The following is a 57,041-nucleotide window of genomic DNA, read 5'->3' on the forward strand; positions in this document are numbered from 1 at the left end:
CAGGTGGTCGAGGGCCTGGTGCCAGGCGCCGGTGATGCGGGCGGCGGGCGATCCGGCTCGGCGGCGCCGCTTGCGCAAGGAGGGAGCGAGCAGGACGGCGAACACGTATCCGATGAGCAGCACGGCCCCCGCGATCGACGCGAACACCCACCATGGCGGAGGCGAGTTGTCCGCGACCGGCTTCTGTGGTGCCTTCTCCGTGGTGTTGCCCTGCTCTTCGCCGCGCTGCTGGGACACGGCGTTCTTCTGTGCCTGCTCTAGCTTCTGTTCCGTCTTGCCCGCGGCGACCGAGTCATTCCCCTTGGAGCCGCCTCCGGTTTCCGGGAGCGGGTTGAAGCGGATCCAGCCGAGACGCTCGAACTTGATCTCAGGCCACACCATCACGTCCCCGGAACGGACCTGGACGGTGTCGCCCACGCGGTTCCCGCCGTCGAAGCCCACCACGACACGGGACGGCAGGCCGAGCGTGCGGGCGAGCAGGGCGTAGGCGGTCGCGAAGTGCTCGGGGGTGCCGCGCCTGCCCTCGGCGAGGAAGTAGTCGAGCTGCCGGTAGCCGTGCCCGGGCGGCGCGGTCACGTCGTACTTGGCGAAGCGCTGGAGGTACTGGGCGAGCAGCGCGGCCTTGTCTAGGGGCGACACCGCGCCCCGCGTCGCCGCCTCCGCGAACCTGCGGAACTCGGCGAGCTGGACGGGCGGCTCTTTCGCGCCCGGCCCCCACGGCAGTTCCAGCGCCGCCTTGGCCTCGGCGTCGGTCGCGACGGTCGCGGCGGCGAGGTCCTCGACCGTCCATTCGGGGACGACGGAGTCGACCCGGTACGTCTGGCCGGGGCGGAGCGGTTGCGCGGCGGCCAGCGCGCCGCTCTCCGGGTCGACGACGACGGGGAGCCCCTCGACCTGCCGGGGGCGGTCGGGGGCGGGCACCCACACGCCGGGCAGGTCGCGGATCGTGATGCGCTGCTCGACCTCGTGCTCGCGGTCCGGCCGTGGGCCTTCCGGCACGCGGCTCCCGGTCGGGACGAACCGGGCCGTGGACGACCAGGTCACGCCGTTGAACCGGTCGAGGACGGCGAGCCGCTCGATCTCGTCCCGGCCGGACTGGACGGTGAACATCACCTGGCCCGGGTTCAGCAGCCAGCCGCCCACGCGGTCGAGCGGGCTGACGCCGTCGCGCTGCAGCGGCGGCGGGGCCCGCACCTGCTCGCGCGGGTTGTACGGCTCGGCGCTGACCGGGACGACCGGCGCCGCCGCGAACGCCACCGCCCCGAGCACGGCGGCGGCGGGCATCCCGATCGCGAGGGGCCGCCACGCCGCGCCGGAGCCGGACTCGGAGCCGGAACCGGGGCCGTCGGCGCGGACGAGGACGAGCACCGCGACCAGCACGACGGTCGCGGCGGCGAGGGGCGCGTTGGAGCCGGGTCCGTCCACGCCCAGCAGGAGCGCGACCGCCCACACGCCGAGCGCCGGCAGGCACGGGGCGGCGCGCAGCGAGGTCCGGAGCGCCAGCTCGGCCGACGCGAACGCCGCCAGCCACACCACCACGTTGACCAGGACGAGGAGCTCCGGCTCGGCCGGAGCGGGCAGCAGCGTGGTCAGGATCGCCTTCCACGAGCTGAGCACGCCCTCGCGCAGCGTCTGCGGCAGCGTCCCGGCACTGAGGGCCGGGCGCAGGACGGTGACCGACACCGTGCCCGCCCACGCGACCACGGTCAGCACCAGCGAGATCCACAGCGGCCAGGGGTCCTTGCCCTTGCGCGGGCCGGACAGCAGCCCGCACAGCACAGCGGGGACGACCGCGGCGGCGGCGGCGACCGGGACCACCGGGCCGAACCCGAAGACGCGCTGGAACGACAGGCCGGCGACGGCGACCAGGCAGGCCGTCACCGCGAGCGACAGGTACCGGGTCACCGGACGCGTCCCAGCCGCCGCCACGACTCCGCCAGCCCGTCCAGATCGGCGAAGTCGATCAGCTGGACGCCGGGCGGCGCCGACGCCGGCCCGGGCGGCCGGACCCGCAGCACCACGACCCGGTCGAAGCGGCTCCGGACGGCCGCGATCGGCCCCAGCTCCACGGCGCCGGACGTGACGACGACGAGCGACCCGCCCGCGCGCACACGGCGCACCACGTCCATGGTGGACTGCGGTCCCTCCCGCGTCCCGACCGAGGTGAGCCGGTCGAGCAGGACCTCCACGTCGTCGCGTCCGCCGCGCGTCTCGGCGAGCTGCCCGTCGCCGGTCACGAGGCGGACGGGGAAGTTCGCCGACGCCGCCGCCATCGCGACCGACGCCGCCGCGTCCACCGCCAGCTCGAAGTCGTCGGGCTCCGGCCACGACCCGGGCCGTGCCTCCAGCACGATCGTCGTGGTCGGCAGGCTCGCGTCGACGAGCTGGCGGACCATGAGCGTGCCCGTCCGCGCCGAGGACTTCCAGTGGATGCGGCGCAGCTCGTCCCCGATCACGTACTCGCGCAGCGCGTGGAACGTCGCCGTCCCCGCCGGGGACCGGTCGCTGGTCGGCCCGTCCAGGTGGTGGGCGCGGCCGGACGGCAGCAGCGACAGCGGCACCGTCTTCGGCCGGACGAGCAGGACCTCCGGGCTGCCGTACTCGCGGGTCCGGCGGGCCAGCCTGAGCGGGTCGGCGCGCATCAGCCGCAGCGGGCCCACCGGGATCTCGCCGCGCCGGCCGGTCGGCAGCCGGTAGGTCACGGTCCGCGTGCCGCCGGACCGCAGCCGCGGAACGTCCACCGCGACGGCGGCGGGGCCGGCCGCGTCCTGCGCGCTCACCCCGCGCGCACCGCGTCCCCTGTTGGTGACGTGCAGGACGCCCACGGCCGGTTCGCCGCGCTCGACCTTCTTCGGCGCGATCTCGCGGCTGACGTCCAGCTTCGCCTGCGGCAGCGTCCACAGCGCCGCGCCCGCCACCGCGGCGAGCCCGGCGATCCCGAACATCGCGGGCTCCGGATAGCCGAGCCACCAGCCCGCCGCGTACAGCGGCGCGCACACGGCCGCCGTCCCCCAGCCGAGCGGCGTCAGCACGTCACACCCCGTCCTCGTGCACCGGATCCTCAGACACCGGCGGCCTGTGGCGTGGGCACCTTCTGCAGCGCCTCGCCCACCACGTCCGCGCCGGAACGCCCGCGCAGCTCCGCCTCCGGTGTCACGATCAGCCGGTGCGCGATGACCGGGACCGCGAGCGCCTTCACGTCCTCCGGGACGATGTAGGACCGGCCGGCCGCGGCCGCGCGCACCCGCGCCGCGCGCAGCAGCGCGATGCTGGCCCGCGGGCTCGCGCCGAGCCGCAGGTCGGGATGCTCGCGGCTGGCCGCGACGACCCGCACCAGATAGTCGAACAGGGGCGGCGCGACATGCAGCCGCTGCGCGAAGTCGATCATCCGGGCGAGGTCCTCGCGGCCCATCACGGGCGGCATCTGGTCGAGCATCGCGCCGGTCGGCGCGCCCGCGAGCAGCGCCACCTCGGCCTGGTGGTCGGGGTAGCCCATCGAGATCCGCATCAGGAACCGGTCGAGCTGCGCCTCCGGCAGCGGGTACGTGCCGTCCATGTCGACCGGGTTCTGCGTCGCGATCACCATGAACGGGCGCGGCACCGGATGCGGGGTGCCGTCCACGGTCACCCGCCGCTCCTCCATGACCTCCAGCAGCGCCGACTGCGTCTTCGGGGAGCCGCGGTTGATCTCGTCGGCGACGGCGAGGTTCGCGAAGATCGGCCCGGGGTGGAACTCGAACGCGCTCGTCCCCTGGTTGAAGATCGACACGCCGGTGATGTCACTGGGCAGCAGGTCGGGCGTGAACTGGATCCGCGTCCACTCCGCCTCCACCGACGCCGACATCGCCCGCGCCAGGGTCGTCTTGCCGACGCCCGGGACGTCCTCGACGAGCAGGTGGCCCTCGGACAGCAGGCAGATCAGCGCCAGCTCGACCTTCTCCCGCTTGCCGCGCACGACCCGCTCGACGCTGCCCGCCAGCGCCGCGAACATCTGCGCGAACCGCCCGGCCAGGGCGTCCGCGTCCACCCCCGCGTTCTCGCTCATCCACTGCACCCCCAGCCGCGCGGGCCCGTGTCCCGCGCGGGGGATCGGTCCCCGATCAATCCCCGTCACCCTCTCTTAGCGCCAGGTCCCGGGTCGGGAGCCGCGACCCCCGGCGCGAAGGGCACCATAGCGGTTTCCGGCACCGTCCCGTACCGGTATTCACCGAATGACCGCCGAGAACCGAACGCGAACGTTATCCATGACGTCCTAATGTTGGGCATCGCGACGACGACTTCGAGGTGGACGTGGACGACATCAGCATCGCCGACCTGTGGGACCGCGTGACGGGAACGCAGCCCGACCCCCCGTGGTGGCTGGTCGCCTTCGTCGGCCTCGTGGCGCTCGCAGCGGTGCTCCACGGCCCCACCTGGCGGGTGGCGCGCAACACGGTGACGATCGCGCACGAAGGCGGGCACGCGCTCATCGCCCTCGTCACCGGCCGCAAGCTGGACGGCATCAAGCTGCACTCCGACACCTCCGGGGTGACGGTCTCGCGCGGCAAGCCGCACGGGCCCGGCATGATCTTCACGGCGCTGGCGGGCTACGTCACTCCGCCGCTGCTCGGCCTGTTCTTCGCGCTGCTGCTCGCCGACGGCCGGATCACGCTGATGCTGTGGTTCTCGCTCGCGCTGCTCGGGGCGATGCTCATCATGATCCGCAACGCCTACGGCGTGCTCTCGGTGCTGGCCACCGGCGCGGTCATCTTCGGGGTGTCGTGGCTGGGCAGCGCCGATGTCCAGGCCGGGTTCGCCTACCTGGCCGCCTGGTTCCTGCTGCTCGCCGCCACCCGCCCGGTGATCGAGCTGCAGCGGATGCGCGCCCGGCACATGGCGCCCAGTTCCGACGCCGACCAGCTCGCGCACCTCACCGGCGTCCCGGGCCTGGCCTGGGTCAGCCTGTTCGGCGCCACCGCCCTGCTGGCGCTGCTGGCGGGCGGCGCCCTTCTCGTCCCGGACGTCGACGTCCCCGACCTGTCCACCCTGCCCGGCTACTAGCTCCAGGCCACGGCGCCCCGCGCCGCGTACCCGTTCCCGGTGGCGGCCGTCGCGGCGGGCGTCCAGGCCGTCCGGCTCCGCCGCCCGTCCGGCGGCGAGGGGCAGGGGCGGGAATCGGCGGCGGACGAACATGGCGAGGATGTCGGAGGAGGCCGATAGTTTCGACTGTGTGAGCGAACGATGGGACCGGGACCAGGTGCTCGGCCTCGCACCCGACGCCGCGTCCGCGAAGGCGGCGGGCGGCATCGCCGAACCGGGCAAGTGGGCCCGGACGGGGTGTGACGACGAGGCGGTGTGGGGCGAGTGCCAGGGCAGCGGACAGTCCGTCTACCGGGCGTGCGCCGACCTGACCGAGCCCGCGTTCCGGTGTTCGTGCCCGAGCCGGAAGTTCCCGTGCAAGCACGCCCTCGGGCTTCTGCTGCTGTGGGCCGACGGGACGGTGGAGAGCGGGCCGCGTCCGGGGTGGGCCGCCGAGTGGATCGAGGAGCGGCGGGAGCGCGCCGACCGGTCGGCGCAACGGCGGCCCTCGGCGGCGGCCAGGTCCAGGGACCCGAAGACCGTGGAACGGCGGGAACGGCGCGTCGACGACGGGCTCGCCGAACTCGACCAGTGGCTCCGCGACCAGGTCGCCCACGGGCTCGCGCAGGCGGACAAGGCCCCCTACCGGCTCTGGGACGACGCCGCGCGGCGGCTCGTCGACGCGCAGGCCGGCGGCCTCGCGGGGCAGGTGCGGGGGCTCGCCGCCATCCCCCGGACGCCCGGCTGGCCCGACCGCCTGCTGGAGGAGTACGCGCTGCTGCGGCTGCTCGTCCGGGCCTATCAGCGGCGGGACGAGCTGCCGGAGGGCCTGCGCGAGACCGTCCGTTCCCGTGTCGGGTTCACCGTCCCGCAGGAAGAGGTCGTCACCGGCGGGGAACGCGTCCGCGACCGCTGGTGCGTGACCGGGTCGCGTGACACCGCGCAAGACCTGCTGACCACGCGGCGGGTGTGGTTGCGGGGGCGGCGGACGGGCCGTCCCGCGCTCGTGTTGTCGTTCGCCGCGCCGGGCACGTCCCTGGACGCGTCGCTCATCGTGGGTACGGAGGTCGATGCGGAGCTGGCCTTCTTCCCCGGCGCGCAGCCGTTGCGGGCGCTGGTGGCCGAGCGGTTCGGCGCCGCCGTCCCCGGCTCGCCCGCCGGGACGCCCGTCCGGGGGTTCCTGGACGAGCACGCGGCGGCGATCGCGCTCGACCCGTGGCTGGACCGCTGGCCCGCGACGCTGGAGAACGTCCGCCTGGCCCGTGACGGAGGAGGGGACCTGTACGTGGTCGACGCGGCCGGTGACGCGCTGCCGCTCCGGATGGCGGATCCGTGGCGGCTGCTCGCCCTGTCGGGCGGCGGGCCGGTCACGATGGCCGGTGAGTGGAGCCCGCGCGGCCTGCTCCCGCTGGCCGCGTGGCACGAGGACGAGGGGACGGTGATCCTTTGACCGCGTGGAACGAGCACGTCACCGCGGCGCTTCTCGGCACCGAGCGCCGTGACCCGCCCGTCCTGCCCGATGCCCCCGGGGAGCCGGGAGACAGGGCGGGGCGGCTGCTCGACCAGGCGGCGCTGCTGGCCGTCCGGCGCCGGGCCGGGCGCGTCCCCTCGGGCGCGGCGCCCGTGCCGGTGGCGCTCGCCCCGGTGGAGAACGTCCCGGTCGTGCCGGGGCCGGCGGCGGTGCGGCTGCGGCGGATTCTGCGCGGGGAGCAGATCCGGGTGCTGCCCGAGTGGCTGGAGGCGGCGGCGGCGCGGGGCCTGCGGGTGCCCGCACAACTGCTTCCCGACCTGCTGGAACGCGGGCGCGGCGACCGGATGCTGCGGCCGTCGATCGCGCGGGCGTCCGGGCGGCGCGGCGTGTGGCTGGCGTTGCAGAACACCGACTGGGCGTACCTGGTCGGCTCCGGGGACGATCCCGGCGGCGGCCCCGACGTGTGGGAGACCGGCACGCGCAACCGGCGGATGGCCTACCTGACCGGGCTCCGCCGCACCGACCCGGAGCGGGCGAGGGAGCTGCTGCGCGGCACGTGGGCCAAGGAGCCCGCGCCCGACCGCGCGGTGTTCCTCGCCACGTTCGGGGACGGGCTGTCGCCGGACGACGAGGAGTTCCTGGAGGCGGCCCTGGAGGACCGGGGCAAGGACGTCCGGCAGCTCGCGTCCGACCTGCTCGCCCGCCTGCCCGGTTCCGCCTACGGGGAGCGGATGGCGGCGCGCGCCCGCGCCTGCCTGACCCCGGAGGTCCGCACGGTGCGCGGGCGGGAGCAGACGTGGATACGGGTCGACCCGCCGCGCGCCCACGACGAGGAGATGGCGCGTGACGGCGTCCCGTTCCATCCGAGCGGATCGTTCGCGCCGAGGAGCGGCGGCGGGCCGGTGGGGACGAGGGCCGCGTGGCTGCGCGAGATCCTCGCCCGCACTCCCCTGCCGACGTGGACGGACCTGTTCGGTTTGCCGCCCATGGAGATCGTCTGCCTCCCCATCAGCGCAGTTGCCAGGGGGTCTGGGGGGTCGTCCCCCCAGAATGAATCGGAGGCCGACGGACGCGACGTCCACATCGGGTGGGCTCGCGCCGCCCTCGGCGGGCGCGACGCCGAATGGGCGCGGGCGCTGCTCAAGGGCGGCGTCATGGTGGACGAGCCGGAGGCGCTCGCCGACCTGCTGTCCGTCCTGCCCGAGGGGGAACGGGACGCGGCGGCGGCCGACCTGATCCGCTGGGTGGAGGGGCGGCCCGACCTGCTGCGGGTCCTCGAACGGGTGCCCGGGCCGTGGACGGGCGCGCTCGCGTCGGCGGTGGTCGCGATGCTCACCGGCGGGCACGCGTCCGCGGAACGTCCCACGCGCCGCGACGAGCACCTGATCACCCAGCTGTGCCGGCTCGCCGACCAGCGGCTCGACCCCGCCACCGTGTCCCGCCTCGACATGCTCGTGGCCGAGCAGGGCGCCGCCGCCCCGCGGGCCGTGACAGAACTGATCACCACACTGCGTTTCCGCGACGAGATGCTGAAGGAGCTGGCCCTGTGACCGAAGAGCAATCGCCGGGGGGTCTGGGGGAACGTCCCTCCGGTGAGACGGCCGACGCGGTCCTGCGTCCGCATGCCGAGCAGGAGCACGCCGGTGAGCTGGCGCGGCTGGCCGAGCACGACGACCGGCCCCGGCCGCCCGGCTGGCGGCTGTCCCCGTGGGCCGTCACCACGTACCTGCTCGGCGGCGAGCTGCCCGACGGCACGGCGATCAGCCCGAAGTACGTGGGGCCGCGCCGGCTGATGGAGGTCGCGGTCGCGACGCTCGCCACCGACCGGGCGCTGCTGCTGCTCGGGGTGCCGGGGACGGCGAAGACGTGGGTGTCGGAGCATCTCGCGGCCGCCATCAGCGGCGACTCCACGCTGCTGGTGCAGGGCACGGCGGGCACGGCGGAGGAGTCGATCCGCTACGGGTGGAACTACGCGCGGCTGCTCGCCGAGGGCCCGTCCGAGAAGGCGCTGGTGGAGAGCCCGCTCATGCGCGCGATGCGGCGGGGCGCGGTCGCCCGCATCGAGGAGCTGACCCGGATGCCGTCCGACGTCCAGGACTCGCTGATCACCGTCCTGTCGGAGAAGACGCTTCCCGTGCCCGAGCTGAACACCGAGGTGCAGGCGCGCAAGGGCTTCACGGTCATCGGCACGGCCAACGACCGCGACCGGGGCGTGAACGAGCTGTCCAGCGCGCTGCGCCGCCGGTTCAACACGGTCGTGCTGCCGCTGCCGGAGTCCGCCGAGGAGGAGGTCGGCATCGTGGCGCGGCGCGTCGACCAGATCGGCGCGGGGCTGGAGCTGCCGGAGTCCCCGGCGGGCCTGGAGGAGATCCGCCGTGTCGTGACCGTGTTCCGCGAGCTGCGCTCCGGGGTGACGGGCGACGGGCGGACCAAGCTGAAGTCGCCCAGCGCGACGCTCAGCACCGCCGAGGCCATCTCGGTGATCACGAGCGGGCTGGCGCTGGCGGCGCATTTCGGGGACGGTGTGCTGAGGGCCGCGGACGTGGCCGGCGGGATCGTCGGCGCCGTCGTCCAGGACCCGGTGTCCGACCGGGTGGTCTGGCAGGAGTACCTGGAGGCGGTCGTCCGTGACCGCCCGGAATGGCGTGACTTCTACCGCGCGTGCCGGGAGGTGTCTTGAGCCACGTCGAGGTCTACGGGATCCGTCACCACGGGCCCGGCTCGGCGCGGGCGCTGCGCGGCGCCCTGGAGGAGTTCAAGCCGGACGCGGTGCTGATCGAGGGCCCGCCCGAGGCCGACCCGATCGTGGAGCTGGCCGGCGACCCGGGGATGGTGCCGCCGGTCGCGCTGCTGGCGTACTCCCCCGCCCCGGGCGACGGCGACGGCGGCCGGAAGGCGGCGTTCTGGCCGTTCGCCGAGTTCAGCCCCGAATGGCAGGCGGTCCGGTACGCCCTGGGAGCCGGTGTTCCCGTCCGATTCTGCGATCTGCCGGCCGCGAACCAGCTCATCCCGTCCCCCGAGGAGGAGCCGGAGGAGGCGGAGGAGGCCCGGCCGTCCTCGGAGGCCGCGGAGGGGATCCGGCTCGATCCGCTGGGATGGCTGGCGAAGGCCGCCGGATACGACGACGCCGAACGATGGTGGGACGACGTCGTCGAGCATCGCGGCGGCGGGCCGTCGCCGTTCCCGGCCATCGCGGAGGCCATGGCCGAGCTGCGCGAGCAGCTGGCCGCGATGCCGGAGGAGTCCGCGTCCGGCGGGCTGCCGCCCGGCCATCTGCGGCGGGAGGAGCAGCGCGAGGCGCACATGCGGCGGACGCTGCGCCGGACCCTCAAGGAGGGGCACGAACGGGTCGCCGTGGTGTGCGGCGCGTGGCATGTGCCCGCCCTCCGGGCGAAGGTCCCGGCGACCCACGACGACCGGACCCTGCGCGGGCTGGCGAAGGCGAAGGTCGCGATGACGTGGGTGCCGTGGACGCACGGGCGGCTCGCGGGGCGCTCCGGCTACGGCGCGGGCGTCCGGTCCCCCGGCTGGTACCACCACCTGTTCACGGCCCGCGACCGCCCGATCGAGCGGTGGCTCACCGCCGCCGCCCGCGTCCTGCGCGACGAGGACCTGCACGTCTCCTCGGCGCACGTGATCGAGGCCGTCCGGCTCGCCGAGGCCCTCGCCGCGCTGCGGGGACGTCCGCTGGCCGGGCTGGACGAGGTCACGGAGGCGACCCGGGCGGTCCTGTGCGAGGGCGCCGACCTGCCGGTCGAGCTGATCCAGCGGCGCATGGTGGTCGGCGAGCGGCTCGGCGCCGTCCCGGAACGGACCCCGATGGTGCCGCTGCAGCGCGACCTGCAGGCCGAGCAGCGGCGGCTGCGGCTCCGGCCGTCCGCGCTCGACAAGGAGCAGGACCTCGACCTCCGCAAACCCACGGACCTGGAGCGCAGCCGCCTGCTGCACCGCCTCCGACTCCTGGACGTCGACTGGGGCGTCCCGTCCGACACGGGCCGTTCCAAGGGCACGTTCCGGGAGACGTGGACGCTGGCGTGGCGGCCCGAGTTCGACGTCGAGCTGATCGAGGCCAGCGTGTGGGGCACCACCGTGCGCGGGGCGACCACGGCCCGCGCCGAGGCGTTGGCCGAGCACGCCACGGCGCTCGCCGACCTGACGTCGGTGGCCGAACGCTGCCTGCTCGCCGACCTCGGCGACGCGCTGCCCACGGTCATGCGCGCCCTCGCCGACCGGGCCGCGGTGGACACCGACGTGGCGCATCTGATGTCCGCCATGCCCGCCCTGGTCCGCGCGCTGCGCTACGGCGACGTGCGCGACACGTCCACGGGCCCGCTCCGCACGGTCGTGGACGGCCTCGTCGTCCGGATCTGCGTCGGGCTCCCGCCGGCGATCACCGGGCTGGACGACGACGCCGCCCGCGAGTTCCTCGCCCACGTCGACGACGTGCACGGCGCCCTGTCGCTCCTGGCCGAGGAAGGCCACATCGAGCGGTGGCGCCGCACCCTGGAAGGTCTCCTCGTCCGGCCGGACGCCCTGCACGGCCTGATCGAGGGGCGCCTCACTCGGCTCCTCCTCGACGCGGGCCGCCTGCACGACGCGCCCGACCGGATGGCGCGGGCCGTGTCCGCCGGCGCCGCCCCCGACCGCGCCGCGGCCTGGGTGGAGGGCTTCCTGTCCGGCGGCGCGCTGATCCTCAAGCACGACGACGCCCTCCTCCGCCTCGTCGACGACTGGATCGCCGGCCTCCCGGACGACTCGTTCACCGACGTGCTCCCCCTGCTGCGCCGCACCTTCGGCGCCTACGCCGACGCCGAACGCCGGTCCATCGGCGAGCGGCTCCGCCGCCTGGACCAGGCCCCGGCCGTCTCGTCCCAGCCCCTTGAGGAGGGCGTCGACGAGACCCGCGCGGCCCCCGCGGCCGCGACGACCCTGCACATCCTCGGCTGGAGGGATCTTCGTGAGCGATGAGGCGGCGGCCGGGGACGACCGGCTGCGGCGGTGGCGTCTCGTCCTCGGCGGTGAGCGGGCCGACGGGACCGGGGTGTCGCTCACCGGCGACGACGCGCGGATGGACGGGGCGCTGGAGAAGCTCTACGGGGCCGGCGGCGGTGGGGGCCGGCCGCGGCCGGGCCGGCGCAGCGCCGGGCTCGGGGATTCGGCGCCGTCGGTGGCGCGGTGGCTCGGCGACATCCGCGCGTACTTCCCGTCGAGCGTCGTGCAGGTCATGCAGAAGGACGCGATCGAGCGGCTCGACCTCACCCGGCTGCTGCTGGAGCCGGAGATGCTGGACGCCGTCGAACCGGACGTCCACCTGGTCGGGACGCTGCTGTCGCTGAACCGGGTGATGCCCGACCGGGCCAGGGAGTCCGCGCGGGCGGTGGTGCGCACGGTCGTCCGCGATCTGGAGCGGAGGCTGGCGCAGAAGACGCGGTCGGCGATCGGCGGGGCCCTCGACCGGTCGGCGCGGGTGCTGCGGCCGAGGCGGCTCGCCGACGTCGACTGGGAGCGGACGATCCGCGCGAACCTGCGCCACTACCTGCCCGAGCACGGGACGCTCGTCCCCGAGCGGCTCGTCGGGTACGGGCGGCGGCGGCAGGCCGTCGAACGGGACGTGATCCTCGCGATCGACCAGAGCGGGTCGATGGCGGCGTCGGTGGTGTACGCGAGCGTGTTCGGGGCGGTGCTGGCGTCGATGCGGTCGCTGCGGACGTCGCTGGTGGTGTTCGACACCAGCGTCGCCGACCTGACCGGGCAGCTGCACGACCCGGTTGAGGTGCTGTTCGGGACGCAGCTCGGCGGCGGCACCGACATCAACCGGGCCGTCGCGTACTGCCAGGGCCTGGTGGCGCGGCCGGACGACACGATCCTCGTGCTGATCAGCGACCTGTACGAGGGCGGCGTGCGCGAGGAGCTGCTGCGGCGGGTGGCGGCGCTGACGTCGGCGGGCGTGCAGGTCGTGGTGCTGCTCGCCCTGTCGGACGAGGGCGCGCCCGCCTACGACCATGAGAACGCGGCGGCGCTGGCCGCGCTGGGCGTGCCCGCGTTCGCGTGCACACCGGACGCGTTCCCCGGGCTGATGGCCGCCGCGATCGAGCGCCGCGACCTGAGGGAGTGGTCGGAGCGGCGTGCCCCGGGAGCCGCGTCAGCCGGATGACCTCGACAGGCCGCGGGCGAGGAGGACCACGACGACGGCGGTCACGGCGGCGTGCCCGGCGAGCGCGGACGCCTGGATCTCGACGAGCGCGCCCCACGCGCCCCACATCGCGACGCGGACGACACGGGCGGCCATCACCGTCCACGCGGCGGGGCGGCTGCCGCGCCAGGCGAGGATCGCCGCCACCAGCGTGACCACCGCCACCACGGCGAACGAGGACGCCACCACCGGCAGCATCCCGCCCCGGGCGCCTTCGCTGAGGGACGGCCTGGCGATCAGGATGGCGAGGGCGGCGACGTCCAGCGCCGCGAGGAGACCCGCGAGGAGGAGGCCGGTCACCAGCGCCGGGCCGCGCCGGAGGGACCGGCGCGGTGGCCGCGGTGGGGCCGCCGGGCCCGGCGCGCCGGCGTCCTGCGGCCACGGTTCCCGCCATGTCTCCGGCTCTCCGGGGTCGTGGACGAACGGCGGGCCGCCGTCCGGCGCCGGCTGCCGGATCGTCGCCGGGTCCGCGTCCCGGGCCGGCCCGGCGGTGGTGCCGGCGGTGGGGCCCGGCGCGGGGGCCGTGAAACCGGGGGCCTGGACGGTCGGGCCGGGCACCGCGGCCGTGGGGCCGGCAAGGTGCTCGGTCGGCATCTCCAGGCGGGCGCTCCCGTCGCGTTCGCCGAGGAGCCACAGCAGGACGTCCTCGGAGGCCGGGCGGGCCTTCGGGTCCTTGGCGAGGCACGCGGCGGCGACCTCGGCGAGCGGGCCCGGCAGCGCGCCCAGGTCGGGCGTCTCGTGCATGATCTTGTACATGACGGCGGGCAGCGGGCCGCCCGCGAAGGGGTCGCGGCCGGTGGCGGCGAACAGCAGGGTCCCCGCCCAGGCGAACAGGTCGGTCGCGGGCCCGACGCGGCCGGAGAACTGCTCGGGCGCCATGTAGGCGGGGGTGCCGACGACCTGGCTGGTCAGGGTGGAGCCGCCGTCGAACGCGCGGGCGATGCCGAAGTCGATCACGCGCGGCCCGTCCGGCCCCATGAGGACGTTCTGCGGCTTGAAGTCGCGGTGCACGACGTTCGCGCGGTGGATGGCCGACAGCGCCGTCACCGAGCTGATGGCGAGGCGGTCGAGGTCGGCGCCCGTGCGCGGCCCCTCCTCGTGGACGAGCGTGCGCAGCGACCGTCCCGGTATGTACTCGCTGACGATGTAGGGGCGGTCGCCGGCCATGTCGGCGGCGAGCATCTGCGCGGTGCAGAACCCGGCGACGCGCTGCAGCAGCGCCAGCTCGCGGACGAACCGTTCCCGCGCGCCGGCGTCGCCGAGAAGCTGGGTGTGCAGGAGCTTGACGGCGACGCGGGACGGCCGGGCGCCGGGCTCCGCCGGGCGGCCGAGGTACACCACGCCCTGCCCGCCGGTGCCGATCCGGCCGAGCAGTTCCCAGCCGCCGAGGCGGGTCGGATCGGCCGCGGTGAGAGGAATCGGGCTCGCCATTCGTACCCCCGTCGGGTCCCCCGATACCGGCCGGGCGGCCGGCGAAAAAATTTCCGGCATTCCACCGGGCACAAATCCACTCCGCCCGGCATCAAAGAGTATAGGTACGGGGAGCCCGGATCGGGAGAGACGGAACATGACTGAGATCCATTCGATAATTGCCCGGCGCAGGGGGACGGCCGGGCCGCTGGCGGGGTCGGTCGCGGCCCTGGCGCTGGCGGCGGCAACGCTTTCCGGGTGCGGGGACGCGGGGGCGACCATCACCCGGCTGACGGTGGGAACGCCGGGCCCGGATCCGTACACGCTGGCGTCCGGCACCGACAAGACCGATGTCAAGGAGCGGCCGCGGGCGGGCGGGACCACGACGGGCGACTCCCCCGGCCTGTACGGCGGGACGCGGCGGGAGGCGACGTGCGACCCGCAGAAGCTGGTCGCGTTCCTGCAGGCGAATCCCGAGAAGGCGAAGGCCTGGGCGGGCGTGCTGGGCATCCCGGTGAGCGACATCCCGCGGTACGTGTCGCGGCTGACGCCGGTGCTGCTGCGCACCGACACGCTGGTCACCAACCACGGCTACCGCGACGGGCGGGCGACGAGCGGGCCCGCCGTCCTCCAAGCCGGAATGGGCGTTATGGTCAATGGGTACGGGGTGCCCACGGTGAAGTGCAATTGCGGGAATCCCCTGACCCAGCCGGAGAAAAAGATCTCCCCGGACGACGCGTCCTACACTGGCCGATCCTGGCCGGGATTCGAGGAGCGGAATGTGACCGAGATCCGCCCGAGGGAATCCAGGAAGGGCACGATCGTCACGTTCGTCCTCGTCGATCCGGAGGGCACGATGGGGTTCGAGCGGCCCCGCGCCACCGAGGGGGAGGCCGACGGGCCGCCGACCGAGTTGCCGCCGACGGAGACCGAGGTCCCGACCAGCGACTCGCCGTCGCCGTACGATTCCGGTCTGGAGTCCCCCTGGACGGGGTCGCCGGGCACCGAGACGCCCGGCACCGACCCGACGGGCACCGGCACGCCGTCGCCCGGCGCCGGGGACGACTCCCCCGCCTCACCGGGCTTGACCTCGAACGACCCGGGTACGGGCAACGGCGGGGATCCTTCGGGCGAGCGCACCGGGGGGACGGGGCGGCCCGGCGACGAGCCGGTCGGCGCGGTCTCGCTGCCGCCGTCCGAGGAGCCGGCCCCGTCGATCTCCTGAGATCCTCTGCGGTATATTTGCTCATATGAGCAGTACTTCAGATGTCACACCCGGCGCGGTGCCCGGCACGGCGCCCGCCCCAGTGCCCGCCCCAGCGCCCGCCGAGGCGTGCGCCGTCCGGGTGGTCGACCCTGAGAAGGTCGCCATCGTCACCGCCGCCCTGCCGGGCGCCGAGACGATCGCCGAGCTGGCGCAGGTGTTCGGGCTGCTGTCCGATCCCGGGCGGCTACGGGTGATCACCGCGCTGCTCGAAGGGGGAGAGATGTGCGTGTGCGACATCGCCGCGTCCTGCGGGCACTCGGAGTCGGCGGTCTCGCACGCGCTGCGCCTGCTGCGCGCCAACCGCGTCGTCCGCGTCCGCAGGGACGGCCGGATGGCCTACTACCGGCTGGACGACTCGCACGTCCGGATGCTGCTCGATCTCGCCCTCACCCACATCGGCCACGGGGAGGAAGGCACATGATCGGGGACCGGGGGAACGGGCCGGGCCGGCACCGGAACGGGCGTGACCACGGGCACGGGCACGGCGTGTCGGCGGGCGCCGACCGGCGGCTGCTGGGCGCCGCGCTGGCGCTGATCCTCGTCTTCATGGCCGGCGAGGTGGTCATCGGCTTCATCGCCGGGTCGCTGGCGCTGATCACCGACGCGGCGCACATGATGACCGACGCGTTCGCGATCGCGCTGGCCCTGGTCGCGATGCGCATCGCGGCACGTCCGCCGAAGGGCGGCTTCACCTACGGGCTGCGCCGCGCCGAGATCCTGTCGGCGCAGCTCAACGGGCTGACCCTGATATTGCTCACCGTCTACTTCGTCTACGAGGGCGTCCGGCGGCTGATCGAGCCGCACGCCGTCGAAGGCCAGTTCGTGTTCTGGACGGCCCTGGCCGGCATCGCGGTCAACATCGCGGCGACCATGCTGATCAGCAGGGCCGACCGGCGCAGCCTGAACGTCGAGGGCGCGTTCCAGCACATCCTCAACGACCTGTTCGCGTTCATCTCCACCGCCATCGCGGGCCTGGTCGTGTGGACGACCGGCTTCGTCCGCGCCGACGCGATCGCCTCGCTGGTGGTGGCCGCGCTGATGCTCAAGGCCGGGTACGGGCTGCTGCGGGACGCGGGCAGGGTGCTCATGGAGGCCGCGCCGGCGGGCATCGACCCGTCCGAACTCGGTACCCGGCTCGCCGGGCGCCCCTGCGTGGAGGAGGTCCACGACCTGCACGTGTGGGAGGTCAGCTCCGGCTACCCGGCGCTGTCGGCGCACGTGCTCGTCGACACCGGGGGCGACTGCCACGCCGTCCGCCGCGACCTGCAGGAGCTGCTGCGCGCCTCGTACGGGATCACCCACACGACCTTGGAGGTCGACCATGTGGACGACCCCACCGGCGCCGGGGACGGCCACTGCGACGACCCGCACGGCCCCCGCCACGTCGGCGACGCGGCGAGACCCCACGAACACGCCGGCCCCACGCCCTGCGACCACTAGACACGTACGACCAGATCCGTACGACGTTCAGGTGCGGGGCGCCGCCCTTCGAGCACGGCGATGAGGGCGGCACGCCGCAGGTCGGCGGGCCGCGGCGGGCCGTCGTCGTGAGGGCCACGGGGACGGCGGCCCGCCGCGGGTCGTCGAACGGCGTCAGGTGCAGGCGGCGCCGTTGACCCTGAAGGCGGACGGGGGCGGGTTCGCGTCCGCGCTCGACCCGTTGAAGCCGATCGTCACCGAGCCTCCCGGCTGGATCGCGCCGTTCCAGTCCAGGTTCCGGGCCGTGACGTTCTCACCGTCCTGCGTCCACGAGGCGTTCCAGCCGTGGGTGACCCGCTGGCCGGCGGGGAACGCGAACTGCAGCGCCCACCCGGGGAAGGGCGAGGTGCCCGTGTTCGTGACGGTGACCTGCGCGGTGAAGCCCGAGCCCCACTCGCTCTGGATGGAATAGTCCACCTCGCACGCCGAGGCGGCCGGGCCGTCGTCCGCCGGGATCTCGACCAGCGTGACCGAGGAGGCCGGGAACGTCTCGGTGAATCCGTCCGAACCGACGGCGACGTCGTCGTCACGCTCGATCGCCGACAGGTCGTCCGCGCTGTAGCGGTAGACCTCGGCGGGAGCGGACCCCGACCGCCCGGCGATCGACACCGTGCTGGTGAGGTCGTCGGTGAGCGACTTGTTGACGACCATCAGGGTGAGCGCCTCGTCGGAGGCGCGCTCGGCCGCGTACACCGCCAGTTCGCCCTGGTCGGCGCTCGCCGCCTGGACGGACGTGTCGCCGAAGGCGGAGCCGGCGCCGTCGTAGTCCAGGTACATGCGGAAGGCGAAGGCGCCGGGATCGGCCGCGCTCGGCGGGCTCCACAGCGTGGCCAGGTCCAGGCCCTCGCGCCCGAAGATGCCGAGGACGTCCGCCTGTGCCAGCGCGCCGTTGATGTGGCCGAGGGCACCCCAGTTGTACTCGGTGATCGCCAGTTTCGTGCCCGGATAGTTCTCGTCCACCAGCTCCTGCATGCGCGGGATGTACTGGATCGGCTCGTTGATCCAGCTTTCGTCCACGTAGGTCGGGTCCCAGAGCTGGCGGGTCGAGCGCAGCCGGAGCTCCTGGGTCTCGGCGTCGCCGGGTTCACTGAGCGCCACCCCGGTCTGCTGCGGATACAGGTGCTCGTCGAAGTAGTCGAGGATCCGGACGCCGTGCTCTTCCTCGTACGCGTTCATTTCCTTGAGGTACCAGGCCGCGAACGGCACACCGCCGTGCGCGGCGCGGTCCGGCGGGTCGGACCAGCAGTCGCCGCCCTCCCGGTCGCAGGTCTGCTTGTCCAGCCCGGACAGCGTCAGCGACTGGTAGCCCCAGCCGACCGGCCCGAGCGTCTTCGCGCCGGGGTCGGCGGCCTTGACGGCGGAGGCGATCGCGTACGTCTGCGCGCGCATCTCGTCGTAGCCGGCGCCCTCCGGGTGGACGTCGCGGTGCGTGTGGTGCCAGAGATCGGGTTCGTTGTCGAGGTTGTAGAAGCGGACGCCGCCGTCGGCCGCCTTCCCGTACTTGCCGGTCAGGTGGGCCAGCCAGTCGGTGACGTACTCGGGCCCGGCCGGGACGCTGGTGTCGTGCGGGTCGTTGCCGATGACGTTCGTGCCGTCCGGCTTGACTCCGTTGCCGCAGTCGGGGCGCCACTCGGTGTCGGCGGCCTCCTGCGGCCCGTACTTCTCGATGCTGAAACCGCAGGCGTAGTCGCGGGCCTTGGGCGTCCAGCCGATCAGCGGGACGGTCAGGATCGTGCCGGTGCCGGTGCGCCGGTCCTGCTCGGTGAACTGGTCGGTCTCGGAACCGTCGGGGAGCCGCTCGGGATCGGGTGCGGGGCCCGGCACGTTCTCGAAGTACCAGTCCGAGCCCCGGTTCGTCGTGTCGTAGAGGTAGTTGTAGCGCGTGGTGGCGTTGCCGCCCCACCGCCGGACGGGGAGCCCCAGGTCCGCGGCGAGTTCCTCGTCGGCGAAGTTCATGCCGTAGATGTAGGGGCTGATGGCGTGGCGCCCGGCGGCGGGGTCGACGGTCAGCGCGGGCCCGTCCGCGGCCTGCGCCGGCAACGCCCCCAGCGGCAGCAGCGCCGCGGACAGGGCGGCGGCGAGCCATGCTCGTCGGGTCATGTCACACCTCGCACGGCTGGTCGTTGAGGTCGAACGCGCCGGGCGCGGCGGCCGCCGCGCCGGTGGCGCTGAAGCCGACCGTGACGGAGGCGCCGGGTGCGATCGCGGAGTTCCAGTCCAGGCCGGTGGCGGCCACGTCGTCGCCGTCCTGCGACCACGTCGCGCTCCAGCCCTGGCTGATCCGCTGGTCGCCGGGGAACGCGAACGCCAGCGTCCAGCCGTTCACGGCCGCCGGACCGCTGTTGGTGATGGTGACCTGGGCGTTGAAGCCGCCGTCCCAGCTGCTCTGCACCGCGTAGCCGACCTCGCAGGAGATCTCCGGCGTGCCGGGATCGCCGCCCGGATCGCCGCCCGGATCGCCGCCCGGATCGCCGCCCGGGTCGCCGGCGCCGAGCAGGTACGGGTCGAGGTAGGACTGCTTGCCGGTGTCGACGGTCGTCCAGTCGCCGTTGAGGATGCCGCCCGTGTCACCGGAGTTGGGATTCCACGACCAGAAGGTGAAGGAGATCCCGCCGGTGCCCTCGCCGAGGTAGGCCATCAGCGTGCGCAGCCAGGTCTGGTCGCGCGGGTCGGCGAGCGTCGTCCCGAACTCGCCGAGCAGGACGGGTGCCACATCGCTCTTGTGGAGGTAGCCCCAGTTCCTGTCCCAGATCCCGGCGAGGTTGGACGGGAAGCTCGGATCCTCGAACCACGGCTGCCGGTGCACGGACGTGGCGTAGTCGTGCGCGGAGTAGACGAGCCGGTCCGGGACGTCCAGCCGTACCGGGTGCTCCGCCGCGCCCTGCAGGTTGCCGCCCCACCAGTACGGGTCGTTCTCGTAGCTGTCGACGCCCTCGACGATGATCAGCCAGTCGGGGTTGGCTCCGAGGATGGCGTTGCCGGCCCGTTCGGCGGCGAGCCGCCAGTCCCGCGCCCGGTCGCCGCAGCCCCAGCAGGCCGGTTCGCGCGGCTCGTTGTGCAGGTCCGCCCCGATGACCGTGGTGTTGCCCGCGTAGTGCTCGGCCAGCATCGTCCAGTCGGAGATCCAGCGCGACTCCGGGTAGGCGTCGGTGTACCAGAGCGCTGACTGGGCGGCCGCGCCGGGCCGGTGCCGGTCGAGGACGACCTTGAGCCCGAGCCCGCCCGCGTACTCGATGATCTCGTCGAGGATCTGCAGGCCGTCCAGCCCGCTGAGCCCGGGGTTCTTGTAGTAGTCGATGCCGTTCGGTGTGCTCCCGGAGTCGAAGAGCTCGTTGGAGTACGGGAGCCGCAGCGTGTTGTACCCGAGGCCCTCGATCTGGTCGAGCATGTCCTTGTAGTTGCGGGTCCAGAGCCCGTGCGGCGTGTGGTTGGACGTCTCGGCGCCGAACCAGTTGATGCCCGTCATGCGCACCGGCCGCCCGTTCGCGTCGAGCAGCTGCCGGCCGTCGGTGTGCCAGTACCCGGTGCCGGCGGCGGCGCGGGCCGCCCCCGGCACGGCGGGGACGAACACCAGCGCCAGCAGCGCGGCCAGGATGAGCGGGACGAGGCGGTGCGGTCTCTGAGGCAGGATCATGGATCGCTCTCCTCCGCCCGGCCGTCAGCCGGCCGTGCAGGTGACGGCGGGTGTGCCGGGGGCCGGGCCGCTGCCCTGGAATCCGAAGCTCGTCGAGCCGTCTTCGGGGACGGCGCCGTTGTAGTTCGCGTTCTCGGCGTGGACGTCGGCACCGCTCTGGGTGACGGTGGCGTTCCAGCCGTTCACGATCTGCTGGCCGCCGCCGAACGTCCAGTCGGCGGACCAGCCGGACAGCGGCTCGTCCCCGGTGTTGGTGACGGTCACGGTGGCGGTGAATCCGCCGTTCCAGGAGTTGTCGGTGCGCAGGGACGCCGAGCACGCCCGCCCGTCCGTGGGCGGGTCCGTCGGCGGGGTGGTGGTGCCGCCGACCTCGACGGAGAACGAGTTCGTCGTCAGGCCGGTCCCGCCCTGCCAGATCTCGAATCCGGCCTCGACGTCGATGAGGTACCAGTCCTCTTCGACGGAACCGCGCGACACGGCGTCTCTGGTGAAGGCCCGCAGGTCGATGTCGTCGACCGATGTGGTGCCGCCGGTGCGCACGTAGGCGATGTAGCGCCAGTCCATCTGGGTGGTCCAGACGTCCCAGGTGGCGCCGGAGATCTGCACGCCGCTCGCGATGCGGGTCCCGGCGGGCTGGACGGGGCCCTGGTAGTCCAGCCAGATCATCATCTCCGCGCCGTCCGGGGCCTCGGACGTCGTGGGCGTGGTGTTGTACCAGAGGTCGTAGGCCACGTTGTACGCGCCCGACCCGGTGACGGTCGTGCTCCAGTCGCTCGTGACGGAGGGCATGTCGCCGTCGACCTGGACCGGCAGGCCGCTGTCGGTGGTGCACTGACCCCAGTGGCAGCCCTTGAAGAGGGACGGGTACGCGGCCGGGGCACCGCTGGTGGAGTTCTCGTGTGCGGCCGAGTCGACCGTGAAGGACGTGCCGTCCACCGTGATGCACTGCGGGGTCTCCGCGCCCCAGATGTTGTTCTGGGCGATGTACTCGCCGCCGTTGACGGAGACCGTGTCGGTGGCTCCGCACAGTTGCGTCGCGGCGTCGGCGGGCGCGACGAGGGAGACGAGGGTCAGGGGGACCGCCAGCAGGGCCGCGGCGAGGGCGACACGGCCTTTCAGTGCGGCTCGGCCTTTTGGAGCGGCTCGGCCTTTCAGACGCGCTTTCATGCGGGGACCTCATTCGGTGAACGCGCAGTGGGAGCGCTCCCAAAATCTCGGCCGCCGCCGGAACTGTCAAGAACGCCGATCGCGTCCCGCCGCGGAATGACCGATGACCAGCCGTCCGGCATGAAAACTCATGAAACGGCGGCCTTTTCGGTCACGACAGGCCGAAAAACGCGGCGGGGCCGTGCCAGCAGACGGCGCGGAGCCAGTCGTCGCCGAGGTCGAGCGCGGCCAGCGCCTCCAGCTGGTGCGCGTACTCGTAGGGGATGTTGGGGAAGTCGGTGCCGAGCAGGATGCGCCCGTCCAGCCCGAGGTCGCGCAGGAGGGGCATCAGCGCCGCGGGGAAGGCGCCCAGCTCGCCGAAGCTGGTGAAGGTCATCGTCGTGTCCAGGTGGACGCGCTCGTAGCGGCCGGCGAGGGCGAAGAAGCCGTCGAACTCCGGCGCGCCCAGGTGCGCGACGATCGTGGTCAGCCGCGGATGGCGGGCGAGGACCTCGCCGAACGGCCCCGGGCCCGTGTAGCCGTTGGCGACCGGGCCCGACCCGGCGTGGACGAGGGCGGGCACCCCCGCCTCGGCGAGCATCCCCCACACCGGGTCCAGTTCCTTGGCGCGGGGGTCGAACCCGCCGACCTGGAGGTGGACCTTGAAGAGCCGGGCACCGCCGTCCAGCGCGCGGCCCACATAGTCCTCGACGCCCGGCTCGGGGAAGAACGTCGCGGTCTGGACGCATTCGGGGACGCGCGCCGCGAACCCGGCGCCCCACTCGTTCAGCGACTCGGCCATGCCGTGACGGTGCGGGTACACCAGCGAGGTGAACGCGCGGACGCCGAGGCCGCGCAGGAACGCCAGCCGCTCCTCCTCCGAATCCCGGTACCGGATGGGCCACTCGGTGCCGATCAGCGGACCCGCCTCGTCGAAGTACTCCCAGACCGCGCTCATCAGCCGCTGCGGCATGAAATGAACGTGCACGTCGAAGATGCCGGGCAGGCCGAGCGCCCGCCAGAACGCCGGGACATCTGAATCAGAACGAGGTTCGGTCACGTCCCGACCCTAGCCGGAGGTCATGTGATCTCCGCCATGAGGGCGGGCAGGGCGGCGCGGAGCTCGCGGCGCCAGTACGGCCAGGTATGGGTGCCGCGGTAGAAGTGCGTCGAGACGGGGATCCCGAGCCTCCGCAGCTTCCCCGCGAACTCCCGCGACACGGTGTGAGCGAGCGCCTCGAGCACGTCCGGGCGCGTCCCGGGGCGCGGATCGTACGGGCCGGGGCCGCCGTCGCCGGCGCTCACGTGCACGCGCACGCCGGCGAGCCGGTCGGCCAGGTCGTAGGGGTTGTGGTGCCGCCACACGACCCGCTGCTCCTCCGGGTCGCCCCACACGTCCGTCCAGTCGAGCGACGGCGCGCCGATCGCGACGCCCAGCTCCACGAGGTCGGCGACGTCCAGCCCGCACGGATCGCGGTGCAGCGTGTGGAGGGGCCCGCTGAACGACGCCGCCGCCCGAAACAGGCCGCGGTGCCTGGCCGCATACGCCAGCGCGCCGAGGCCGCCCATCGCGTAGCCGGCGACGGCGCGATCGGGTCCGGCGCGGTACCCGCGCTCCAGGATCTGCCGCAGTTCCGCCAGATGAAACGTCTCCCACTTCGGCGCTCCGCCGCCCCCGCGATTCCACCAGTCGGTGTAATTGCCGCACGGGCCGCCGTCCGGCATGACGACGATCACATCGGCGTCCTCGGTCAGTTCCTCGATGTCGGAGTGGTCGCTCCAGGCGGTGTGGCCGTCGTGCCCGGCCATGGCGCCGTGCAGCAGCCACAGCACCGGCCAGGTGCGGGACGCGTCGCGTGACCAGCCACGGGGCAGCAGCAGGCGGGCGTGGGCGACGTCCGCGAGGACGGGGGAACGGATCGCCAGGTCGAGCACCCTGCGGCGGGGACGGCGTTCGCCGACGACGGTCGCGCCGTCGTCGGCCAGGGCGGCGGGGCGGGCGGCGCCGCCGGCGGCGATGGACGCCGTGAGGCCCGCGATTCCGACGATGAAACCCGCTCCCGCCAAGCCGCGCAGCCGCATGTTATCCGCCCCGCTCATTCAGATGTATGTCACTTTTAAGGGTCCCCACTCAGGGCCATGTTTCAACGGCGGGTTATCGGTTTATAAAATATCGGGCCGGGAGTTCCGGTCCACGTGCCTTGTAGGGTGACGCGGACGAAGGGGGCGACCGGTCGAGATGCGGAGCGCCGAGATGCGGAGCAAGACCGAGCTGGAGTCGGCGATCGCGGGCGGCGGACGCGCCGCACTGGTGATCAACTCCCGCTCCCGGCGTGGCCGCCGGCTCTACGGCAGGGCCCGCCGGATGCTGCGCGAGGCGGGCGTGGAGTTCGTGCACGTGTTCCCCGTCACCGACCCGACCCGGCTGCGCGAGCTGTTCGCCGACGTCCTCGCCATGGAGCCCGACCTCGTCATCGTCGGCGGCGGGGACGGCACGGTCGCCGAGGCGGTCGGGCATCTGGCGCACCGCGACATCGCGCTCGGCGTGCTGCCGCTCGGCACCACCAACAACTTCGCCCGCAGCCTGGAGCTGCCGCAGGGCCTGAACCGCGCGATCCGGACGCTGGCCGTCGGCCGGCCGGGCGGCGGGAAGGTCGCGGACGTGGACGTCGGCTGGTTCGAGAGCACCGGCGACCCGCAGGGCGAGGGGCCGGGCGGCGACCGCGAGCACATCTTCGCGAACATGGTGAGCCTCGGCCTGTCGGTCCAGGTCGCCGAGAAGGTCCCGCACACGCTCAAGCGGTTCGTGGGCCGTCCCGCCTACGCGCTGACGGCGGCGCGGCTGCTGCGCGGGCACCAGGCCTTCACCGCCCGCGTCACCATCGACGGCGAGACCGTCGAGCTGGCCACGCACCAGCTCAACATCGCCAACGGCGCGCACCAGAGCGGGCAGCGCATCGCCCGCGACGCCAGCCCCGACGACCGGCTGCTGGCCGTCTACCGGCTGGGCGACGAGCGGCGGCTGCGGCTGGCGTCCGCCACGGCCCGGCACGTCCTCACCGGCCAGTGGCGCAGCCTGAACGAGGACGCGTTCCTCACCACCGCCCACGTGGAGATCGAGACCGATCCGCCGCTGCGGGTGGACGTCGACGGCGAGATCCGCGGCCGCACCCCGGTGTCGATCCGGCTGCGCGGCAACGCCCTGCGCGTCATCGTCCCGCAGACGTTCGTCGACACCTGATCACATGGCGCCGCGGGCGCGGGCGTCCGCGTCCGCCGGCTCGCCCGCCATGGCGTAGGCACCCGACTCCAGCCGCTCGATCAGCCCGAGCGTCCACCGCGTGGCGGCGTCCGCGGAGTGCGTCCACCAGCCGAGCAGCTCGCGCAGATGGTCGGCCGGGTCCCGCTCCGCCAGGTGCGGGGCGACGGACTCGCGCCAGGCGGCCAGGCCGTCCAGCCGCTCGCGCAGCAGCCCGATCGCCTCGGCGCGCGGCAGCTCGGCGAGGAACACGAGCCCGGCCGTCAGCATCTCCGGATGCCGGACGTCCACGGTTGCGAGGGCGCCGCGCAGCAGCCGCAGGAACTCGGCCCGGCCGGCCTCGGTGATCTCGTAGTCGGTGTGCGGCGGGCCGGCGTCGCTCTCCTCCACCTCGTGCGCGCGGAGCAGTCCCTCCTTGGCGAGCTGCTTGAGCGCGTGGTAGATCGAGCCGGGATTGACGTGCGCCCATTCGTCCGAGCCCCACGACAGCAGCTCGCGGCGGACCTCGTACCCGTGCGCCCGCCCGGACCGCCGCACGCCGCCGAGCACCAGCAGCCGCGTCGCCGACATCTCACCCCCTGATCGTCTGCGTTCAGGCTAGAGCCTCACACGGGCGGCGGGGGGCGGGGGGCGGTGAGTCAGGTTCTCAGCTCGGCCAGGTCCTGCGGGGTGAGGGCCAGATCCGCGGCGGCCATGTTCTCCTCCAGGTGAGCAGGGGAGCCGGTGCCGGGGATCGCCGGGCTCACGTGGCTCACGCCGAGGTGGCGGATGAGACCTTCCCCGCGGAGCCCGGCCAGGACGGCGAACCGCTCCCCGACCGGCTCCTCGTCCGGCTCTTCGATACCGCCCGGCCGCAGGTAGACGAGGTCCAGATGGTCGCGGCCCAGCTCGGTCAGATTCCTCTCCACTTCGGCGCGCAGCTGCGCCGCCTGAAGCTGCCCGGTCGGGTGCGAGTCGCCCGGCCCCCGGTACGGGCCCACCTTCGTTGCGATGACCAGGTCGGACGGGTACGGGCTGAGCGCCGCGCGGATCATCTCGTTCGCCGCGGGGCCGTCCTGGTGGTAGTAGAACGCGGCGGTGTCGATGTGGTCCGCGCCCAGCTCGACGGCCCGGTGCAGGATCTTCAGCCCGGTGTCGCGGTCGTTCGCCGGGCCGTGGAGGGTGCTCACGGGCAGCCGCATCGCGCCGAAGCCCATCCGGTTGATCCGAAGGTCGCCGCCTAGATCGAAATGTTGTGTCATGTTCTCCACAGTGCTGCGCGGCGACATCCGGGACGAGCGGCTGGCAGCTTGCTGCCAGGCGGCGTCTCCGGCGCGTGGCAGACTGGAACGCGATGAGCGTCGATCTGGACCGGAATGTCGTGCTGCGCGGTGAGGCGGAGCTGGTCGAGCGCGCCGGGCGGCTGTTCCTCGCGCGCGGGGACTTCGCCTGCGCCGCGAAGGACATGAACACGTGGGCGCTGCCGGGCTTCCGGGAGTGGATCGTCGCGGAGCGGCGCAGGACCGGTCCGATGCAGACGGCCCACAAGCTGTACAGCCCGGAGGCGCTCGCCGACGAGGAGTCCGAGCGGCGGCTGGTGGAGCTTGCGAACGCGGGCGCGCGGGTGCGGATCCACCCGACGCCGCTCCCGCACGAGACGATCATCGTGGACTGGAAGATCGCCATTCTCGCGGGCCCGCCGGAGCAGGGCGTCCGCGAGTACACGGTCGTGCGGTCGCCGGGCGTGGTGAAGGGTGTCGTCTCGCTGTTCCGAGCGACCTGGGAGACGGCGTCCGGCCTGGCCGACTTCCGCCGTGACCGGCCGCCCGCGCTGACGGAGGAGAGCCGGCGCATCCTGCGGCTCCTCGGCGGCGGGCTGAAGGACGAGGCGGCGGCCCGGCGGCTCGGCATGCCGCTGCCCACCTACCGGCGCCGGGTCGCGGAGATCCTCACGCTGCTGGGCGCCGACTCACGTTTCCAGGCGGGCCTGCGCGCCCAGGAGTACGGCCTGATCGGCTAGGGCCCTCAGCCGCCGGCGGTGGCCGTTCAGCCCGGTTTCGGCGCCGTCCGGGCGGACGAGGCCGTGCGCGGGCGCGCCGCGCTCCACGAGCTGCGCGGGAGTGATGCCGCGCCGCGCGGCCGGAATACCGGCCAAAAACCGCGATTCCGACGTCTGTTCAGTGACCTCATGGTCACCTACGCTCGGTGGGTACCGCAGCAGAATGAGATTCGGGACGGCCATGACGCACAGCGTGGTGATCATCGGAAGCGGGTTCGGCGGGATCGGGATGGCGATCCGGCTCCGGGAGGCCGGGATCCACGACTTGGTGATCCTGGAGAGGGCCGAGGGCCTCGGCGGCACCTGGCGGGACAACACCTACCCGGGCGCGGCGTGCGACGTTCCGTCCCACCTGTACTCGTTCTCGTTCGAGCCCAAGACGGACTGGTCGCGGCGCTTCCCGCCGCAGTCGGAGATCCTCGACTACCTGTGGCACTGCGCCCGCAAGTACCGCGTCCTGGAAAAGGTGCGGTTCGGCACCGAGGTGACCGAGGCGCGGTTCGACGAGGACAGGGCCGTCTGGCGGATCTCGACGACGGCCGGGGAACTGGAGTCGCGGGTGCTGGTGTCGGCGTGCGGGCAGCTCAACCGCCCCGTCCGGCCCCAGATCGAGGGCCGCGAGTCGTTCACCGGGACGAGCTTCCACTCCGCCCGCTGGGATCACCGCGCCGACCTGCGCGGCAAGCGGATCGCGGTCATCGGGACGGGGGCGAGCGCGATCCAGATCGTCCCGGAGATCGCGAAGGACGCGGCGGAGCTGCGGCTGTTCCAGCGCTCCGCGCCGTACGTCATCGACAAACCGGACCGGCTGTACCGGGACTGGGAGAAGGCCGCCCTGAAGAACGTGCCGGGGCTGTACGGGCTGAGCCGCGCCCGCATCTACGCGCTGTACGAGGCGCGGGCGCTGGGGTTCATCAAGTACCCGAAGCTGATGTCGATGCTGGAGAACCGGTTCCGGAACACGCTGAAGGACGGCATCGAAGACCCCGTCCTGCGGGAGGCGCTCATCCCCGGCTACCCGATGGGCTGCAAGCGGATCCTCATCTCCAGCGATTACTATCCGACGCTCGCCAGGCCGGACGTCGACCTGGTCACCGATCCCATCGAGGAGATCACGCCGTCCGGCGTCAGGACCGCGGAACGCGAGTACGGCGTGGACGTCATCGTGTACGCGACCGGGTTCCAGACCACCGAGTTCCTGTCCCCCATGAAGATCGCCGGGCGTGACGGGCGGGAGCTGAACGAGGCGTGGCGCGACGGCGCGCAGGCCCATCTCGGCATCACGGTCAGCGGATTCCCGAACCTGTTCCTGCTCTACGGGCCGTACACCAACCTCGGGCACAACTCGATCATCTACATGCTGGAGTCGCAGTTCCGGTACGTGCTCGGCTGCGTGGAGACGCTGCGCCGGCACGGCCTCGGCTGGATCGACGTCCGGCCCGACGTGCAGGACGCGTTCACCCGCGAGATGCAGGAGCGGCTGCGCTCCACCGTGTGGCAGGCGGGATGCAAGAGCTGGTACATGACCGCCGACGGCAAGGTCGTCAACAACTGGCCCGGGTTCACCTTCGCCTACCGCCGCGCGACCCGCCGTCCCGACCCGCGGCACTTCCGGGCGCGGCGGGCCGTCACCGGGTAGCACGTCCGGCGGCCGCGACGGCATAGGCTCGGTCCCATGCCGACCGCCTTCATCACCGGCGCGACCGCGGGGATCGGTGCCGCCTTCGCCCGCCGCCTCGCCTCCGACGGATTCGACCTCGTCCTGCTGGCCCGCGACACCGAGCGGCTGGAGCGCACCGCCGCCGAGCTGCGCGGCAAGTACGCCGTGCGCACCGAGACGCTGACCGCCGACCTGTCCACCGAGGAGGGCCTGGCCGCGGCCGAGGAACGCGTCCGCACGGACGTCGACCTGCTCGTCAACAACGCCGGATTCGCCAACAAGGGCGTGTTCCTGGACGTTCCGGTGTCGGACGAGCTGACGATGCTGAAGGTGCACTGCGAGGCCGTCCTGCGGCTCACGCACGCCGTGCTGCCGGGGATGCTGGAGCGCGGCCGGGGCGGCGTCATCAACGTCTCGTCTGTGGCGGCGTTCGCGACGCGCGGCACGTACGGGGCGTCCAAGGCGTGGGCGGTGAACTTCAGCCAGGGCGTCGCCGCCGATATCCGGAACCGCTCGCATGGCAAGGTGCGCGTGATGGCGCTGTGCCCCGGTTTCGTGCACACCGAGTTCCACGAGCGCGCCCAGATGGACATGTCGGACGTTCCCGGCTTCATGTGGCTGGACAAGGACGACGTCGTGGACGCCGCGCTGCGCGACCTCCGGCGCGGGGTGCAGGTCAGCGTCCCGAGCCCGCAGTACAAGGCGATCGTCGGCGTCAGCCGGTTCATCCCGCGCGGGCTCGTCGCCCGGATGTCGTCCACCACCGGCCGTAAGTACAAGTGATCATGTAGTCAAGGATCACGGTCTTGTCACGGGCGGCGCGACAGGGCAGGCTGGCGGTCAGGTCGATTCGATGGCGCGCCGAACGACACAGCCACCGTCCTCCAGCCCCCACCGTTCCAACGACGAGCTCTGCTCGGCCCGTTCGTCGAGAGGTCCGTCCCGATGGGTCACGACCTGGGCCATGCCGCCCTCGCATTGATGGCGACCACCGTCTACTACATCGCGTTCCTGGTCTTCCGGATCTCGGCGCGCCGCATGGAGCCGCTGCGCGGCAGCCGCCCGTTCCACGTCGCCCGGCTGATGCTCACCGACCCGATCTGGCTGGGCGGCGGGCTGCTGCTGTTCCTCGGCCTCGGCTACGAGGTCGTCGCGTTCTCGACGATGCCGTTCGCGGTCGCGCAGCCGATCTTCGCCGTCGGGCTGGTCTTCCTCGTCACGTTCGCGGTGTGGGTCCTCGGCGAGCGGATGAGCGCGCGGGAGTGGACGAGCGTCGCGCTGTTCGTCCTCGCCACGATGCTGATCGGGCTGTCCGCGACGCCCGGCGGCGAGCCGCGCGCGGACGCCACGCTCACCGGCACGCTGGCCCGGCCCTGGACGATGATCGCCATCTGCGCCCCGGCGGTGGTCGTCGCGGCGCTGGTGTGGCTGGTCGGGGACCGCCGCGCCGGCGGCCGGCACGCCCGCAAGCTGGCCGGGGTCGCCTACGGGATCGGCGCCGGGGCCTGCGCCGGGCTGGCGGAGGCGGGCATCCGCGGCATCTCACTCGTCTACCAGGAGACGGGCAGTTTCCGGGCGGTACTGGAGTCGCCGTACCCGTACCTGACGATCGGGCTCGCCGCGATCGCGCTCGGGCAGCTGCAGATCGCGCTGCAGCGCTGCCGGATCGCGATCGTCGCGGTCGTCTTGACCGTCATCGGCCGGACGTACCTGATCCTCAGCAGCACCGTCCTGTTCGACGAGCAGTGGCCGCAGGAGACGGTGCCGTTCATGCTGCGGACGGGCGGTTTCGTGCTGGCGCTGCTCGCGCTGGTCACGTTCCCCAGATACGAGGAGCCCGGCGCGACGGGCTCGCCGCCCGCGACGGCCCCCGGAAGGAGCATGCGGACCGTCCCCTGACCCTGCCTTGCCTGGACGCCCATTGCCGCGCGGGGCGCGCTCCCGGATGCTGAAGTCATGCGGGTGCTGGTGACGGGGGCGGCGGGTTACATCGGGTACGCGGTCGGGCGGCGGCTGGTGGCGGCCGGGCACGAGGTCGACGGGCTGGTGCGGCGGGCCACCGGGGTCCCGGACGGGGTCCGTCCCGTCCACGGCGACCTCCTCGACCCGGACGGGCTGCCGGACGGCCCCTACGACGGCGTCTGCCATCTCGCGGCGCTGACCCGCGTCCGCGAGTCGTTCGGCGAGCCGCTGCGGTACTTCGCCGTCAACGTCCAGGGAACGGTGAACCTCCTGGAGGCGGTGGGCGAGACCCGGGTGGTGTTCGGGTCGACGGCCGCGGTGTACGGGACACCGGGGCGGCTGCCGATCCCCGAGAGCGAGGGCACCGCGCCCGCCAGCCCGTACGGGGCGTCCAAGCTGGCCGCCGAGCAGGCCGTCCGGTTCCACGCCCGGACGGGCGCGGCCGGCGCCGTCGTCCTGCGCACGTTCAACGTCGCCGGGTCGGTGGACGGCCGGGTCGACCCCGACGAGACCCGGCTGATCCCGAAGGCCCTCGCCGTCGCCGCCGGGCGGGCGCCCCACCTGGAGATCAACGGGGACGGGCTGGCGGTCCGCGAGTACCTGCACGTGGACGATCTCGCCGCCGCCTACGTCCGGGCGCTGGAGGCCGCCGCCCCCGGCGAGGACCGGGTCTACAACGTCGGCAGCGGCACCGGCACGGCCGTCCGCGAGGTCGTCGCCGCCGTCGAGGAGGTGACCGGCCGGCCCGTGCCCGCGCTGCGGCGCCCGGCCCGGCCGGAGACGCCGGTGCTGGTCTGCGACGCCGCCGCGATCCGGGCCGACCTCGGCTGGCGGCCGGAACGCTCCGGGCTCCGCGAGATCATCGCGGGCTCGTGGAACGCTCTGACCCGTGGGGACGGATAAACTCCCCAGCGTGTCCGAGCCGAAGTTCGAAGTCCAGATGCTCCACGACCGCGTCATGATCAAGGTCGAGAAGGACAGCGGCGAGCGCCGAAGCACCGGCGGGATCGTCATCCCGGCGACGGTCGAGCAGAGCAACCGCCTGGTCTGGGGGGAGGTCTGCGGGGTCGGCCACCACGTGCGGATCGTCAAGCCCGGCGACCGGGTGCTGTTCCACCCCGGCGACCAGTACGAGGTCGAGATACAGGGCGAGAACTATCTCGTCATGCGCGAGCGGGACCTGCACGCCATCGCCAGCGAACGCCCCGAGCACGGGACCGGCCTGTACCTCTGAGCCGTCAGATGCCGCGGACGGCCGCGACGGCGAAGGGGCGCTCCGGTGCCCCCTCGCCGGGCGGCCCGCCCCTGTCGAACCGCGAGCGGACGACATAGAGCGTCCCGTGCCGGCGGACCAGCGTCGCCGGCACCCGCGGCGACGCGTCCGGCCGTCAGACGGTGACGGTGGCGGTGGATCCGGCGCGGTCCTTGGTGACGCGGAGCTGGGCCGGGATGCGGGCGCGCAGTTCCGCGACATGGCTGACGACGCCGACCGCCCGGCCGCCGTCGCGCAGGCCGTCCAGGACGTCGATGACCTCGTCGAGCGTCTCCTCGTCGAGGGTGCCGAAGCCCTCGTCGACGAACAGCGTGCCGATCTCGGTGCCGCCCGCCTCCGCGGTGACGACGTCGGCGAGGCCGAGGGCCAGCGACAGCGAGGTGATGAACGACTCGCCGCCCGACAACGTCACCGGGTCGCGTTCGAGGCCCGTCCAGGCGTCGGAGACGCGCAGGCCGAGGCCGCCGGCGCCCTTCGTGCGGTCGCCCGCCGCCTTGTCGGTGGTGTGGACGAGCGCGTAGCGGGCCCCGGACATCCGCGAGAGCCGCTCGTTCGCGGCGGCGACGACCTGTTCGAGGCGGGCGGCCAGCACGTACGCCGACAGCGACATGGCGTGCCGGTTCGCGGCGTGCTTGCCGGAGGCCAGGCCGGCGAGGCGCTCGGCGACCTCGTGGCGTTCCGCGGCGGGACGCCACGCGCGGACCGCCTCGTCCAGCTGCGCGCGCAGCTCGCCGAGCCGGGCGCAGCGGTGCCGGGCGCGGTCGGCGGCGCCGGCCGCCCGGGTGCGCGCCGCGTCCGCCGCCCGCAGCGCCGCCTCAAGGCCCGGCAGATCGGGGGCCGGTTCGGCGGCGGCGGCCACGAGCGCCGGGTCCTTGAGCAGGTCGCGGACGGCGGCCTCCTCGTCGTCCAGCCGGCGGATCCGGTCGCGCAGGACGCCCTGGTCCTCGTCGGGCATCGCGGCTTCGAGGACCTCGTCGGGGGCGCGGAACCCCTCCGCCTCGGCGGTCACCTTCGCGTTCGCGCGGGCGGCGGCCAGTTCCTCGGCGGCGCGGCCGGACGCGCGCAGCGCCTCGACGGCCTCGGCGAGCGCGTCCGCCTCCCGGCCGAGCCGGGCGATGCGCGCTTCGAGCGTCGCGTCGTCACCGCGCGCCTCGTCGAGCTCGGCGGCCAGCCGCTCCCGCTCGGCGGCCCGCTCCTCGTCCTGGGCGCGGTTCCCGGTGAGGGCCTGGGCGATCTCGCTCCGCGCGTCGCGGACGCCGTCGAGTTCCTGCTCGTGGCGGTGGAGCGCGGCCTCCAAACGTTCGGCGTCGGCGGCGCGGGCCACCGCCTCCTGAAGCACCTGCTCGGCATCGGCGAACTCTTCGGCCAAGGCGTCGGCGGTCATCTCGCCCGCCGTCTCCAGCAGATGGTCGCGTTCGGTGCGCAGCGCCTCGACGTCCTTGCCGGTCTGCTCCCGGACCGCCTGAACCTGGTCGGACTCCCCCTGCGCCTGGTCGATCTGCTCCTCGGTCGGAATCAGCGCGAGGGACGTCGCGGGCGCCGGATGCTCGGTGGAACCGCACACCCGGCACGGCTCGCCGTCCACCAGGTCCCCGGCGAGGACGGCCGCCATGCCGTCCAGCCGCGCCTGCCGGAGGTCCAGCACGCGCTGGCGGGCCTCCTGCGCGGCGTCGACCGCGTCGCGGTGCGCGGACTCCGTCTCGGCGAGACGATGTTCCACCTGGTCGCGGCGCTGCGCGGCGTCGAGGCGGCGGCGGGCGTCGGTGACGGCGGCCTCGGCGCCGGGACGTCCGGCCGCCGCGATGCGCGCCTCGTCCAGCTCGGCGCGGCGCGCCTCCACGATGCCCGGCAGCTCGGCGAGGGCCGCGGCGATCCGCGCCTCCTCGGGCTCGAGGCGGGCCAGTTCGCGGGCCAGCGCCGCGCGCTCGTCCTCGATCTGCCGGAGCCGGGCGGCCGTGGCACGCCTGCCCTCCAGCGTCGCGATCTCGTCGCGGCGGGCCCGCTCGGCCTTGGCCAGCACGTCCTCCGAGGCGTTCGGGGGGAGGAGCGCCCCGGCCTTGGCGCGCGTCTCGTCGGCCCAGCGGCGCGCCCGCCGCGCCTCCTCGTGCCGGGCCTCGACGGCGCGCACCAGCGGGACGACCCGGTCGGCGCGTTCAGCGGCGTAGAGCCGCGACCCCATCCGCGACCTCTCCTCGGCGCGCTCCCCCAGGGCCTCTCGGCGGGCGACGGCCTCGGCGCGGCGCCGCTGCCGGTCGGCGAGCGTCTTCGCGTCCTCCAGCGCCGTGCGGGACGCCTCCAGCGTCGCCGTGACCTCTCGACGCAGCTCGTCGATGACCGCGCGGATGTCGTCGTGCCCGGCCGCCACTTCGGCGGCCCACGCGGGCAGCGCCTCCACCTCGGCGAACGGCTCCACCACCGGTTCCGCGCGGCGCGGCGCCGGGACGGCCGGGCGCTCCCCGCGCGGCGGCGCGGCACCCGACGTCTCGGCGACGCGGTCGGCGATCGAGGACGCCGCGGCGCCCAGCTCGGCGGCCTCGCGTCCCGTGGCGGCCCGCCGGTCGGCCAGCCACTTCTCGACCTGCGTGAACACCTCCGTCGCGAAGAGCCGCTCCAGGACCTTGCGGCGCTCGTCGGCGCCGGCGCGCAGGAACCCGGCGAACTCCCCCTGCGGCAGCAGCGCCACCTGGCAGAACTGGACGGCGTTCATCCCGAGCAGCCGCGACACCAGGTCGCCCGCCTCGTCCAGCCGCGTGGTCAGCCCCACCCACGCGCCGTGCTCGAACTCCTCCAGGACGACCTTGGCGTGCTCGGTCGTCGTCCCGGAACCGCGCAGCTTCGGCCGCTCCCACGCGGGCGACCGCGTGATGCGCATCCGGCGGCCCCGGATCGTCGTCTCCAGCACGACACGCGGCCCGGTGCCGGGGGCCGCGTGGTCGCTGCGCAGCCCCTTCACGGCGTTGCGGGCGCCCGGCACCTGCCCGTACAGCGCGAAGCACACCGCGTCCAGGATGCTGGTCTTGCCCGCCCCGGTCCGGCCCTGGATGAGGAACAGCCCGGCGTCCGAGAGCGCGTCGAAGTCGATGTCCTCGGTCTTCGAGAACGGCCCGAACGCGCTGACCTCCAGCCGGTGGAGCCTCAAACCGCCGCCTCCTTCTGGCGGCAGGCTTCGAACGCCTCGTGCAGGAGGGCGCGTTCGGCACCGGTCGCGGGGCCGTCGGTGACCTCGGCGACGAAGTCGCCCGCGATGTCGAGGGCGGAGCGTTCTCGGACGCGTTCGGACCAGGTGCGGGCGCCGTCCGTCCCGCCGCCCTCGGGTTCGAAGCCGAGGACGAGCGCGTGCGGGAACCTGCGGCGCAGCCGTTCCATCGCCTCCGACGGGCGGCGCGGGTCGGTGAGCGTGACCTGGAGCCAGCGGTCCTCGAACTCGTCATAGGACGCGTCGGTGAGCAGGTCGTCGATGCGTCCGCGCACACGTGCGAGGCGGCGCGGGACGGGCGCCTCCACGAACTCCGATGCGATGCCGTTCTCGCGCAGGTCGATCAGCCACGATCCCTTGACGTGCTTGTCCTCGGAGAACGAGTACGCGAGGGGCGAGCCCGAGTAGCGGACGCGGTCGGTGATGCGCCAGGCGCCGTGCAGGTGGCCGAGCGCCGCGTAGTCGACGCCCGCGAACACCGACGCCGACACCTGCGACGACCCGCCGACCGAGATGTCGCGTTCGCTCTCGCTGGCCTCCCCGCCGGTCACGAACGCGTGGGCGAGCACGACCGACCGCTGTTCACGGCCCGCGGCGTCCTCCCTCACCCGGCGCATGGCCTCGGTCAGCGCGGCGGCGTGGCTGCGTTCGTCCAGATCCCACGGGTGCCGGACGAGTTCGGGCTCCAGATACGGGATGCCGTAGATCGCGGCGTCCCCCACGATGACGGGCTCCCCCACGGACGCGAAGTCGGCGCGGACGTGCACACCGGCCGCGTCCATCAGCGCCGACCCGAACCCGAGGCGCCGCGCCGAGTCGTGATTGCCCGCGATGAGCACGACCCGGGCCAGGTCGGAGAGCCGCCGCAGCGCCTCGTCGCACAGCCGGACGGCGTCCACGGCGGGCAGCGCCCGGTCGTAGACGTCCCCGGAGATCAGCACACAGTCGACCCGCTCCGCCGCGACGGTCGCGACCAGGTGGTCGACGAACGCCGCCTGCGCGGCCAGCAGGTCCTCACGGTGGAACGATCTGCCGAGATGCCAGTCGGAGGTGTGCAGGATTCGCATGTCGCAGCAACCATAGGCACCCCCTCCGACACATCCCGCGCAGAAACGCCGGGCAGCCCCGAACGATCTCCGGCGGCCGCGCGGCCCCCGCGCCGGCGCTCCCGTAGGGTTGCGGCGTGAGTGATCGTCCCTACGTGCTGCTGAGCTGCGCGATGTCCGCCGACGGCTATATCGACGACGCGACCCCGGAGCGGCTGCGGCTGTCCAGCCCCGCGGACTTCGACCGCGTCGACGCCGTGCGCGCCGGCTGCGACGCCATCCTCGTCGGCGCCGGGACCGTCCGGGCCGACGATCCCAGGCTGCTGATCCGCTCCGAGACGCGGCGGGAGAAGCGCGTCGCGCGCGGGCAGCCGCCCGACCTGACCAAGGTGACGCTGACCTGGAGCGGCGACCTCGACCCCGCCGCTCGGTTCTTCACCACGGGCGACTCGCCGAAGCTGGTGTACGCGCCGTCCCCCACGGCCGGGGAGCTGGCGCCGCGGCTGGACGGCCTGGCCGAGGTCGTCGACGCCGGCGACCCCCTCTCCCTGCCGACGGTGCTCGGCGACCTCGCCGCGCGGGGCGTCCGGCGGCTCATGGTCGAAGGCGGCGGCCGCGTCCACACGCTGTTCCTGACCGGCGACGTGGTCGACGAGATCCAGCTCGTCGTCGCCCCGTTCTTCATCGGCGACCCGTCCGCGCCGCGGTTCGTCCAGGCAGGGGTGTTCCCGCAGTCACCGGACCGTCCCATGCGGCTGGCGGAGGTCACCCGCATCGGAGACCTGACCCTTCTCCGCTACCTGACCGGGAACACGCGTGGATGACCTGGACTGGCTGGGGCTGGCCTGCGACCTGGCGAAGCTCTGCCCGCCCTCGCACACCGCGTTCTCCGTCGGCGCGGTCATCGTCGGCGCGGACGGACGCGAGGTCGCGCGCGGCTTCTCCCGGGAGAGCGACCCGCACGACCACGCCGAGGAAGCCGCGCTCGCCAAGACCCCCGGCGGCCTCGCCGGCGCGACCGTCTACAGCTCGCTCGAACCCTGCGGGCACCGCGCGTCCCGTCCCCGCACATGCGCCGAGCTGATCGTCGCGTCGAGCGCCCGGCGCGTCGTGTTCGCCTGGCGGGAGCCGGCCCTGTTCACCGAGGGGACGGGCGCGGAGATCCTCGCCGCGGCCGGCATCGAACTCACCGAACTCCCGGCCCTCGCCGCCCGCGCCCAAGAACCCAACACCCACCTCCTCTAGCGAAGCACCGCACGGCGCGCCGACCACCCGCTCTAGGAGAAGTCAGGCTCGGCGTGCGGGCGGCCCTTGAGTTCGTGGAAACCGGGGACACCGGCGACCAGGAGCGTGCCGTCCCAGAGGCGTCCTGCGTCCTCGCCGCGCGGGATCTGCGACATGACCGGGCCGAAGAAGGCCCGCTCCCCCACCGCGACGATCGGCGTGCCGACATGCGGGCCGACCTTGCCGATCCCTTCGGCCGTCGAAGCGCGGATCGCGTCGTCGTACTTCGCGGACTCCGCCGCGGCGGCGAGTTCCGCGGGAAGGCCGGACTCTTCCAGCGCGTCGGGCAAACTCCGCGGCCCCATCTCACCGCGTTCGTGGACGCGGGTCCCGAGCGCCGTGTAGAAGCGTCCGAGGGCTTCCTGCCCGGCATGCTCGACGACGGCGGCGCACACCCGGGCCGGCAACCACAGGTAGCCCTCGGGGTCGTCCTCCGGATCGTCGTCCCGGCCTTCGTTCAGCGCCGCCAGGCTCAGCACGTGCCAGCGCGTCTCGATCGGCCTGACCATCGCCGCCTCCAGCAGCCACCGGGTGGTGATCCAGCTGTAGGGGCACGCGGGGTCGAACCAGATATCAGCGGTTTCAGCCACGGACCCGTTTATACCGGACGCCGGATGAGACGCGAGTCTCATTGGTCTTCCACCGCGCCGGGACCTCATGCGATGCTGTGCCCAAGCAAGCATTCGGTTATCTATTCGGCCCGTCGGGCAGGAGGCACGGCAGCATGCGCGAGCACGATCGGCTGTTCATCGGCGGCGAGTGGGCCGCCCCGGCCGGCACCGGCACGATCGACGTCATCTCCCCCCACACCGAGGAGGTCATCGGGCGGGTGCCCGAGGGCACCGAGGCCGACATCGACGCGGCCGTCGCGGCGGCGCGGCGCGCGTTCGACGACGGACCCTGGCCCCGCATGACGCCCGCCGAACGCGCCGAGATCGTCGGGCGGCTGTCCGCGATCTACGCCGAGCGGCAGCAGGAGATGGCCGACCTCGTCACCTCCGAGATGGGCTCCCCGATCATGTTCTCGGTGTTCGGGCAGGCCGCCATCCCGCAGATGGTGCTGCAGTACTACGTGGACCTCGCCGGCACCTACGCATGGGAGGAGGAGCGGCAGGGCATGCTGGGCCCGGTCACGGTGACCCAGGAACCGGCAGGCGTCGTCGCCGCGATCGTCCCGTGGAACGTCCCGCAGTTCACGCTCATGCTCAAGCTCGCCCCCGCCCTGATCGCCGGCTGCACCGTGGTGGCCAAGCCGTCCCCCGAGACGCCCCTGGACACCTACCTGCTCGCCGAGTGGATCAAGGAGGCCGGGATCCCGGACGGCGTCGTCAACATCGTCCCGGCCGGACGCGAGGTCGGCGCGCACCTCGTCGCCCACCCCGACGTCGACAAGGTGTCCTTCACCGGCTCCACCGCCGCCGGACGCAAGATCGGCGCGGTCTGCGGCGAGCAGCTCAAGCGCGTCACGCTGGAACTCGGAGGCAAGTCCGCCGCGATCATCCTGGACGACGCCGACCTCGCGTCCACCATCGAGGGCTTCAAGCTGGCCTCGCTGATGAACAACGGCGAGGCCTGCGCCGCGCAGACCCGCATCCTCGCGTCCCGCCGCCGCTACGACGAGGTCGCCGACGCCCTCGCCGCCATGGTCGGCGGCCTCGCCGTCGGCGACCCCGCCGACTACGGCACCGAGATCGGCCCCCTCGTCGCGAAGCGGCAGCAGGAACGGGTGGAGAACTACATCCGGATCGGCCAGGACGAGGGCGCCAAGCTCATCACCGGCGGACTGAACCGGCCGCACGACCGCGGCTGGTACGTCGCCCCCACCGTGTTCGGCGACGTCGGCAACGACATGCGCATCGCCCGCGAGGAGATCTTCGGCCCGGTGCTCGTCCTCATCCCCTACGACGACGAAGCCGACGCCATCAAGATCGCCAACGACAGCGACTACGGCCTCGGCGGTTCGGTCTGGACCTCCGACACCGACCACGGCGTCGAAGTCGCCCGCCGCATCCGCACCGGCAGCTGCGGCGTCAACATGTACACCCTCGACCCGAACACCCCCTTCGGCGGCTACAAGAACAGCGGCCTGGGCCGCGAACTCGGCCCCGAGGGCCTGAACGCCTACCTGGAACACAAGTCCATCCCCCACCCCGCCTAACACCACCCCCGCGCATCCGCCGCCCGGCGGATGCGCGGGCCCTCGACGGATTCGAAGGGGGCTCTGGAGGGGGCACGGCACGCCACGTCCGATGCCGCCGCCGACGTGGCGCTCGCCGGGCGGCGGCTGGCGGGCGCCCAGGCGGCCGAGTGGCTGTCCGGCCTGGACGACGACGAGGCGACGTCGACGCCCGCCGAGTGGTGGCACACCGCCGAGAAGCACCTGTCGGAGGCGCTGCGGCGCGTCTCCCCCGACGCCGTCGGCCCCCACCCCCACCAATCGATCGACGAGCTCCGCTCGGCCGGTTTAATCCGGGTGAATCGCGATCAAGGATCCGGCAGGATGGCGCGTTATGCGCGTCGAGGATTTGCTGACCGAGATCGAACCGCTGCCGTTCAAGGCCCGCTGCCGCCGGCTGGCGGACCTGCGCCGCCTCGCCGGCGATCCGGCCCTCGCGGCGCTGCTGGACGGCCTGGCGGGACGCGGCCACTACGAGCGGTCGCTGGCGCTGTTCGTCGCGGCGGCGGTCCGGGACGAGGCGTCGCTGGCGCACATGGTGAGCGCGACGCGGGACCCGGACGCCGAGCTGGCATGCCAGGCGATCCGGCTGGCGGTCCGGCACGGCGCCGGCCCGGAGCCGTTCGCCGCCGGGCTGGCGGACGCCCCCGCGGCGGTGCGCGCGGCGCTGTACGACGCCGTCCGCACGTGGCGGCGCGGTGACCTCGCCGAAGCGCTCATCGGACGGGTCGCGGAGCGGTGGGGCGAGCGGGAGGCGGCGACGCTGCTGCCCACCTGCGGCCCGGACGTCGTCGCGGAGCGGATCGACGCGCTCGGGCACGCCGTCGCGAACTGGACGTCGCTCGGCCGCTCCCACCCGGACGCCATGCTCGGCTACGCGGAGCGGAGCCTCGCCGAACTGCCCGAGGGGATGCGGGACTCCTGGTGGTTCCGGCACGCACCGGGTGTCGCGGCGGCGCTGCGCCACGACCCCGGCCGGGTCGTCGGCCTGCTGGAGCGCCACTGCGCGACCCGGTCGCTGCCGCACGCGCTGCATCCCGCCGTCGGGGCGCTGCTGGACGCCGAGCCGCGTCGCATGCTCCGCCTGCTGCTGTCCGAGCCGCACCGCGGTGACCTGCGGGTCCTGCTGTACCGCAGGTCCGTCCGGGACCGGCTGGCCCGGCTCGGCGACGCCGGCCTGGCCGAGGTCGCGCGCGCCGTCCGGGAGGACGAGGGCGCGCTGCGGCTCCTGCTGGGCGCCTTCCCGCCGAGCCGCCGGGAGGCGGTGTTCGAGGCGGCGATGGGCGGCGTCGACCGCGGCGCCGCCGAGCCCGGGGAGGAACTGCTGGAGGTGCTCCCCCGCGCGGTCCGGTTCCGGGAGGCACGGCGGATGATGGGCCTGCGCAAGGTCACCGAGACGCCGGCGCGGATGTGGGCCGTGGCGGCGTTCCTGCCCTACGAGGAGGCCCTGCCCGTCCTCGGCGAGGTGACCCGCAGGGCGGACGCCGACGAGCGCGGCGCCGGGTACGCGCTGCTCATCCGGTGCGCGGGACGGTCCGGCGACCCGGCGACGCTCGCCGCGGCGCTGGAGTCGCTCGGGCGGCTGCGCAACGAGCAGGACCCCGTCCGGTACCGTGCGCTGAACGCGCTGGCGTCCGTCCCGGAGGGGCTGCTTCGCGGGGAGCACGCGGCGGCGCTCGGGCGGCTAACGGACGACGCGCTGAACGCCCGCGACCTCTCCCACCTGACCCGCCACGAGCTCGGCCGGGTCGCCTCGGCGCTGTGCCGCCAGGGCGCGGTGCGCGACGACGCCGGGCTGATGGTGTCCGGTCTGGAGCTGGTCGAACGTCTCGTCGGCAGCACGGGGGCGTTCTTCTTCGGCGAGCTCGACCACGCGCTGCGGCGCGGGCAGGAGCACCGGCTGGCGGAGACGCTGGCGCCCCATCTGGAGGCGGGCGCGCGCCGCGACGACCACCGGCTCACGCTGCTGCTCGTCCAGGCGCTGCGCCGCCGCGCCCACCGCGTCCCGATCCTGCAGGACGCGCTGGAGGCGGCGCTCGACGCCCGCGACGACGGCGTGCTCACCCAGGCGATCACGCTATGGCTGGCCGCGCCCGGGACGCGCGCCGAACGGGCCGGGCGGGTCGTGGACCGGGACCCGTCGGCGGTCGCCGTCCCGGCGGTGCTCGCCGCCATCGCCCGTGAGCGCACCGACCTGCTCCACCTCGTCCTGGCCGAAGACACCCCGGCGGGACGGTTCCATCGCCCCGGCGTGACCTACGTGGCGCGCATCGAACCGGTCTGGATGCGCCGCTGGACGTCCCGGCAGCGCGACGGCTACCGCGCCCTCCTCGAACGGGTGGCGGCGGACGAGGAGGCACCCGCCACCGACCGGGCGGGCGCGGTCTCGGCCATGGCGCGGATCCCCGGCACGGACGCGGCGCGGCTCCGCCCCTACTTCGGCGCCGACGACCCCTACGTCCGGCGCGTCGCGCTGACCGCGCTCCCCTGGACCGCGTCCCCGCAGGACGTCCTGCCCGATCTGCTCGCCCACGCCGACTCCGACGACGCCCACGTCGCCGTCTACGCGGCGGCCCGCGCGGCCCGGTTCATCCCGCCGTCGGCGCTGTCGGCGATGCTCCGGCCGGTCCTGGCCGACGGCAAGATCACGGCGCAGAAGGAGGCCGTGCGGATCCTGCTCCACAACCGGGTACCGGACGCCCTCGACATCGTCGCGGCGGCCTGGGACGACCCGGGCCGGCACCGGGACGTGCGGGCCGCGATCGCCTCGGCCGTCCGCGACCACCTGGACGAGCCGGTAGCGCGGCGGATCCTGGCCGAGGCCGCCGAGGGCCCCCGCGACCTCGCCCGGCAGGTGCTCGGCACACCGCCCACCTATGTGGAGGAACGGTTCCGGGGCCGCTACGCCGCGCTGGTGCTGCGCGTGGCGCGCTCCGCCGACCCGGAGGCCCGCGAGGCGGCGCTGCCCGCCGTCGCGACCTGGGCGCCCTGGGCGCCGGACGCCCCCGCCGTACTGGCCGCCCTCGTCACCGACCTCGGCGAGACCCGCGCCTGGCGGGCCGCGCTGCACGCCCTCGTCCGGTGCGTCGCGGCCGGCATCGGCGCCGCCGAACTCGGCGCGGCCGCCGCCGAGCTGGCCGCCGCCCCCGCCGAACCGGACGCCGAAGCCGAACGCGACCTGCCCGCGTTCCAGCGGCTCACCGCGCTGACCTGGACCGTCCGGGACCTGGCCACCCGCCGGCGGACGCTCGGGGAGCGCGCCGTCCGCGCGGTGGACGGCCACCTGCCCGAGCCGCTCGCGAGCCGGCTGGCCGCCGCGACGCTCCGCTGGGACGACCCCGGTGCCGCAGACGCCATCGACGCGCTGGCCGGCCGGTGCGCGGGCCGCGGCGTCCTCGCCGTCCAGGACGTCGCGGAGGCCCTCGCAACCGGCTCGTCCCCCGTCTCCTCGCTCACCGGGCTCGGCCTGCCCGACCCCGCGGAGACGCATCCGCACGCGGCCCGGCTCGCGGCGCGCGGCGACCTCGCCGGCGGCCTGTTCGCCTGCGCGCTCACGCGGGCGCACGGCCCCCGCGCCGGCTGGTCCGGGGACTGGCGTGGCCTGCTGCGCGGCCTGCGCGCCCACACCGAACCCGATGTCGCGTTCACGGCCCGCAGGATCCACACCGCGGACGAATGACCGTCAGGAGGCGGACATGCGGTCGAGGGCGAAGCGGCGCTGGAAGGCGACGGCGGCCGCCATCAGCGCGGCGGGCACCACCGTGACGCCGATGAGGAGCGCCAGCAGCGCCGAGTCCGACTGCGCGACGCTGTGGCCCTCGGTCGTGGAGACGAAGCCGCCCGCGGCGAGGGTCGCCGAGTACACGTAGGGGCCGATGGCGGTGCCGGTCGCCTCGGTCGCCGTCCACACGCCCGTGTAGGCGCCGGCGCGGGCCGTCCCCCGCGATTCGGCGGCGGCCACGATGTCGGGGATCAGGGAGAAGGCGAAGAGCTGGAGCCCGGCGAACGCGGTGCCCAGCACGGCGATCACGGCGACGGTCAGCGCGACGCCGATCGCGTCACCGGCCCACAGGGCGAGGGAGCCGACGACGAAGACGGCCTGGCAGAACAGGAGCGAGCGCTGCTTGCCGGTCCGCTCCGACACCTTCTTCCAGATGGGCCCGGCGACCACGGCGGGGACGAGGAACGCGCCCATGAACACGGCCGTCAATCCCTCGTCGTCGAGCACGTACTCGGTGTAGAACGGCACCGCCGCCAGGAACAGGTGCGTGGTGGTGCCGGTGAACAGGTACGACAGCGTCAGGGCACGGAAGTCGCGGTCCCGCCAGGTGATCCGGAGGTCGTCGATGACGGAGTGCGAGTGCCCGCCGTCCGGGATCCGGAAACCGGAGCGTTCCGTCAGCCGCCGGATGAACACCAGCGCGAGGGCGCAGGTGACGACGAGGACGCCGGCGAGCATGACGGCCATCCGGGCGTAGTCGCCGCGCCCGCCGTCCGCCACCAGCGCCGGGGCCGCGACGCCCGCGCCGAGCAGGCCGACGGTCAGCAGCAGCATCCGGTACATGAACACGCGGGTGCGCTCGTGGTACCCGATCTGCAGGTCGGACGGCGTCGTCAGGTACGGCACCTGGAAACACGCGTACAGGACGTTCCCGGCGATGTAGAAGGCACCGACCCACAGCGCCGCCGACCAGCCGGAGACGCCGGACGGCACCGAGAACAGCCCGATCCAGGCGATGGCCAGCAGCAGCCCCCAGCGGAGCATGCCGCGCCGGTGCCCGGCACGGCGCGCCTGCCGGTCCGACACCGACCCGAACCACGGATGCACCACCGCGTCGAGGATCTTCGGGAGTAGCAGGGTCAGACCGGCCAGGAACGGGGACACGCCGAGCGTGTGGGTCATGAAGTAGAGCAGCAGCAGCCCGGGGACGGTGACCCACACGCCCATCCCGAGAGACCCGGCGGCGTAGCCGGTGAGGTCGCCCGCGCCGGGCCGGGCCGCGGTGTCCGCCCGCGTCGTCTCGGCGGTGCTCATGACCGGCCCGCGCGGCGGCGCACGACCCCGGCGGCGGTCTCGGCGCCCCTGAACGCACCGGAGCGGACGCGTCCGGCGAACGTCCGGGCGACGGTCCGGTCGGTCAGCGCCGGCAGATGCCTGACCTGGAAGAGTTCGACGGCTCCCCGGCGGGTCGTCGTCACGCCGCGGCGCGGGCGGCGGGCCGGGGCGGCGTGCAGCACCGCGTCCACTGCGCCGTCGAGGGGCTCGTGGCGGCTCACACCCTCAAGCGAGAGCGCAGCCGCGGCGGTCGAGTCATGAATCGGGCTCCGCACGGCCGAAGGCTACACGCACGTCACGCCGAAATGGAGGCCGGTCTCCATGCGGACCGCGTCCGCGTAGCCACGAACGCACGTTCGGCCGCGCCGTAGGCCGCGGCCAGGGGAAGCCGCATGACGGCCATCATGACCACACGTCCACACAGGCGGGCACCCGCCCGACCAGCGCCTACCGGACGGCCGGTGCCTGCGCGCCCGCGGAAAGATCCCCGTGTCCGAAGTGCGATCAACTTGGCGGCCGTCCGCCGCGTCACACTGGTGGAAACTCCTGAACGAGCCTTGAGGAGCGGTCTGTGACGCAGTGGCGGGTGTCGGGATTCGAGGAGGTCCGGGAACTCGGACGCGGCGGGCAGGGACGCGTCGTCCTCGCGCGGCACGCCGAACGCGGCACCCCCGTCGCGATCAAGTACCTTCCCGCCGGGGCCGACCCGGACGCCCGGGAGCGGTTCCGGCACGAGGCGCGGATGCTCGGCCAGGTCGACGACCCGCACGTGGCGCGGCTGTACCGGCTCGTCGAGCACGACGGGGAACTCGCCATCGTGATGGAGGCGGTGAACGGCGTCTCGTTCAAGGAGATCCTCGGCCGGTACGGAACCCTGGAACCGGAGGCGGCGCTCACCGTCCTGAAGGGCTCGCTTCTCGGCCTCGCCGCCGCCCACGCCGCGGGGGTCGTGCACCGGGACTACAAGCCCGCCAACGTGATCGTCCCCGCGGACGGGCGCAGCAAGCTCATCGACTTCGGCGTCGCGACCCCCGAGGGCACCGCGTCGGGCGCGGGCACGCCGCTCTACATGGCACCCGAGCAGTGGCGCGGCGAACCCGCCACGCCCGCCACCGACGTCTACGCCGCCACCTGCGTGTTCTTCGAATGCCTGGCGGGCCGCCGCCCGTACGGCGCCGGCGACCGCGCGTCGATCATGGCGGGCCACCTGTCCGGGGACGTCCCGGCGGACGAGGTCCCCGAGGCGCTGCGCCCGCTCATCACCGCCGGCATGGCGAAGGACCCGGCGACGCGCCCGCCGGGCGCTGCGGCGTTCGTCCAATGGCTGGACGAGCTGGCGCGCGCGGCCTACGGGACCGGCTGGGAGTCCAAGGGCGTGCGCGTCCTCGCCGGGAGCGCCGTCGCGCTCACCGCGCTGTTCCCGCTCGCCGCCGGCCTCGCCCCGGCGGGCGCGGCGGGCGCGGGCGCGGGGGCCGGCGCGGGATCGACGGGCCTGCTCGCCGCGGTCGGCACCAAGACGGCCGCCGTCGTCGCGGGCACCGCCGTCGTCGGTGCGACGGCCGGCGGCGTCAGCGCGTACCAGGCGTCCAGGCCCGAGCCGCCGCAGCACACGGCCGCGGTGCGGGCGACTCCGACCCCGTCCGGTGAACCGCTGGGCGTCGGGAAGATCACGGTCCGCGCCCCGGCCGCCTGGAAGACGCACCCGATGCGCAACCGGAACACCACCTCCCCGGGCAACTCGCCACCGCCCGACAGCTACTACGTGGCGACCGCGAAGAACTGCGACTACATGCAGGAGTGGGGCGGCCCCAATCCCAGCTCGTCCTCATGCCGGGGGTTCTTCGTGCTGGGCCCCAGCTTCTTCATCCGGCCCTCCGCGTACATCGCCGGCCCGTACAAGACCACCGACACCTACGGGGTGCTGTTCGGCCAGGACGAGGGAATGAGCTGCCCCCGGAACGACGAGCTGCGGGCCGTGGGTACCGCCCACGGCGCCACGCGGACGGCGGACCGGCTCGCCGCCATCGGCACGAAGAAGGCCGAGTACCGCGAGTGGCGCGTCCCCTGCTACACGCGTGACCCCGGGCCCGACGACCCGGACGGCTACGGCCCCACCCGCAGGACGCGCTCCTCCTACACCGAACGCCTCTGGTACCTGCCGCAGTCCAGGATCCTGATCGTGGACCTCTGGGACACCCCGAACCTCGAACGAATCCTGGCCACCGCCGAATGGACCTGACCCGATGACCGCACCAACCCCTGCCCCGGCCCCGCCGGTGATACCGGCCGGGCATGGTGCCGGGGCACCGGACGGCCCGCGCCGCCGGGCGCCGGAAGAGGCTGGCGTCGGGCACCGGGCAGGCGTGGCGGGGAGTTGTTCAGTCATCCGTGAGGCCCAGGGTTTCGGCCTCCTTCGTCAGGCGGTCGGCGGCGGCCGATGAGCCCGCCGCGTCCAGTTCGTGGGCCAGTTCCTCCAGTTCGCTGCCTCCGGCCATGAGGGCCGTCAGCTCCTCACGGGTGATCTCGTCCTTGGTGTGGTAGCCGAGGCTCTGCCCCCGGTTGAGGATCAGGAATCGGTCGCCGACCGGGTAGGCGTGGTGCGGGTTGTGGGTGATGAAGATGACCGCGAGGCCGCGTTCGCGTGCCTGGACGATGTAGCGCAGCACGACCCCGGCCTGTTTGACGCCGAGGGCGGCCGTGGGCTCGTCCAGGACGAGGGCCTTCGCGCCGAAGTAGACGGCGCGGGCGATGGCCACGCACTGCCGCTCGCCACCGGAGAGGGTGCCGATGGGCTGGTTGACGTCGCGCAGGTCGATGCCCATCGCGGCCATCTCGCCGTGGGTGGTGGACCGCATGGACTCGACGTCCATGCGGCCGAAGCCCTTGCGCTTCTCGGAGCCGAGGAAGAAGTTGCGCCAGACCGGCATGAGCGGGACGACCGCGAGGTCCTGGTAGACGGTCGCGATGCCGCGGTCGAGGGCGTCGCGGGGCGAGCTGAACGCGACCTGCTCGCCCTGCACCTCGTAGGTGCCCGTGTCATGGCGGTGCAGGCCGGCGACGACCTTGATGAGCGTGGACTTGCCCGCGCCGTTGTCGCCGAGGACGCATGTCACCTCCCCGGCGGACGTCTCCAGGCTCACGTCCCGCAGGGCGATGACGTTGCCGTAGTTCTTGCCGACGCCGCTCAGCCTGATCAGCGGCGCGTCCTTCGCGGTCATGACGCCCGCTCCACTCTGCGCCGGACGACCAGGTTCACCACGGTGGCGATGAGCAGCATCGCGCCGAGGAAGAACCGGAACCAGTCGGGGTTCCACTCCGCGTACACGATCCCCTTGTTCGTCATGCCGAAGATGAACGCGCCGATCGCCGCGCCGATCGCCGACCCGTACCCGCCGGTCAGCAGGCACCCTCCGATGACCGCGCAGATGATGTAGAGGAACTCGTTGCCGACGCCCTCCCCCGACTGGATGGTCGCGAACGCGAACACCAGGTGCATCCCGGAGAACCAGGCACAGAACGCCACGCCCATGAACAGGCCGATCTTGACGCGGGCGACCGGGACGCCGACCGCGCGGGCGCTGTCCGCCGAGCCGCCCACCGCGAAGATCCAGTTGCCGATGCGGGTGCGCAGCAGGATCCAGGTGGCGATCGCGACGAACAGCAGCCACCACAACACCGTGATCCTGATCCGGAAGCCGAGGATGCCGATGTCGGAGGCGAAGATCGCGCTGGCGGTGTCGAAGCCGTCCATGTCTCGGACGGAGTCGCTGGCGACATTGCCGGTGAGGGCCTTGGTCACGCCGAGGTTCAGGCCCGCCAGCATGAAGAACATGGCGAGGGTGATGATGAAGCTCGGCAGCTTCGTCCAGTTGTAGAGCAGCCCGTTGACCATGCCGAGCGCCAGCGTGAGGACGAGCGAGATCACCACGCCCGCCCACACGTTCAGCGTGAACTGGTAGGCGGTCAGCGCGGCGATCAGCGCCGAGGACGTCACCATCACCCCGGCGGACAGGTCGAACTCGCCGCCGATCATCAGCAGCGACACGCCGACCGCCATGATCCCGAACGTGGAGCTGGCGTACAGGACCGTCGAGAACGACCCGGCCCGCAGGAACGCGTCCGCGATGACCGAGAAGAACACGAACAGCGCCACCGCGCCGAGCAGCGCGCCGAGTTCCGGGCGGCCCAGCAGCCGCCGCAGCGGCGACTGCCGGGCCAGGCGTTCGTCGGCGCCCGGATCGGCCACCGGCGGCTCGGTGACCGCGTGGATCACCGGGTCCCCCGGTTGGCGAACTCCTCCAGCCCCGCGGCGTTGTCCTTGGTGACGATCGCCGGGCCGGTCAGCACGGGGCGCCCGCCGCCGAGGACGTTGCCGTTGTTCTTCAGCAGCCACAGGGCGTCGACGGCCTCGTAGCCCTGCAGGTACGGCTGCTGGTCGACGGCGAACTCGATCGCGCCAGACTTGAGCGAGGCGATGAGGTCCTTGTTCAGGTCGAACGTGCCGATCTTGGCTTCGCTGCCCGTCTCCTTGACCGAGTCGACGGCCGTCGCGGCGAACGGCGCGCCCAGCGTCAGGATCCCGTCGATGTTCTTGTCGGCCTGGAGCTTGGCCGTGACGGACGACTTGACGTCCGGCATGTTCGAGCCCTGGACGAACAGGTTCTCCAGGTCGCCGTCGAACGTCTTCCTCGCCCCGTCGCAGCGGGCCTCCAGGCCCACGTTGCCCTGCTCGTGGATCACGCACAGCGCCTTGGTGGCGCCGATCTCCCCGAGTTCGGTGCCGGCCGCCTCACCCGCGATCGACTCGTCCTGCCCGAAGTGCGCGATCGCGCCGAGCTCCGCCGACTCCCGCTGACCGGAGTTGATCGACACCACCGGGATCTTCGCCGCGGTGGCGCGGGCCAGGACGTCCTTCATCGCGTCGGGCTTGGCGAGGGTGACGATGATGCCGTCGACCTCCTGGTCGATCGCGGCCTGGACCAGCTGGGCCTGCTTGCCGCCGTCCGGGTCGGCCGAGTACAGGAACTCGACGTTGTCCTTGGCGGCGGCCGCCTTGGCCCCCTTCTGCACGATGTCCCAGAATGTGTCGCCCGGGGCGGAGTGCGTCACCATGGCGATCTCCAGCCGGGGGCCGGCGCCCTGGGTGTCCTCCTCGGACTCCTTGCCGCCCGAGCCGCTGCAGGCGCTCAGCGCCAGCATTCCCGCGGCGGCCAGGACCGCCAGGCTCTTGGACGATCCACGCGCGAAAACGCCTCTCATCGGATGTGTTCTCCGTTTCTCCCCGAATGGTCGGTCTGAGGAGTTGATCACAGATGGTGGCGGCGTGTGCGCCGATCCACCTCATAACGGGCGCGAGCCTCCCTCGTGGAGTCCAGTTCCGACACCTCGGCGACGGGGACGTCCCACCAGGCGTCGCTGCCCGGCGCCTGGACGAGCGGGTCGGTCTCCACGTGGACGACCGTCGTCCGCGACGCGGCGATCGCCTTGCGGAGCGCGTCACGAAGGTCGTCGGCGCCGTCCGCGCGGATCACGTCGGCGCCGAGACTGGCGGCGTTGGCGGCCAGGTCGACCGGGAGCGGCTCGCCATCGAGGCCCGTGGCGGTACGGGCGCGGTAACGGGTGCCGAACCGCTGCGCGCCGACCGATTCCGACAGGTTCCCGATCGAGGCGTAGCCGTGGTTTTGGACCAGGACGACGATCAGCTTGATCCCCTCGGCGACCGCCGTGGCCAACTCCTGCGCCATCATCAGGTACGAACCGTCCCCGACCAGGACGAACACCTCACGATCCGGCGCCGCCATCTTCACACCGAGACCGCCCGCGATCTCATACCCCATACAGGAATACCCGTACTCGACGTGGTAGCCCTTGGGGTCGCTCGCCCGCCACAACTTGTGCAGGTCCCCCGGCATCGACCCGGCAGCGCACACGACCACGTCCCGCGGACCGCTGACCTCGTTGACGGCGCCGATGACCTCGCACTGGGCAAGCGGCCGGGCGTCCTGCGGCGCATACGCCTGATCGACCTTGGCGTTCCAGTCGGCCATCAGAGCACGGGCCCGGTCCCGGTAGGCGGCCGAGACCCGGTAACCGCCCACAGCGGCGTGCAGGCCCCGGATGCCCTCCCGCGCATCGGCCACAACGCAAACGCCCGCGAGCTTGGCGGCATCGAACCCCGCCACATTGACATTGACGAACTTCACCCCCGGGGCACCGAACAAGCTGTGCGAAGCGGTGGTGAAATCGCTGTACCGAGTCCCGATCCCCACGACGACGTCGGCGTCGCGGGCCAGCGCGTTCGCCGCCGTCGTACCCGTCGCGCCGATCGCGCCCACCGCACACGCGTGATCCCACGGCAGCGCACCCTTACCCGCCTGCGTCTCGGCCACCGGAATACCGGTGCCCTCGGCCAAGACACGCAGATCCTCGCCGGCCCGGGCGTAGACCACCCCGCCGCCCGCCACGATCAGCGGACGCTCAGCAGCCCGCAACACCGCCGACGCCTCCTGCAGCGCAGCCGGCTCGGGCACCGGACGCGCAATCCGCCACACCCGCCGCGCGAACAACTCCTCCGGCCAGTCATAGGCCTCGGCCTGCACATCCTGCGGCAGCGCCAACGTCACCGCACCCGTCTCAGCCGGATCGGTCAGCACCCGCATCGCCGCCAACAACGCACCGGGCAACTGCTCAGCACGGTTGACACGATCCCAATACCTCGACACCGGCTTGAAGCAGTCGTTGACCGACACGTCATAGGACCGGGCATCCTCCAACTCCTGCAACACCGGATTGGCCGCACGCGTGGCGAACACATCCCCCGGCAGAAGCAGAACCGGCAACCGGTTGATCGTCGCCAGCGCCGCCCCCGTCACCATGTTGGTCGCCCCCGGCCCGATCGACGACGTACACGCCAACGTCGCCAGCCGATCACTCATCCGCGCAAACCCCGCAGCGGCATGCACCATCGCCTGCTCATTACGCGCCATGTAGTACGGCAGATCCCCGGCGCGCTCCAGCAACGCCTGACCGACACCGGCGACATTGCCATGCCCGAAGATCCCCAAACACCCCGCGAAGAACCGCCGCCGCTCCCCGTCCCGCTCGCTGTACTGAACCCCCAGGAAACGCACCAACGCCTGCCCCACCGTGAGCCTCATGATCGTCCCTCCGGGGAGGTCAGCGGCAGCCGCGGGTCGATGGGCTGTCCCGCCCAGGTGTCGCGGATCCACGCGTGCGCGGGGTCGTCGCAGATCCGCCAGGCCCGCTCCGGCGACGGCCCGGCCATCACGTTCAGGTAGTACAGGTCATGCCCCGGCGGAGCCATCGACGGCCCGTGCCAGCCGTGCGGGATCAGGACGGCGTCGCCGCTGCGCACCTCCGCGAGCACGTCGATGGGGCGTCCCGGTGACCCGTAGACACGCTGGTAGGCCATGCCGTCCCGGGCGACCTCGAAGTAGTAGATCTCCTCCAGGACGGCCTCGTCCGGCGTGTCCTCGTCGTGCTTGTGCGGCGGGAACGACGACCAGCAGCCTCCCGGCGTCAGCACCTCGCACGCGATCAGCTTCTCGGCGAACGGGAAGCCCTCCGGCGTGCCGAAGTTGTTGACCTGGCGGCTCGCCGATCCCGCGCCGCGCAGTTCGACGGGGACGTCTCCGGCGGGGCCGTAGCGGGGCGCGAGCCGGGCCTCGCAACGGGCCCCGGCCAGCGCGAACCGGCCGCGCCCGCGCACCGTGACCCGCGCGTCCCGCGGCACGTAGGCGAAGTCGCTGACCCGGCTGAAGACGTCGTCGCGGCCGTCCAGGCCGAAGCTTTCGCCGTCGCACTCGACGACGCACGACCCGGCGAGCGGCAGCACGATCGTCTCGAAGTCGCCGGTCTGGAACTCGTGGGAGCCGCCGTCCGGCAGTTCGAGGACGCGCAGCGCCGAGTGGATCCATCCGGCCGACTCGGGGGTCACGACGAGCCCGTACGGCTCCTCGGCGGCCGTTCCCGCGGGCAGGTGGTGCTTCATCGCCGCTCCTTCAGCAGTTCTTCGACTTCGTCCGATGCGGGCATCGCGGCGGAGCAGGCGATGCGGGACGCGACGATCGCGCCTGCGGCGCCCGCGAACTCGATCAGCCGCCGCAGGTCCCATCCCGCAAGGAGGCCGTGGCAGATCGCGCCGCCGAACGCGTCGCCCGCGCCGAGCCCGTTCACGACGTCGACCTTGACCGGCGGTATCTCCACCACCTCGCGTGCCGTGGCGGCGAGGACGCCCTCCGGCCCCATCTTCACGATGGCGAGTTCCGGGCCGCGGTCGAGGATCGCGCGGGCGGCGGCGCGCGGTTCGCGCTCTCCCACTGCGACCGCGCACTCGTCCAGGTTCCCGACCGCGACCGAGGCGTGTTGCAGGGCGAGCCCTGCCCAGTGCGGTGCCTCAGTGGGGTCGGCCCAGAGCATCGGCCTGTAATCGAGGTCGATGACGGTCTGTCCGGGATGTTCGGCGAGCGCGGTCAGTGTCGCTTCGCGGCTGGGCTCCTGCGACAGACCGGTGACGGTTGCCCATACGATGCGGGCTTCACGGATCGCCCCAAGGTCCAGTTCGTCAGAGTGGATTTCCAGGTCCGGGGCCTTGGGATAGCGGTAGAAGTACAGCGGGAAGTCGTCCGGGGGAAAGATCTCGCAGAACGCGAGCGGGGTCGGCAGCCCAGGGACGGCGGTGACGAACCGGTCGTCGACGCCGTACCCCTTGAGGGCCTTGTGGACGAACCGTCCGAACGGGTCGTCCCCGGTGCGGGTGACGACGGCGGCGCGTCGGCCGTGCCTCGCCGCGGCCACCGCGACGTTGGTGGGGCTGCCGCCGAGGTACTTCCCGAACGACTCGACGTCCTCCAGCGGCACGCCCACCTGGTCGGGGTAGACGTCGACGCTCACCCGTCCCATCGTGATGAGGTCGAAGGTCATCGGGCCGCTCCGGCGAGGAAGTCCAGGCTTCTGCGGACGTCGTCGAACGGTCCGCCGCCTTCTGCGGGCTCTTCGGTCAGGACGGTGTCCTGTTCCATCACGTACCAGCCTTCGTAACCGGCGCCCTCCAGAGTGCGGATGATGCCGTGGATGTCAATGTCGCCGTCCCCGAGTGGCCGGTACAGACCGTCGCGCACCGCGTCCGTGTAAGCGACCTCGCCGTTGAGCACCCGGTCGGCGAGTCCTACGTCCACGTCCTTCAGGTGGACGTGCGCGATCCGCTGTGCGGCGAAACGCGCCAGCCACACCGGGTCGGTGCCGCCGACGAGCAGGTGCCCGGTGTCCAGGCACAGCGGGACGCTGCTGCCGCCCAGCACCCGCTCGACCTCCGCGCGCGACTCCACGACCGTCCCGACATGGGGATGCAGGGTGACCGGGCGGCCGCGCGCGGCGGCGCGCAGGGCGATCGCGTCGAGATTGCCCAGCAGCGTCGACCAAGCCTTGGTGTCCAGGGCCGGCCGCCCGTCGTAGCCGTCGAGCCCGGTCGCGGCGGCCAGGATCAGGACGCCGTCGACGCGGTCCAGGGCGCGGTCGATCTCCGGCATCGGGTCGTGCGCCGGGTCGTGCAGGACGACCGGGACGAACGCCCCCACAAGACCCAGCCCGTGGGACGTCAGCAGCTCGTCCCTCGCGCGCGTGTCGCCGGGCAGGAAACCGTCCGGTCCCAGCTCTGTCGCCGCGAGGCCGAGAGCGCGCATCTCGGCGAGGACCCGTCCCGGCTCCATCTGGTGGCCCCACCCGGGGACCTCGCACACGCCCCAGGAGATCGGAGCGGCCGCGACCTTCATCGCCGCACCTCCTCGGTCCCGACGATCCGTCCCTCCCGCAGGGACAGCTCGCACGCCTCGGCGAGGTAGAACGCCTCCAGCGCCTCCTCGGGCGGGCAGGGGTTGCCGCGGCGGCCGGCCACCACGTCCACGAAGGCGCAGAGCTCGGCGTCGTAGGCGTCGGCGAACCGCTCCATGAAGCCGCCGTAGACGTGCCTGGGCTCCCCGCCCGGCCCGCCCCCCGGTCCGGCCTTCGGTTCTTCGTGCTCGGGCAGGTCGGTGACGGGCGTCCGGGCGTCCATGCCCGTGACGACGCTGTCCTTGGACCCGAACAGTTCCAGCCGCGAGTCGTATCCGGCGGCGTTGTAGCGGGTGGCCGACACGAGCCCGAGCGTCCCGTCGTCCAGGACGAGCAGGGCGGACCCGGTGTCGATGTCGCCGCACTCGCGGAAGAAGTCGTCGCCCCGGTTGGCCCCGGACGCCATGACGCGGACGACCTCGCGTCCGGTCACGAACCGGATGAGGTCGAGGTCGTGGATGACGCAGTCGCGGAACAGCCCGCCGGACGTCGGGACGTACTCGGCGGGCGGCGGCGCGGGGTCGAAGCTGCACGAGCGGACGGTGTGCAGCCAGCCGAGCCGTCCCGACGCCAGGGCCTCGCGCGCCGCCGCGTTGCCGGCGTCGAACCGGCGCTGGAACCCGACCTGCACCGGGATCCCGGAGGCGGCCGCGGCGGCCACTGTTTGGAACGTTCCATCAAGATCCGAGGCGAGCGGCTTCTCACAGAACACGGGAATCCGCGCGGCGACGGCCCGCTCCACCAGGTCCGCATGCGCGTCCGTGGCCGCCGCGACGATCAGCCCGTCCAGGCCGGAGGAGAACAGCTCCCCGACCGCGTCCAGCGCCGTGGCGCACGACGAGCCGGGCAGGCGGGCGGCGAGGTCGCGGGCCCGGCCCGGGTCCGCGTCGGCGACGCAGAGGCCCTTCACCTCGGGCAGTTCACACAGGGCGGCGGCGTGGCGCGCACCGATGCGCCCCGCGCCGGCCAGTCCGATCTTCATTGATCCCTCCCGGTCGGCGGTCAGGTGATTCACGAGTGTGATGGAGCGTTCCAGGAGCGTCAATGAACGGTTGTACGCGTTCCCGGTATTGGAGGTGTCCGAAATCAAAGCGGTTACTCTTGGGAGGTGAAGTGTAAGGGCTGTCGCCCGGGCGAGACCAAGCGCTAGTTTGTCCTCCATGCGGGTCCTCGTCACCGGCGCCTCCGGGTTCGTCGGTTCCTACACCGTGCGCGCCCTCCTCTCCGCCGGGCACCGGCCGCGCGCGCTGGTCCGCGACCCGGGGAAGACGACCAAGGTCCTCCAGGCGATCGGCGTCGCGGCCGAGGACGTGGAACTCGTCCCCGGCGACATGCTGGACGAGGACGCCGTGGCCGAGGCCCTCGACGGCACCGACGCCGCGATCCACGCCGCCGCCGCGATCGGCGTCACCGGCGCCGCGGGAGACCTGGTCGACGTCAACGTCCGGGGCACCCGCAACGTGATCGGCGGAGCCGTCGCCCACGGACTCGACCCGGTGATCCACGTGTCGACCATCGGGGTGTTCGTCCCGCCGTCCGCCCCGGTCATCACCGCCGACGGCACCCTCGCGAGCCCCCGCACCGGCTACGGCAGGTCCAAGCTGGCCGCCGAGGAGTACGTGCGCGGACTCCAGTCGGACGGCGCGCCGGTCACGATCGTCTACCCGGGCGGCGTGTGCGGCCCGAACCAGCCCACCCTGGACGCGCTGATGGAAGGGCTCGCCGCCGCGCTCGGCAAGATATGGCCACTTCCGGGCGGCGGCGTCTCCGTCGTCGACGTCCGCGACCTCGGCGAGGCGCTGGCACGTTCCGTCGAGGCCCGGCAGGGGCCGAGCCGCTGGGTGCTCGGCGGCCACTACCTGACCTGGCCGCAGTACGCGGACCTCTGCGACCGGCTCACCGGCGTGAAATGCCGCCGCGTGCCCGTCCCGAGCCGCCTCATGCTGGGCCTCGGCTCGGCGCTGGACGCGGCCAAGCGGGTCCGCCGCTTCGACTACCCGCTCACCCGCGACGCCGCCGAGTTCATGGTCACCCTCGTCCCCACCGACGACCGGCCCATCCTGGACGCGCTGGACCTCACCCTGCGCCCGGTCGAGGAAACCGTCGCCGACGGCCTCCGATGGCTGGCCGAGACCGGCCACCTGAAACCCCGCCGGGCCGGAAGGCTCGCCCCCAAGGAGCAGCAGCAGATGCCGACCCTCGTCCAGCGCACCTTCGGCCCGGTCTTCCAGCGGGTGTCCGGCGCCGGATGGTTCGCCAAGGTGGGCCCCAAGGTCGTCCCGCCCGTCGACCGGGCCCTGCACAAGGCCACCGGGGGCCGCCTCCTGCTCGGCCAGCTCCTCGTCCCGAGCCTCGTGCTGACCACGACCGGCGCCGTCAGCGGCCTCGCCCGCCGGACGCCGCTCGCGTGCCTGCCCGACGATGACGGCGGCTTCTTCGTCGTCGGCTCCAACTTCGGCCGCGAGAAACACCCCGCCTGGACCGGCAACCTCCTCAAGAACCCGAAGGCCGAGGTCAGCTTCCAGGGCCGTACCGTGCCCGTCACCGCCCACCTCCTGGACGGCGCCGAACGCACCGAGATCTG

Annotated in this window: 48 protein-coding genes (2 of these 48 cut by a window edge); 22 read left to right on the forward strand and 26 right to left on the reverse strand. The window is 73.3% G+C overall.

Features of this window, described 5'->3' with window-relative positions; genetic code table 11:
* The 3 genes in view from ACTWPP_RS08055 to ACTWPP_RS08065 are tightly spaced (at most 29 nt apart) and all read right to left on the reverse strand, a layout consistent with a single transcriptional unit that may run on beyond the window.
* Positions 1-1,905, reverse strand: the 5' portion of a protein-coding gene (locus tag ACTWPP_RS08055; protein WP_443103480.1) for a DUF3488 and transglutaminase-like domain-containing protein. The gene continues 411 nt to the left of window position 1, outside the view; the window shows 1,905 of its 2,316 coding nt (coding positions 1-1,905); it begins with the start codon at positions 1,903-1,905; its stop codon lies beyond the left edge, outside the window.
* Positions 1,902-3,032, reverse strand: coding sequence for a DUF58 domain-containing protein (locus tag ACTWPP_RS08060; RefSeq protein ID WP_443103481.1), 1,131 nt, complete (start codon positions 3,030-3,032; stop codon positions 1,902-1,904). The genes ACTWPP_RS08055 and ACTWPP_RS08060 overlap by 4 nt, the downstream gene beginning before the upstream one ends.
* Before the next feature lie 29 nt (positions 3,033-3,061).
* Positions 3,062-4,045: an AAA family ATPase gene (locus ACTWPP_RS08065; protein ID WP_443103482.1), complete on the reverse strand. Its 984-nt coding sequence runs from the start codon at positions 4,043-4,045 to the stop codon at positions 3,062-3,064.
* A gap of 245 nt (positions 4,046-4,290) precedes the next feature.
* Between ACTWPP_RS08065 and ACTWPP_RS08070 the strand changes: the two genes are divergently transcribed.
* The 6 genes from ACTWPP_RS08070 (at position 4,291) to ACTWPP_RS08095 (ending at position 12,683) form a co-directional block, all read left to right on the forward strand.
* Entirely contained in the window at positions 4,291-5,040 is a 750-nt protein-coding gene (locus ACTWPP_RS08070) for a M50 family metallopeptidase (RefSeq protein WP_443103483.1), read from the forward strand.
* A 169-nt stretch (positions 5,041-5,209) separates the two neighbouring features.
* Positions 5,210-6,508, forward strand: coding sequence for an SWIM zinc finger family protein (locus ACTWPP_RS08075; RefSeq protein WP_443103484.1), 1,299 nt, complete (start codon positions 5,210-5,212; stop codon positions 6,506-6,508).
* Positions 6,505-8,079, forward strand: coding sequence for a DUF5691 domain-containing protein (locus ACTWPP_RS08080; protein WP_443103485.1), 1,575 nt, complete (start codon positions 6,505-6,507; stop codon positions 8,077-8,079). The genes ACTWPP_RS08075 and ACTWPP_RS08080 overlap by 4 nt, the downstream gene beginning before the upstream one ends.
* Positions 8,076-9,209, forward strand: coding sequence for an ATP-binding protein (locus ACTWPP_RS08085; protein ID WP_443103486.1), 1,134 nt, complete (start codon positions 8,076-8,078; stop codon positions 9,207-9,209). Before ACTWPP_RS08080 ends, ACTWPP_RS08085 begins: the two co-directional genes overlap by 4 nt.
* Positions 9,206-11,497: a DUF5682 family protein gene (locus ACTWPP_RS08090; protein ID WP_443103487.1), complete on the forward strand. Its 2,292-nt coding sequence runs from the start codon at positions 9,206-9,208 to the stop codon at positions 11,495-11,497. The genes ACTWPP_RS08085 and ACTWPP_RS08090 overlap by 4 nt, the downstream gene beginning before the upstream one ends.
* A complete protein-coding gene (locus ACTWPP_RS08095) occupies positions 11,487-12,683 on the forward strand; it encodes a VWA domain-containing protein (protein ID WP_443103488.1) in 1,197 nt (398 codons plus the stop codon). Before ACTWPP_RS08090 ends, ACTWPP_RS08095 begins: the two co-directional genes overlap by 11 nt.
* Here ACTWPP_RS08095 and ACTWPP_RS08100 read toward each other — a convergent pair.
* Positions 12,672-14,153 carry a protein kinase domain-containing protein gene (locus ACTWPP_RS08100; protein WP_443103489.1) on the reverse strand — a complete coding sequence of 494 codons (1,482 nt, stop codon included), beginning with the start codon at positions 14,151-14,153 and terminating at the stop codon, positions 12,672-12,674. The genes ACTWPP_RS08095 and ACTWPP_RS08100 overlap by 12 nt on opposite strands.
* A 136-nt stretch (positions 14,154-14,289) precedes the next feature.
* Between ACTWPP_RS08100 and ACTWPP_RS08105 the strand changes: the two genes are divergently transcribed.
* The 3 genes from ACTWPP_RS08105 to ACTWPP_RS08115 are packed head-to-tail and all read left to right on the forward strand — an operon-like array spanning position 14,290 to position 16,839.
* Entirely contained in the window at positions 14,290-15,357 is a 1,068-nt protein-coding gene (locus ACTWPP_RS08105; protein ID WP_443103490.1) for a DUF6777 domain-containing protein, read from the forward strand.
* Positions 15,358-15,382: 25 nt separating this feature from the next.
* A complete protein-coding gene (locus tag ACTWPP_RS08110; RefSeq protein ID WP_443103491.1) occupies positions 15,383-15,820 on the forward strand; it encodes an ArsR/SmtB family transcription factor in 438 nt (145 codons plus the stop codon).
* On the forward strand, positions 15,817-16,839 hold the full coding sequence (locus tag ACTWPP_RS08115) for a cation diffusion facilitator family transporter (protein ID WP_443103492.1): 1,023 nt from the start codon (positions 15,817-15,819) through the stop codon (positions 16,837-16,839). Before ACTWPP_RS08110 ends, ACTWPP_RS08115 begins: the two co-directional genes overlap by 4 nt.
* 153 nt (positions 16,840-16,992) lie before the next feature.
* On the opposite strand, the gene ACTWPP_RS08120 is transcribed toward ACTWPP_RS08115, so the two are convergent.
* The 5 genes from ACTWPP_RS08120 to ACTWPP_RS08140 all read right to left on the reverse strand — a co-directional run bounded on the left by ACTWPP_RS08120 (position 16,993) and on the right by ACTWPP_RS08140 (position 23,758).
* Positions 16,993-18,978 (reverse strand): glycoside hydrolase family 44 protein, encoded by a 1,986-nt coding sequence (locus tag ACTWPP_RS08120; RefSeq protein WP_443103493.1) that lies wholly within the window; start codon positions 18,976-18,978, stop codon positions 16,993-16,995.
* Position 18,979: 1 nt separating this feature from the next.
* A complete protein-coding gene (locus ACTWPP_RS08125; protein WP_443103494.1) occupies positions 18,980-20,512 on the reverse strand; it encodes a cellulase family glycosylhydrolase in 1,533 nt (510 codons plus the stop codon).
* Positions 20,513-20,536: 24 nt separating this feature from the next.
* Positions 20,537-21,679, reverse strand: a complete 1,143-nt coding sequence (locus ACTWPP_RS08130; RefSeq protein WP_443103495.1) for a GH12 family glycosyl hydrolase domain-containing protein — start codon at positions 21,677-21,679, stop codon at positions 20,537-20,539.
* A gap of 151 nt (positions 21,680-21,830) precedes the next feature.
* On the reverse strand, positions 21,831-22,718 hold the full coding sequence (locus ACTWPP_RS08135; protein ID WP_443103496.1) for an amidohydrolase family protein: 888 nt from the start codon (positions 22,716-22,718) through the stop codon (positions 21,831-21,833).
* 20 nt (positions 22,719-22,738) lie between these two features.
* Positions 22,739-23,758 carry an alpha/beta hydrolase gene (locus tag ACTWPP_RS08140; RefSeq protein ID WP_443103497.1) on the reverse strand — a complete coding sequence of 340 codons (1,020 nt, stop codon included), beginning with the start codon at positions 23,756-23,758 and terminating at the stop codon, positions 22,739-22,741.
* Positions 23,759-23,912: 154 nt separating this feature from the next.
* Here ACTWPP_RS08140 and ACTWPP_RS08145 point away from each other — a divergent pair, with 154 nt between their 5' ends.
* On the forward strand, positions 23,913-24,899 hold the full coding sequence (locus ACTWPP_RS08145) for a diacylglycerol/lipid kinase family protein (RefSeq protein ID WP_443103498.1): 987 nt from the start codon (positions 23,913-23,915) through the stop codon (positions 24,897-24,899).
* Here ACTWPP_RS08145 and ACTWPP_RS08150 read toward each other — a convergent pair whose 3' ends face one another.
* Positions 24,900-25,487: a PadR family transcriptional regulator gene (locus ACTWPP_RS08150; protein WP_443103499.1), complete on the reverse strand. Its 588-nt coding sequence runs from the start codon at positions 25,485-25,487 to the stop codon at positions 24,900-24,902.
* A 68-nt stretch (positions 25,488-25,555) separates the two neighbouring features.
* A complete protein-coding gene (locus ACTWPP_RS08155; RefSeq protein WP_443103500.1) occupies positions 25,556-26,158 on the reverse strand; it encodes an aldo/keto reductase in 603 nt (200 codons plus the stop codon).
* A gap of 92 nt (positions 26,159-26,250) precedes the next feature.
* Here ACTWPP_RS08155 and ACTWPP_RS08160 point away from each other — a divergent pair, with 92 nt between their 5' ends.
* A complete protein-coding gene (locus ACTWPP_RS08160) occupies positions 26,251-26,916 on the forward strand; it encodes a DNA-binding response regulator (RefSeq protein ID WP_443103501.1) in 666 nt (221 codons plus the stop codon).
* On the opposite strand, the gene ACTWPP_RS08165 is transcribed toward ACTWPP_RS08160, so the two are convergent.
* Positions 26,866-27,159, reverse strand: coding sequence for a hypothetical protein (locus tag ACTWPP_RS08165; protein ID WP_443103502.1), 294 nt, complete (start codon positions 27,157-27,159; stop codon positions 26,866-26,868). The two genes, ACTWPP_RS08160 and ACTWPP_RS08165, sit on opposite strands and share 51 nt — an antisense overlap.
* On the opposite strand from ACTWPP_RS08165, the gene ACTWPP_RS08170 reads away from it, so the two are divergent.
* The 5 genes from ACTWPP_RS08170 to ACTWPP_RS08190 all read left to right on the forward strand — a co-directional run bounded on the left by ACTWPP_RS08170 (position 27,137) and on the right by ACTWPP_RS08190 (position 31,811).
* Positions 27,137-28,594: a flavin-containing monooxygenase gene (locus ACTWPP_RS08170; protein WP_443103503.1), complete on the forward strand. Its 1,458-nt coding sequence runs from the start codon at positions 27,137-27,139 to the stop codon at positions 28,592-28,594. The genes ACTWPP_RS08165 and ACTWPP_RS08170 overlap by 23 nt on opposite strands.
* Before the next feature lie 36 nt (positions 28,595-28,630).
* The gene (locus ACTWPP_RS08175) at positions 28,631-29,398 is read left to right on the forward strand and encodes an SDR family NAD(P)-dependent oxidoreductase (protein ID WP_443103504.1); all 768 of its coding nucleotides are present in this window, start codon (positions 28,631-28,633) and stop codon (positions 29,396-29,398) included.
* A 162-nt stretch (positions 29,399-29,560) separates the two neighbouring features.
* A complete protein-coding gene (locus ACTWPP_RS08180) occupies positions 29,561-30,514 on the forward strand; it encodes a DMT family transporter (protein WP_443103505.1) in 954 nt (317 codons plus the stop codon).
* Positions 30,515-30,571: 57 nt separating this feature from the next.
* Positions 30,572-31,480, forward strand: coding sequence for an NAD-dependent epimerase/dehydratase family protein (locus tag ACTWPP_RS08185; RefSeq protein ID WP_443103506.1), 909 nt, complete (start codon positions 30,572-30,574; stop codon positions 31,478-31,480).
* Positions 31,481-31,490: 10 nt separating this feature from the next.
* Positions 31,491-31,811, forward strand: coding sequence for a GroES family chaperonin (locus tag ACTWPP_RS08190; protein WP_392898319.1), 321 nt, complete (start codon positions 31,491-31,493; stop codon positions 31,809-31,811).
* 4 nt (positions 31,812-31,815) lie between these two features.
* Here the strand turns inward: ACTWPP_RS08190 and ACTWPP_RS08195 are convergent, their stop codons facing one another.
* Genes ACTWPP_RS08195 through ACTWPP_RS08205 form a run of 3 tightly spaced genes read right to left on the reverse strand, consistent with a single transcriptional unit; the run spans position 31,816 to position 36,113 of the window.
* On the reverse strand, positions 31,816-31,944 hold the full coding sequence (locus ACTWPP_RS08195) for a hypothetical protein (protein WP_443103507.1): 129 nt from the start codon (positions 31,942-31,944) through the stop codon (positions 31,816-31,818).
* 21 nt (positions 31,945-31,965) lie between these two features.
* Positions 31,966-34,989, reverse strand: coding sequence for an AAA family ATPase (locus tag ACTWPP_RS08200; protein WP_443103508.1), 3,024 nt, complete (start codon positions 34,987-34,989; stop codon positions 31,966-31,968).
* Entirely contained in the window at positions 34,986-36,113 is a 1,128-nt protein-coding gene (locus tag ACTWPP_RS08205; protein WP_443103509.1) for an exonuclease SbcCD subunit D, read from the reverse strand. Before ACTWPP_RS08205 ends, ACTWPP_RS08200 begins: the two co-directional genes overlap by 4 nt.
* Before the next feature lie 116 nt (positions 36,114-36,229).
* On the opposite strand from ACTWPP_RS08205, the gene ACTWPP_RS08210 reads away from it, so the two are divergent.
* Both ACTWPP_RS08210 and ACTWPP_RS08215 read left to right on the forward strand, forming a co-directional pair.
* Complete coding sequence (locus ACTWPP_RS08210; RefSeq protein WP_443103510.1) at positions 36,230-36,916, forward strand: RibD family protein; 687 nt, start codon at positions 36,230-36,232, stop codon at positions 36,914-36,916.
* The gene (locus ACTWPP_RS08215) at positions 36,909-37,337 is read left to right on the forward strand and encodes a dCMP deaminase (protein WP_443103511.1); all 429 of its coding nucleotides are present in this window, start codon (positions 36,909-36,911) and stop codon (positions 37,335-37,337) included. The genes ACTWPP_RS08210 and ACTWPP_RS08215 overlap by 8 nt, the downstream gene beginning before the upstream one ends.
* Positions 37,338-37,369: 32 nt before the next feature.
* Here the strand turns inward: ACTWPP_RS08215 and ACTWPP_RS08220 are convergent, their stop codons facing one another.
* Positions 37,370-38,008 (reverse strand): mycothiol-dependent nitroreductase Rv2466c family protein, encoded by a 639-nt coding sequence (locus ACTWPP_RS08220; RefSeq protein WP_443103512.1) that lies wholly within the window; start codon positions 38,006-38,008, stop codon positions 37,370-37,372.
* 92 nt (positions 38,009-38,100) lie between these two features.
* On the opposite strand from ACTWPP_RS08220, the gene ACTWPP_RS08225 reads away from it, so the two are divergent.
* A complete protein-coding gene (locus ACTWPP_RS08225; RefSeq protein ID WP_443103513.1) occupies positions 38,101-39,534 on the forward strand; it encodes an aldehyde dehydrogenase in 1,434 nt (477 codons plus the stop codon).
* A 352-nt stretch (positions 39,535-39,886) separates the two neighbouring features.
* Positions 39,887-43,231 carry a hypothetical protein gene (locus ACTWPP_RS08230; RefSeq protein ID WP_443103514.1) on the forward strand — a complete coding sequence of 1,115 codons (3,345 nt, stop codon included), beginning with the start codon at positions 39,887-39,889 and terminating at the stop codon, positions 43,229-43,231.
* 3 nt (positions 43,232-43,234) lie between these two features.
* On the opposite strand, the gene ACTWPP_RS08235 is transcribed toward ACTWPP_RS08230, so the two are convergent.
* Both ACTWPP_RS08235 and ACTWPP_RS08240 read right to left on the reverse strand, forming a co-directional pair.
* A complete protein-coding gene (locus tag ACTWPP_RS08235) occupies positions 43,235-44,587 on the reverse strand; it encodes an MFS transporter (protein WP_443103515.1) in 1,353 nt (450 codons plus the stop codon).
* Positions 44,584-44,883 carry a hypothetical protein gene (locus tag ACTWPP_RS08240; protein WP_443103516.1) on the reverse strand — a complete coding sequence of 100 codons (300 nt, stop codon included), beginning with the start codon at positions 44,881-44,883 and terminating at the stop codon, positions 44,584-44,586. The genes ACTWPP_RS08235 and ACTWPP_RS08240 overlap by 4 nt, the downstream gene beginning before the upstream one ends.
* Positions 44,884-45,179: 296 nt before the next feature.
* Between ACTWPP_RS08240 and ACTWPP_RS08245 the strand changes: the two genes are divergently transcribed.
* A complete protein-coding gene (locus ACTWPP_RS08245; RefSeq protein WP_443103517.1) occupies positions 45,180-46,847 on the forward strand; it encodes a serine/threonine-protein kinase in 1,668 nt (555 codons plus the stop codon).
* Positions 46,848-46,986: 139 nt separating this feature from the next.
* Here the strand turns inward: ACTWPP_RS08245 and ACTWPP_RS08250 are convergent, their stop codons facing one another.
* Genes ACTWPP_RS08250 through ACTWPP_RS08285 form a run of 8 tightly spaced genes read right to left on the reverse strand, consistent with a single transcriptional unit; the run spans position 46,987 to position 55,439 of the window.
* Positions 46,987-47,826 (reverse strand): ATP-binding cassette domain-containing protein, encoded by an 840-nt coding sequence (locus ACTWPP_RS08250; RefSeq protein ID WP_443103518.1) that lies wholly within the window; start codon positions 47,824-47,826, stop codon positions 46,987-46,989.
* Positions 47,823-48,881 (reverse strand): ABC transporter permease, encoded by a 1,059-nt coding sequence (locus ACTWPP_RS08255; RefSeq protein WP_443103519.1) that lies wholly within the window; start codon positions 48,879-48,881, stop codon positions 47,823-47,825. The genes ACTWPP_RS08250 and ACTWPP_RS08255 overlap by 4 nt, the downstream gene beginning before the upstream one ends.
* A complete protein-coding gene (locus ACTWPP_RS08260) occupies positions 48,878-49,867 on the reverse strand; it encodes a sugar ABC transporter substrate-binding protein (protein ID WP_443103520.1) in 990 nt (329 codons plus the stop codon). Before ACTWPP_RS08260 ends, ACTWPP_RS08255 begins: the two co-directional genes overlap by 4 nt.
* 47 nt (positions 49,868-49,914) lie before the next feature.
* Positions 49,915-51,765, reverse strand: a complete 1,851-nt coding sequence (gene iolD / locus ACTWPP_RS08265; RefSeq protein ID WP_443103521.1) for a 3D-(3,5/4)-trihydroxycyclohexane-1,2-dione acylhydrolase (decyclizing) — start codon at positions 51,763-51,765, stop codon at positions 49,915-49,917.
* Complete coding sequence (gene iolB, locus ACTWPP_RS08270; RefSeq protein WP_443103522.1) at positions 51,762-52,619, reverse strand: 5-deoxy-glucuronate isomerase; 858 nt, start codon at positions 52,617-52,619, stop codon at positions 51,762-51,764. The genes iolD and iolB overlap by 4 nt, the downstream gene beginning before the upstream one ends.
* Positions 52,616-53,551 carry a 5-dehydro-2-deoxygluconokinase gene (iolC, locus tag ACTWPP_RS08275; RefSeq protein WP_443103523.1) on the reverse strand — a complete coding sequence of 312 codons (936 nt, stop codon included), beginning with the start codon at positions 53,549-53,551 and terminating at the stop codon, positions 52,616-52,618. The genes iolB and iolC overlap by 4 nt, the downstream gene beginning before the upstream one ends.
* Complete coding sequence (locus ACTWPP_RS08280; protein ID WP_443103524.1) at positions 53,548-54,399, reverse strand: TIM barrel protein; 852 nt, start codon at positions 54,397-54,399, stop codon at positions 53,548-53,550. The genes iolC and ACTWPP_RS08280 overlap by 4 nt, the downstream gene beginning before the upstream one ends.
* Positions 54,396-55,439 (reverse strand): Gfo/Idh/MocA family protein, encoded by a 1,044-nt coding sequence (locus tag ACTWPP_RS08285; protein WP_443103525.1) that lies wholly within the window; start codon positions 55,437-55,439, stop codon positions 54,396-54,398. Before ACTWPP_RS08285 ends, ACTWPP_RS08280 begins: the two co-directional genes overlap by 4 nt.
* Positions 55,440-55,617: 178 nt before the next feature.
* Here ACTWPP_RS08285 and ACTWPP_RS08290 point away from each other — a divergent pair, with 178 nt between their 5' ends.
* Positions 55,618-57,041, forward strand: the 5' portion of a protein-coding gene (locus ACTWPP_RS08290; protein ID WP_443103526.1) for a nitroreductase/quinone reductase family protein. Its footprint extends 109 nt past the window's final position; 1,424 of the gene's 1,533 nt are visible here — the first part of the coding sequence; the start codon lies at positions 55,618-55,620; its stop codon lies beyond the right edge, outside the window.

The sequence above is a fragment of the Actinomadura sp. 3N407 genome (assembly GCF_052245875.1).
Taxonomy (GTDB): Bacteria; Actinomycetota; Actinomycetes; order Streptosporangiales; family Streptosporangiaceae; genus Spirillospora.

Bases quoted from the DNA above. Each gene is read 5' to 3' on its own strand.
- ACTWPP_RS08225 (WP_443103513.1), top strand. From the start codon at position 38,101: ATGCGCGAGCACGATCGGCTGTTCATCGGCGGCGAGTGGGCCGCCCCG.
- ACTWPP_RS08120 (WP_443103493.1), bottom strand. From the start codon at position 18,978: ATGACCCGACGAGCATGGCTCGCCGCCGCCCTGTCCGCGGCGCTGCTG.
- ACTWPP_RS08180 (WP_443103505.1), top strand. From the start codon at position 29,561: ATGGGTCACGACCTGGGCCATGCCGCCCTCGCATTGATGGCGACCACC.
- ACTWPP_RS08280 (WP_443103524.1), bottom strand. From the start codon at position 54,399: ATGAAGGTCGCGGCCGCTCCGATCTCCTGGGGCGTGTGCGAGGTCCCC.
- ACTWPP_RS08145 (WP_443103498.1), top strand. From the start codon at position 23,913: ATGCGGAGCAAGACCGAGCTGGAGTCGGCGATCGCGGGCGGCGGACGC.
- ACTWPP_RS08115 (WP_443103492.1), top strand. From the start codon at position 15,817: ATGATCGGGGACCGGGGGAACGGGCCGGGCCGGCACCGGAACGGGCGT.
- ACTWPP_RS08230 (WP_443103514.1), top strand. From the start codon at position 39,887: ATGCGCGTCGAGGATTTGCTGACCGAGATCGAACCGCTGCCGTTCAAG.
- ACTWPP_RS08125 (WP_443103494.1), bottom strand. From the start codon at position 20,512: ATGATCCTGCCTCAGAGACCGCACCGCCTCGTCCCGCTCATCCTGGCC.
- ACTWPP_RS08100 (WP_443103489.1), bottom strand. From the start codon at position 14,153: ATGGCGAGCCCGATTCCTCTCACCGCGGCCGATCCGACCCGCCTCGGC.
- ACTWPP_RS08105 (WP_443103490.1), top strand. From the start codon at position 14,290: ATGACTGAGATCCATTCGATAATTGCCCGGCGCAGGGGGACGGCCGGG.
- iolB (WP_443103522.1), bottom strand. From the start codon at position 52,619: ATGAAGCACCACCTGCCCGCGGGAACGGCCGCCGAGGAGCCGTACGGG.
- ACTWPP_RS08150 (WP_443103499.1), bottom strand. From the start codon at position 25,487: ATGTCGGCGACGCGGCTGCTGGTGCTCGGCGGCGTGCGGCGGTCCGGG.
- ACTWPP_RS08205 (WP_443103509.1), bottom strand. From the start codon at position 36,113: ATGCGAATCCTGCACACCTCCGACTGGCATCTCGGCAGATCGTTCCAC.
- ACTWPP_RS08260 (WP_443103520.1), bottom strand. From the start codon at position 49,867: ATGAGAGGCGTTTTCGCGCGTGGATCGTCCAAGAGCCTGGCGGTCCTG.
- ACTWPP_RS08285 (WP_443103525.1), bottom strand. From the start codon at position 55,439: ATGAAGATCGGACTGGCCGGCGCGGGGCGCATCGGTGCGCGCCACGCC.
- iolD (WP_443103521.1), bottom strand. From the start codon at position 51,765: ATGAGGCTCACGGTGGGGCAGGCGTTGGTGCGTTTCCTGGGGGTTCAG.
- ACTWPP_RS08160 (WP_443103501.1), top strand. From the start codon at position 26,251: ATGAGCGTCGATCTGGACCGGAATGTCGTGCTGCGCGGTGAGGCGGAG.
- ACTWPP_RS08185 (WP_443103506.1), top strand. From the start codon at position 30,572: ATGCGGGTGCTGGTGACGGGGGCGGCGGGTTACATCGGGTACGCGGTC.
- ACTWPP_RS08165 (WP_443103502.1), bottom strand. From the start codon at position 27,159: ATGATCACCACGCTGTGCGTCATGGCCGTCCCGAATCTCATTCTGCTG.
- iolC (WP_443103523.1), bottom strand. From the start codon at position 53,551: ATGACCTTCGACCTCATCACGATGGGACGGGTGAGCGTCGACGTCTAC.
- ACTWPP_RS08250 (WP_443103518.1), bottom strand. From the start codon at position 47,826: ATGACCGCGAAGGACGCGCCGCTGATCAGGCTGAGCGGCGTCGGCAAG.
- ACTWPP_RS08220 (WP_443103512.1), bottom strand. From the start codon at position 38,008: ATGAGACTCGCGTCTCATCCGGCGTCCGGTATAAACGGGTCCGTGGCT.
- ACTWPP_RS08130 (WP_443103495.1), bottom strand. From the start codon at position 21,679: ATGAAAGCGCGTCTGAAAGGCCGAGCCGCTCCAAAAGGCCGAGCCGCA.
- ACTWPP_RS08175 (WP_443103504.1), top strand. From the start codon at position 28,631: ATGCCGACCGCCTTCATCACCGGCGCGACCGCGGGGATCGGTGCCGCC.
- ACTWPP_RS08110 (WP_443103491.1), top strand. From the start codon at position 15,383: ATGAGCAGTACTTCAGATGTCACACCCGGCGCGGTGCCCGGCACGGCG.
- ACTWPP_RS08155 (WP_443103500.1), bottom strand. From the start codon at position 26,158: ATGACACAACATTTCGATCTAGGCGGCGACCTTCGGATCAACCGGATG.
- ACTWPP_RS08235 (WP_443103515.1), bottom strand. From the start codon at position 44,587: ATGAGCACCGCCGAGACGACGCGGGCGGACACCGCGGCCCGGCCCGGC.
- ACTWPP_RS08140 (WP_443103497.1), bottom strand. From the start codon at position 23,758: ATGAGCGGGGCGGATAACATGCGGCTGCGCGGCTTGGCGGGAGCGGGT.
- ACTWPP_RS08170 (WP_443103503.1), top strand. From the start codon at position 27,137: ATGACGCACAGCGTGGTGATCATCGGAAGCGGGTTCGGCGGGATCGGG.
- ACTWPP_RS08065 (WP_443103482.1), bottom strand. From the start codon at position 4,045: ATGAGCGAGAACGCGGGGGTGGACGCGGACGCCCTGGCCGGGCGGTTC.